This window comes from Streptomyces sp. NBC_01381 (genome assembly GCF_026340305.1).
Classification (GTDB): Bacteria; Actinomycetota; Actinomycetes; order Streptomycetales; family Streptomycetaceae; genus Streptomyces.
In genome coordinates this window covers 53,263-107,764 of sequence record NZ_JAPEPI010000003.1, presented here as the reverse complement: position 1 = coordinate 107,764, position 54,502 = coordinate 53,263, and the positions used below count along the sequence as shown (strand labels likewise).

62 protein-coding genes and 8 pseudogenes (2 of these 70 running past the window's edge) are annotated in these 54,502 nt (G+C 68.2%); 37 read left to right on the top strand and 33 right to left on the bottom strand.

The window, feature by feature from the left end:
* On the bottom strand, positions 1-780 hold the 5' portion of the coding sequence (locus OG453_RS38650) for a MalY/PatB family protein (protein WP_266873398.1). The gene continues 405 nt to the left of window position 1, outside the view; only the first 780 of its 1,185 coding nucleotides appear in the window; its start codon is at positions 778-780; the stop codon falls past the left edge of the window.
* A gap of 183 nt (positions 781-963) precedes the next feature.
* On the opposite strand from OG453_RS38650, the gene OG453_RS38645 reads away from it, so the two are divergent.
* The 5 genes from OG453_RS38645 to OG453_RS38625 all read left to right on the top strand — a co-directional run bounded on the left by OG453_RS38645 (position 964) and on the right by OG453_RS38625 (position 4,591).
* A complete protein-coding gene (locus tag OG453_RS38645) occupies positions 964-1,488 on the top strand; it encodes a hypothetical protein (protein ID WP_266873397.1) in 525 nt (174 codons plus the stop codon).
* A 129-nt stretch (positions 1,489-1,617) separates the two neighbouring features.
* Positions 1,618-1,914: a hypothetical protein gene (locus tag OG453_RS38640; RefSeq protein WP_266873396.1), complete on the top strand. Its 297-nt coding sequence runs from the start codon at positions 1,618-1,620 to the stop codon at positions 1,912-1,914.
* A 687-nt stretch (positions 1,915-2,601) separates the two neighbouring features.
* On the top strand, positions 2,602-3,216 hold the full coding sequence (locus tag OG453_RS38635; protein ID WP_266873395.1) for a bifunctional 2-polyprenyl-6-hydroxyphenol methylase/3-demethylubiquinol 3-O-methyltransferase UbiG: 615 nt from the start codon (positions 2,602-2,604) through the stop codon (positions 3,214-3,216).
* A 112-nt stretch (positions 3,217-3,328) separates the two neighbouring features.
* Positions 3,329-3,883, top strand: coding sequence for a hypothetical protein (locus tag OG453_RS38630; RefSeq protein WP_266873394.1), 555 nt, complete (start codon positions 3,329-3,331; stop codon positions 3,881-3,883).
* Between the two features lie 201 nt (positions 3,884-4,084).
* Positions 4,085-4,591, top strand: coding sequence for a DinB family protein (locus OG453_RS38625; RefSeq protein WP_266873393.1), 507 nt, complete (start codon positions 4,085-4,087; stop codon positions 4,589-4,591).
* A 12-nt stretch (positions 4,592-4,603) separates the two neighbouring features.
* Here the strand turns inward: OG453_RS38625 and OG453_RS38620 are convergent.
* From OG453_RS38620 to OG453_RS38610, 3 genes and pseudogenes are all read right to left on the bottom strand, one after another.
* Positions 4,604-5,008, bottom strand: a pseudogene (locus OG453_RS38620) (transposase); the annotation flags it as partial.
* Positions 5,005-5,349, bottom strand: a complete 345-nt coding sequence (locus OG453_RS38615; protein WP_266873909.1) for a hypothetical protein — start codon at positions 5,347-5,349, stop codon at positions 5,005-5,007. The pseudogene OG453_RS38620 and the gene OG453_RS38615, both read right to left, overlap by 4 nt.
* A 254-nt stretch (positions 5,350-5,603) precedes the next feature.
* A complete protein-coding gene (locus OG453_RS38610; protein WP_266873392.1) occupies positions 5,604-6,455 on the bottom strand; it encodes an oxidoreductase in 852 nt (283 codons plus the stop codon).
* A gap of 208 nt (positions 6,456-6,663) precedes the next feature.
* Between OG453_RS38610 and OG453_RS38605 the strand changes: the two genes are divergently transcribed.
* Positions 6,664-7,539, top strand: a complete 876-nt coding sequence (locus OG453_RS38605) for a helix-turn-helix transcriptional regulator (protein WP_266873391.1) — start codon at positions 6,664-6,666, stop codon at positions 7,537-7,539.
* Positions 7,540-8,117: 578 nt separating this feature from the next.
* Entirely contained in the window at positions 8,118-9,221 is a 1,104-nt protein-coding gene (locus tag OG453_RS38600; RefSeq protein WP_266873390.1) for a hypothetical protein, read from the top strand.
* 367 nt (positions 9,222-9,588) lie between these two features.
* On the opposite strand, the gene OG453_RS38595 is transcribed toward OG453_RS38600, so the two are convergent.
* Positions 9,589-10,500, bottom strand: coding sequence for a LysR family transcriptional regulator (locus OG453_RS38595; protein WP_266873389.1), 912 nt, complete (start codon positions 10,498-10,500; stop codon positions 9,589-9,591).
* 70 nt (positions 10,501-10,570) lie between these two features.
* Here OG453_RS38595 and OG453_RS38590 point away from each other — a divergent pair, with 70 nt between their 5' ends.
* Complete coding sequence (locus OG453_RS38590; protein WP_266873388.1) at positions 10,571-11,512, top strand: NAD-dependent epimerase/dehydratase family protein; 942 nt, start codon at positions 10,571-10,573, stop codon at positions 11,510-11,512.
* A gap of 14 nt (positions 11,513-11,526) precedes the next feature.
* Positions 11,527-12,411 (top strand): aldo/keto reductase, encoded by an 885-nt coding sequence (locus OG453_RS38585; RefSeq protein WP_266873387.1) that lies wholly within the window; start codon positions 11,527-11,529, stop codon positions 12,409-12,411.
* Between the two features lie 276 nt (positions 12,412-12,687).
* Here the strand turns inward: OG453_RS38585 and OG453_RS38580 are convergent, their stop codons facing one another.
* Complete coding sequence (locus OG453_RS38580) at positions 12,688-13,281, bottom strand: MBL fold metallo-hydrolase (RefSeq protein ID WP_266873386.1); 594 nt, start codon at positions 13,279-13,281, stop codon at positions 12,688-12,690.
* 130 nt (positions 13,282-13,411) lie between these two features.
* On the opposite strand from OG453_RS38580, the gene OG453_RS38575 reads away from it, so the two are divergent.
* The gene (locus OG453_RS38575) at positions 13,412-14,320 is read left to right on the top strand and encodes a GlxA family transcriptional regulator (RefSeq protein WP_266873864.1); all 909 of its coding nucleotides are present in this window, start codon (positions 13,412-13,414) and stop codon (positions 14,318-14,320) included.
* On the opposite strand, the gene OG453_RS38570 is transcribed toward OG453_RS38575, so the two are convergent.
* A complete protein-coding gene (locus tag OG453_RS38570) occupies positions 14,290-14,553 on the bottom strand; it encodes a hypothetical protein (RefSeq protein ID WP_266873385.1) in 264 nt (87 codons plus the stop codon). The two genes, OG453_RS38575 and OG453_RS38570, sit on opposite strands and share 31 nt — an antisense overlap.
* Between OG453_RS38570 and OG453_RS38565 the strand changes: the two genes are divergently transcribed.
* From OG453_RS38565 to OG453_RS38555, 3 genes are all read left to right on the top strand, one after another.
* Positions 14,552-15,457, top strand: a complete 906-nt coding sequence (locus tag OG453_RS38565) for a S41 family peptidase (RefSeq protein ID WP_266873384.1) — start codon at positions 14,552-14,554, stop codon at positions 15,455-15,457. The genes OG453_RS38570 and OG453_RS38565 overlap by 2 nt on opposite strands.
* A gap of 760 nt (positions 15,458-16,217) precedes the next feature.
* Positions 16,218-16,709 (top strand): DUF2975 domain-containing protein, encoded by a 492-nt coding sequence (locus OG453_RS38560; protein WP_266873383.1) that lies wholly within the window; start codon positions 16,218-16,220, stop codon positions 16,707-16,709.
* Positions 16,709-16,930, top strand: a complete 222-nt coding sequence (locus OG453_RS38555; RefSeq protein ID WP_054237256.1) for a helix-turn-helix transcriptional regulator — start codon at positions 16,709-16,711, stop codon at positions 16,928-16,930. The genes OG453_RS38560 and OG453_RS38555 overlap by 1 nt, the downstream gene beginning before the upstream one ends.
* Positions 16,931-17,709: 779 nt before the next feature.
* Here the strand turns inward: OG453_RS38555 and OG453_RS38550 are convergent.
* Positions 17,710-17,871 (bottom strand): annotated as a pseudogene (locus OG453_RS38550) (tetratricopeptide repeat protein); the annotation flags it as partial.
* A 2-nt stretch (positions 17,872-17,873) separates the two neighbouring features.
* Here OG453_RS38550 and OG453_RS38545 point away from each other — a divergent pair.
* A pseudogene (locus OG453_RS38545) lies at positions 17,874-18,154 on the top strand (tetratricopeptide repeat protein); the annotation flags it as partial.
* Between the two features lie 494 nt (positions 18,155-18,648).
* Here the strand turns inward: OG453_RS38545 and OG453_RS38540 are convergent.
* The gene (locus OG453_RS38540) at positions 18,649-18,837 is read right to left on the bottom strand and encodes a hypothetical protein (protein ID WP_266873382.1); all 189 of its coding nucleotides are present in this window, start codon (positions 18,835-18,837) and stop codon (positions 18,649-18,651) included.
* 453 nt (positions 18,838-19,290) lie between these two features.
* Here OG453_RS38540 and OG453_RS38535 point away from each other — a divergent pair, with 453 nt between their 5' ends.
* Entirely contained in the window at positions 19,291-19,959 is a 669-nt protein-coding gene (locus OG453_RS38535) for a class I SAM-dependent methyltransferase (protein ID WP_266873381.1), read from the top strand.
* Positions 19,960-20,284: 325 nt separating this feature from the next.
* On the opposite strand, the gene OG453_RS38530 is transcribed toward OG453_RS38535, so the two are convergent.
* Together OG453_RS38530 and OG453_RS38525 are read right to left on the bottom strand one after the other, a co-directional pair.
* A complete protein-coding gene (locus OG453_RS38530; protein ID WP_266873380.1) occupies positions 20,285-20,515 on the bottom strand; it encodes a hypothetical protein in 231 nt (76 codons plus the stop codon).
* Positions 20,512-20,826: a hypothetical protein gene (locus tag OG453_RS38525; protein WP_266873379.1), complete on the bottom strand. Its 315-nt coding sequence runs from the start codon at positions 20,824-20,826 to the stop codon at positions 20,512-20,514. Before OG453_RS38525 ends, OG453_RS38530 begins: the two co-directional genes overlap by 4 nt.
* Positions 20,827-21,136: 310 nt before the next feature.
* On the opposite strand from OG453_RS38525, the gene OG453_RS38520 reads away from it, so the two are divergent.
* Entirely contained in the window at positions 21,137-21,757 is a 621-nt protein-coding gene (locus OG453_RS38520) for a hypothetical protein (RefSeq protein WP_266873378.1), read from the top strand.
* 326 nt (positions 21,758-22,083) lie between these two features.
* Here OG453_RS38520 and OG453_RS38515 read toward each other — a convergent pair whose 3' ends face one another.
* Both OG453_RS38515 and OG453_RS38510 read right to left on the bottom strand, forming a co-directional pair.
* Complete coding sequence (locus OG453_RS38515) at positions 22,084-22,389, bottom strand: hypothetical protein (protein ID WP_266873377.1); 306 nt, start codon at positions 22,387-22,389, stop codon at positions 22,084-22,086.
* Positions 22,390-22,556: 167 nt separating this feature from the next.
* Positions 22,557-22,746: pseudogene (locus tag OG453_RS38510) on the bottom strand (tyrosine-type recombinase/integrase); the annotation flags it as partial.
* Positions 22,747-22,819: 73 nt separating this feature from the next.
* On the opposite strand from OG453_RS38510, the gene OG453_RS38505 reads away from it, so the two are divergent.
* Complete coding sequence (locus OG453_RS38505; RefSeq protein ID WP_266873376.1) at positions 22,820-23,056, top strand: hypothetical protein; 237 nt, start codon at positions 22,820-22,822, stop codon at positions 23,054-23,056.
* A 263-nt stretch (positions 23,057-23,319) separates the two neighbouring features.
* Here OG453_RS38505 and OG453_RS38500 read toward each other — a convergent pair whose 3' ends face one another.
* The gene (locus OG453_RS38500) at positions 23,320-23,763 is read right to left on the bottom strand and encodes a hypothetical protein (RefSeq protein ID WP_266873375.1); all 444 of its coding nucleotides are present in this window, start codon (positions 23,761-23,763) and stop codon (positions 23,320-23,322) included.
* 655 nt (positions 23,764-24,418) lie between these two features.
* A complete protein-coding gene (locus tag OG453_RS38495; protein WP_266873374.1) occupies positions 24,419-25,108 on the bottom strand; it encodes a class I SAM-dependent methyltransferase in 690 nt (229 codons plus the stop codon).
* Positions 25,109-25,396: 288 nt separating this feature from the next.
* On the opposite strand from OG453_RS38495, the pseudogene OG453_RS38490 reads away from it, so the two are divergent.
* Positions 25,397-25,614, top strand: a pseudogene (locus OG453_RS38490) (transcriptional regulator); the annotation flags it as partial.
* Between the two features lie 812 nt (positions 25,615-26,426).
* On the opposite strand, the pseudogene OG453_RS45260 reads toward OG453_RS38490, so the two are convergent.
* Positions 26,427-26,642, bottom strand: a pseudogene (locus OG453_RS45260) (recombinase family protein); the annotation flags it as partial.
* A 104-nt stretch (positions 26,643-26,746) separates the two neighbouring features.
* Between OG453_RS45260 and OG453_RS38480 the strand changes: the two are divergent.
* A pseudogene (locus tag OG453_RS38480) lies at positions 26,747-26,978 on the top strand (nickel-binding protein).
* Between the two features lie 61 nt (positions 26,979-27,039).
* Positions 27,040-27,468: a DUF5959 family protein gene (locus OG453_RS38475; RefSeq protein WP_266873373.1), complete on the top strand. Its 429-nt coding sequence runs from the start codon at positions 27,040-27,042 to the stop codon at positions 27,466-27,468.
* Here the strand turns inward: OG453_RS38475 and OG453_RS38470 are convergent.
* Positions 27,460-28,144: pseudogene (locus OG453_RS38470) on the bottom strand (IS5 family transposase); the annotation flags it as partial. The gene OG453_RS38475 and the pseudogene OG453_RS38470 sit on opposite strands and share 9 nt — an antisense overlap.
* Before the next feature lie 88 nt (positions 28,145-28,232).
* On the opposite strand from OG453_RS38470, the gene OG453_RS38465 reads away from it, so the two are divergent.
* Both OG453_RS38465 and OG453_RS38460 read left to right on the top strand, forming a co-directional pair.
* Positions 28,233-28,499, top strand: coding sequence for a hypothetical protein (locus OG453_RS38465; RefSeq protein ID WP_266873372.1), 267 nt, complete (start codon positions 28,233-28,235; stop codon positions 28,497-28,499).
* Positions 28,500-29,041: 542 nt separating this feature from the next.
* Positions 29,042-30,280 carry a PP2C family protein-serine/threonine phosphatase gene (locus OG453_RS38460; RefSeq protein WP_266873371.1) on the top strand — a complete coding sequence of 413 codons (1,239 nt, stop codon included), beginning with the start codon at positions 29,042-29,044 and terminating at the stop codon, positions 30,278-30,280.
* Positions 30,281-30,283: 3 nt separating this feature from the next.
* On the opposite strand, the gene OG453_RS38455 is transcribed toward OG453_RS38460, so the two are convergent.
* Positions 30,284-30,445, bottom strand: coding sequence for a hypothetical protein (locus OG453_RS38455; RefSeq protein WP_266873370.1), 162 nt, complete (start codon positions 30,443-30,445; stop codon positions 30,284-30,286).
* Positions 30,436-31,035 carry a hypothetical protein gene (locus tag OG453_RS38450; RefSeq protein WP_266873369.1) on the bottom strand — a complete coding sequence of 200 codons (600 nt, stop codon included), beginning with the start codon at positions 31,033-31,035 and terminating at the stop codon, positions 30,436-30,438. The genes OG453_RS38455 and OG453_RS38450 overlap by 10 nt, the downstream gene beginning before the upstream one ends.
* 300 nt (positions 31,036-31,335) lie before the next feature.
* Here OG453_RS38450 and OG453_RS38445 point away from each other — a divergent pair, with 300 nt between their 5' ends.
* The gene (locus OG453_RS38445) at positions 31,336-31,509 is read left to right on the top strand and encodes a hypothetical protein (RefSeq protein ID WP_266873368.1); all 174 of its coding nucleotides are present in this window, start codon (positions 31,336-31,338) and stop codon (positions 31,507-31,509) included.
* Positions 31,510-32,003: 494 nt separating this feature from the next.
* Positions 32,004-32,438 (top strand): hypothetical protein, encoded by a 435-nt coding sequence (locus OG453_RS38440; RefSeq protein WP_266873367.1) that lies wholly within the window; start codon positions 32,004-32,006, stop codon positions 32,436-32,438.
* Between the two features lie 180 nt (positions 32,439-32,618).
* Here OG453_RS38440 and OG453_RS38435 read toward each other — a convergent pair whose 3' ends face one another.
* Both OG453_RS38435 and OG453_RS38430 read right to left on the bottom strand, forming a co-directional pair.
* A complete protein-coding gene (locus OG453_RS38435) occupies positions 32,619-33,263 on the bottom strand; it encodes an NADPH-dependent F420 reductase (protein ID WP_266873366.1) in 645 nt (214 codons plus the stop codon).
* 49 nt (positions 33,264-33,312) lie between these two features.
* Complete coding sequence (locus OG453_RS38430) at positions 33,313-34,125, bottom strand: inositol monophosphatase family protein (protein ID WP_266873365.1); 813 nt, start codon at positions 34,123-34,125, stop codon at positions 33,313-33,315.
* Between the two features lie 117 nt (positions 34,126-34,242).
* Between OG453_RS38430 and OG453_RS38425 the strand changes: the two genes are divergently transcribed.
* Complete coding sequence (locus OG453_RS38425; RefSeq protein WP_266873364.1) at positions 34,243-35,160, top strand: LysR family transcriptional regulator; 918 nt, start codon at positions 34,243-34,245, stop codon at positions 35,158-35,160.
* Positions 35,161-35,312: 152 nt separating this feature from the next.
* Positions 35,313-35,609, top strand: a complete 297-nt coding sequence (locus OG453_RS38420) for a DUF6086 family protein (RefSeq protein ID WP_323178740.1) — start codon at positions 35,313-35,315, stop codon at positions 35,607-35,609.
* A gap of 118 nt (positions 35,610-35,727) precedes the next feature.
* On the opposite strand, the gene OG453_RS38415 is transcribed toward OG453_RS38420, so the two are convergent.
* From OG453_RS38415 to OG453_RS38400, 4 genes are all read right to left on the bottom strand, one after another.
* Positions 35,728-35,979, bottom strand: a complete 252-nt coding sequence (locus tag OG453_RS38415) for a transposase (protein ID WP_266873363.1) — start codon at positions 35,977-35,979, stop codon at positions 35,728-35,730.
* Between the two features lie 161 nt (positions 35,980-36,140).
* A complete protein-coding gene (locus OG453_RS38410; protein WP_266873362.1) occupies positions 36,141-36,593 on the bottom strand; it encodes a hypothetical protein in 453 nt (150 codons plus the stop codon).
* A gap of 446 nt (positions 36,594-37,039) precedes the next feature.
* Positions 37,040-37,702, bottom strand: coding sequence for a hypothetical protein (locus tag OG453_RS38405; protein ID WP_266873361.1), 663 nt, complete (start codon positions 37,700-37,702; stop codon positions 37,040-37,042).
* Positions 37,703-37,849: 147 nt separating this feature from the next.
* Positions 37,850-38,677 (bottom strand): sugar nucleotide-binding protein, encoded by an 828-nt coding sequence (locus OG453_RS38400; RefSeq protein ID WP_266873360.1) that lies wholly within the window; start codon positions 38,675-38,677, stop codon positions 37,850-37,852.
* A 211-nt stretch (positions 38,678-38,888) separates the two neighbouring features.
* Between OG453_RS38400 and OG453_RS38395 the strand changes: the two genes are divergently transcribed.
* The gene (locus OG453_RS38395) at positions 38,889-39,743 is read left to right on the top strand and encodes an NAD(P)-dependent oxidoreductase (protein ID WP_266873359.1); all 855 of its coding nucleotides are present in this window, start codon (positions 38,889-38,891) and stop codon (positions 39,741-39,743) included.
* Positions 39,744-39,758: 15 nt separating this feature from the next.
* On the top strand, positions 39,759-39,893 hold the full coding sequence (locus tag OG453_RS38390) for a hypothetical protein (RefSeq protein ID WP_266873358.1): 135 nt from the start codon (positions 39,759-39,761) through the stop codon (positions 39,891-39,893).
* Here OG453_RS38390 and OG453_RS38385 read toward each other — a convergent pair.
* Positions 39,890-40,765 (bottom strand): glycosyltransferase family 2 protein, encoded by an 876-nt coding sequence (locus tag OG453_RS38385; RefSeq protein ID WP_266873357.1) that lies wholly within the window; start codon positions 40,763-40,765, stop codon positions 39,890-39,892. The genes OG453_RS38390 and OG453_RS38385 overlap by 4 nt on opposite strands.
* Before the next feature lie 334 nt (positions 40,766-41,099).
* On the opposite strand from OG453_RS38385, the gene OG453_RS38375 reads away from it, so the two are divergent.
* The 3 genes from OG453_RS38375 to OG453_RS38365 all read left to right on the top strand — a co-directional run bounded on the left by OG453_RS38375 (position 41,100) and on the right by OG453_RS38365 (position 42,856).
* Entirely contained in the window at positions 41,100-41,555 is a 456-nt protein-coding gene (locus OG453_RS38375; RefSeq protein ID WP_266873862.1) for a hypothetical protein, read from the top strand.
* 148 nt (positions 41,556-41,703) lie between these two features.
* Positions 41,704-42,513, top strand: a complete 810-nt coding sequence (locus OG453_RS38370; RefSeq protein ID WP_266873356.1) for a hypothetical protein — start codon at positions 41,704-41,706, stop codon at positions 42,511-42,513.
* A gap of 202 nt (positions 42,514-42,715) precedes the next feature.
* A complete protein-coding gene (locus OG453_RS38365) occupies positions 42,716-42,856 on the top strand; it encodes a hypothetical protein (RefSeq protein WP_266873355.1) in 141 nt (46 codons plus the stop codon).
* A 40-nt stretch (positions 42,857-42,896) separates the two neighbouring features.
* Here OG453_RS38365 and OG453_RS38360 read toward each other — a convergent pair whose 3' ends face one another.
* The 3 genes from OG453_RS38360 to OG453_RS38350 form a co-directional block, all read right to left on the bottom strand.
* Positions 42,897-43,994, bottom strand: coding sequence for a hypothetical protein (locus tag OG453_RS38360; protein ID WP_266873354.1), 1,098 nt, complete (start codon positions 43,992-43,994; stop codon positions 42,897-42,899).
* 859 nt (positions 43,995-44,853) lie between these two features.
* A complete protein-coding gene (locus tag OG453_RS38355) occupies positions 44,854-45,387 on the bottom strand; it encodes a hypothetical protein (RefSeq protein WP_266873353.1) in 534 nt (177 codons plus the stop codon).
* A gap of 498 nt (positions 45,388-45,885) precedes the next feature.
* Positions 45,886-46,131 (bottom strand): hypothetical protein, encoded by a 246-nt coding sequence (locus OG453_RS38350; RefSeq protein ID WP_266873352.1) that lies wholly within the window; start codon positions 46,129-46,131, stop codon positions 45,886-45,888.
* Between the two features lie 322 nt (positions 46,132-46,453).
* Here OG453_RS38350 and OG453_RS38345 point away from each other — a divergent pair, with 322 nt between their 5' ends.
* Positions 46,454-46,576: a hypothetical protein gene (locus tag OG453_RS38345; protein ID WP_266873351.1), complete on the top strand. Its 123-nt coding sequence runs from the start codon at positions 46,454-46,456 to the stop codon at positions 46,574-46,576.
* A 162-nt stretch (positions 46,577-46,738) separates the two neighbouring features.
* On the opposite strand, the gene OG453_RS38340 is transcribed toward OG453_RS38345, so the two are convergent.
* Complete coding sequence (locus OG453_RS38340; protein ID WP_266873350.1) at positions 46,739-46,957, bottom strand: hypothetical protein; 219 nt, start codon at positions 46,955-46,957, stop codon at positions 46,739-46,741.
* A gap of 125 nt (positions 46,958-47,082) precedes the next feature.
* On the opposite strand from OG453_RS38340, the gene OG453_RS38335 reads away from it, so the two are divergent.
* Entirely contained in the window at positions 47,083-47,385 is a 303-nt protein-coding gene (locus tag OG453_RS38335; RefSeq protein ID WP_266873349.1) for a hypothetical protein, read from the top strand.
* 636 nt (positions 47,386-48,021) lie between these two features.
* Here the strand turns inward: OG453_RS38335 and OG453_RS38330 are convergent.
* Positions 48,022-49,146 (bottom strand): hypothetical protein, encoded by a 1,125-nt coding sequence (locus tag OG453_RS38330; RefSeq protein ID WP_266873348.1) that lies wholly within the window; start codon positions 49,144-49,146, stop codon positions 48,022-48,024.
* Positions 49,147-49,926: 780 nt separating this feature from the next.
* Between OG453_RS38330 and OG453_RS38325 the strand changes: the two genes are divergently transcribed.
* The 3 genes from OG453_RS38325 to OG453_RS38315 all read left to right on the top strand — a co-directional run bounded on the left by OG453_RS38325 (position 49,927) and on the right by OG453_RS38315 (position 51,334).
* On the top strand, positions 49,927-50,373 hold the full coding sequence (locus OG453_RS38325; RefSeq protein WP_266873347.1) for a hypothetical protein: 447 nt from the start codon (positions 49,927-49,929) through the stop codon (positions 50,371-50,373).
* Positions 50,333-50,926, top strand: coding sequence for a transposase (locus OG453_RS38320; protein WP_266873346.1), 594 nt, complete (start codon positions 50,333-50,335; stop codon positions 50,924-50,926). Before OG453_RS38325 ends, OG453_RS38320 begins: the two co-directional genes overlap by 41 nt.
* 186 nt (positions 50,927-51,112) lie before the next feature.
* A complete protein-coding gene (locus OG453_RS38315; RefSeq protein ID WP_266873345.1) occupies positions 51,113-51,334 on the top strand; it encodes a hypothetical protein in 222 nt (73 codons plus the stop codon).
* Positions 51,335-51,493: 159 nt separating this feature from the next.
* Here OG453_RS38315 and OG453_RS38310 read toward each other — a convergent pair whose 3' ends face one another.
* Together OG453_RS38310 and OG453_RS38305 are read right to left on the bottom strand one after the other, a co-directional pair.
* Positions 51,494-52,231: an alpha/beta fold hydrolase gene (locus tag OG453_RS38310; RefSeq protein ID WP_266873344.1), complete on the bottom strand. Its 738-nt coding sequence runs from the start codon at positions 52,229-52,231 to the stop codon at positions 51,494-51,496.
* Positions 52,232-53,464: 1,233 nt separating this feature from the next.
* Complete coding sequence (locus OG453_RS38305; protein WP_266873343.1) at positions 53,465-53,950, bottom strand: hypothetical protein; 486 nt, start codon at positions 53,948-53,950, stop codon at positions 53,465-53,467.
* A gap of 248 nt (positions 53,951-54,198) precedes the next feature.
* Here OG453_RS38305 and OG453_RS38300 point away from each other — a divergent pair, with 248 nt between their 5' ends.
* A protein-coding gene (locus tag OG453_RS38300; RefSeq protein ID WP_266873342.1) for a hypothetical protein crosses the window boundary here: on the top strand, positions 54,199-54,502 show its beginning. The gene runs 392 nt beyond the window's last position; 304 of the gene's 696 nt are visible here — the first part of the coding sequence; it begins with the start codon at positions 54,199-54,201; its stop codon lies off the right edge, out of view.

The following is a 54,502-nucleotide window of genomic DNA, read 5'->3' as shown; positions in this document are numbered from 1 at the left end:
GGGGCCCGCGATCGCGAGGGCGGCCTTGAGCCCGGCCAGGTTCCAGGCCTTTGACGCCGACATCAGGGACAGCCCGTTCTCCGCTCCAGGCATGCTCAGGAAGGGGATGAAGGAAGCGCTCGCCGCCACGATCGGGGCGTGGATCTCGTCCGCCACGACGCGCACACCGTGCTCCCGTGCCAGGCGCGCGACCCGCGTCAACTCGGCGGCGGTGTGCACGGTTCCGGTCGGATTGTGCGGGCTGCACAGCAGATACACCGGCCGGTTCGCCCCCCGTGCCGAACGCCGGAACACGTCCTCCAGCACGGCGAAGTCGATCCGCAGGTTCGGCCCCAGGGGTGCCTCGACGACGGGCCGGTCCAGGTTTCCGACGAACTGGTAGAAGGGCGGGTACACGGGACAATTGACGATGACGGGGTCGCCGGGCTTGGAGGTCAACTTGAGCATCTCGACGATGCCGAGCATCACATCGGGCACGATCGCCGTGCGCTCGACGGAAAGCCCGTCCCAGCCCCACCGTTTGCGGGCGAATTCGGCCAGCGCATCGGCGTAGGCCGTCCCGGCGGGATAGCCGGTGTCACCGAGCGCCACGGCGTCGATGATCGCCTCGGCGACCGGCTCCGCCAGCGGGACATCCATCTCGGCTACCCACAGCGGCAGCACGTCGTCCGGATACGTACGCCACTTCATGCTCGTACGACGCCGCAGCTGCTCCAGCGAGAGCCGAAGCAGCGGATTCGCGCCGTCCGGCACAACGAGATCACGCGACACATTTTCCATACGTCAAAAGTAGGCAGGCCCAAGCGGATTGCTGTTCACTTCGACGCGATCAGACGTCAGCCCGTGGCGATCCACGCGGGCTGCCCACCGCCCGCCGCCCGCCGCCCGCCGCGTCGAGGGAACCCTCGATGCCGTCCGAGCTATGTTCCGTTTCGGGCCGATCGCAGAACCGGAGGGTATGCCATGGCGCGGCACCTGGGGCCGCTGGGACTGATGGGGGACCGGTGGGTGATCGGGGACCCGAACCGCAAGGACGGCCTGCATGTGGTTCTCACGCCGGAAGGCCTCAAGCACTGCGGGCCGAGCGAGCCGGTGCCTCGGTCTGTCACCCCGTGGTCCCAGTTCGTGGAACTGAAGGCGCGGGTCGGCTACCGGAACTGGCACCTCACCCGCTTCGGAGGTCTCGTCGGCTCTTTCGCGCCCGGCTCGGACATGGGCCGGGACGGCTGTTCCCTGTACGGCATCCTGCGCCACCCTTATGAGCACTGGTCGGTGAGGTACACCCACCACCAGGGCCGCTACACAGGCGGCCACGCCATCGTGCTGAAGGCTTTGTTCGACCAACTCACAGAGGCGAAAGCGCTGGACCGGCTCGGCGATCCCGAGTGGCTGGGTGCGGCGGTCGCGAAGCTGTCGTCCTGCACCTCGTGGTACGCCCCCCAGGGCAACCGTCTGGTGAAGGAGACCATCCAGAGCCTGGGCATCTGAGTTGCCTGAGCTGTGGCGTGTCGAGGTTGTTGTGGCTGGTGATGCCGGCTGGTTCGGCCATGGGGTGTCGTTGATGGGGAAGTCCCGTGTTCCGGCTGCGGCCTGCCGTGGTGCTCGTAGGATGCTGTGGTGCCCAAGCCGATACCGATGAACCGCCGTACCTGGGGTGTCGTGTGGGCGGCGGGGCTGAGCGCGGTCGGCCTCGCCGTCACCGCCGGACTGAACGCCTCGTCGGCACCGGACCCGTCGTCCGAGAAGCCCGTCAGCGCCGAGTGCGCCCAGTACATCGAGGACATCGAGATGCAGCTGGCCAAGGCTGAGCAGGAAGGCGAGGAAGACGGAGTGCTGGCCTTCTCACGTGTCCGGGGCGCGACCGGGGACGACTGCCGCGAGGCGCTCCGCAACCATTTCGGCGGCGATGGGTGAGCCGCGGTGCCTGGCTCGCCCCGTTGGCAGGGCTGACCGTCGTCGGTGCCGGGGCGATCATCGTCATGGGCGCGGGGCCGGAAACGGAGCCGCGGCCCACGCCGCCGCGCGTGTACTCCTCCTGCCTGGCGGCGGACACCAAGCCGATGTCTGCCGACGCTGACCCATGCGCCGGCCGCTGAAGACCGCCTGTGTGATGGAAGACCGCCTGTGTGACTGAAAACGCCTGTGCGACCGTCCGCTACAGGGCGGCAGCCCCCCGAACCGAATGCTGCCGACGGGGAACGCAAGAACACCAAAGGTGTGAGCGTGAAGGCCAACAACGTCGCCGCCGCACCCACCGGCGACATCTGCGCCCTCCACAACGTCCCCCGACATGTACGGCGTAGCTGACACCGAAGCCGACCCGGCCAAGGCCAACGTCGGCTGCTCGCTGTCGACACGGCACGCCCGGACGGCTTGCGCTTCCTCAGATCGCCCCACCGGGCTGGCCGGCGCCGCATGCGCCTCGTTAAGAGGCGGCGGTGCAACGCGCCCGAAGAACTGGTCTGGGCGCCGACTGCTGCTGACGACCGACAGTGCTACTCGACATGGAGGGCAGCACTCACGCGGCGATACTCAGGGCCAGGCGCGCTGTGCCCGGACCGTTCCAGCGGGCATGCGTGCTGCTCGCCTACCCTGTGGGTCATGAGCCGTTGGGAAGAGCTGACCGGTGGGACGTCCGGAGAGGACTACGCCGCTCGGTTCGCGGCCCTGGCCGGCAGCGGCAGGGACATGCATGGTGAGGCACGGTTGTGCGCCGCGTTGGTGCCTGCCGGGGCGCGGGTGCTGGATGCCGGGTGCGGTACCGGCCGGGTCATGATCCGGTTGGCGGAGCTCGGGTACGACTGTGTCGGCGTCGACCTCGACGCTTCCATGCTGGCCGTCGCGCGCAGGCAGGCACCGCAACTGCCCTGGATCCAGGCCGACCTGGCCTCGTTCGACCCGGCTGAGCATCATGTTGCCGCTGACTTCGACCTCGTGGTCGCCGCCGGCAACATCTTCCCGCTCCTTGCTGCGGGGACTGAGGCCGCGGTGGTCAGCCGCTTGGCCGTGAGCCTGCGCCCGGGCGGCCTCATGGTCGCCGGATTCGGCCTGGACGAAGCCCACTTGCCGGTAGCGCCCGGCATCACCCTGCCGGAGTATGACGCCCACTGCGCCGCTGCCGGCCTCACCTTCGTCGACCGCTTCGCGACGTGGGACGCCCACCCCTACGAGGGCGGCGGCTATGCCGTCAGTGTCCATCGGGTGCATCACGACTGAAGATCGCCGATCGGGCCAACTACGGAGCTGGGCCGTTTCGTTTGGATCAGCGTGCGGACCAGAGGAAGATGCCCGCGATATGGAGTCCGGCCCTACGAGTAGGGATGAAGCGATGACATTGCATTCCGATGTGGCCGAGTTGCTGGCGGAGGTCGGCATCGTCGACGTGGACGTCGACGATGCCGTCGCGGACGAGCACGTCCGGACGTCCGCGTACCTACGCGTGGTCTCGGTGATCGCTTCCTCGCGGAGCCGCGACCGGGACCGCGCGATTGTCGCCACGATCCTGCGTGACCCCAACGTCATGGGGTCCAAGACGGCGGTGGTCGCCCTCGTGGACGAGATCGCGGGGAAGGTGACCGGCCCTGCCGAGTTCCGGCAGTGGTCGGCCGAACTACTGCCGGAGATCGACCAGCTGAAGACGGAGGCGTTCCGCGAGTTCATCCGCCGCCGCATCGACGACTGGCTGTTCTGGCTGTCCATCGAGGACGGTCACGTGCCGACACCGGCCGAGTTGGCGGAGGTCACGGACTGGATGCAGCGCTACCTCGCCGAGTGGTCGAGGTCGCCGGCCGTACTCGCCGTGGTCGCCGAGTCGGCCAACACCAAGAAAACACGGAACATCGCGAAGAACCGAGCCGGAAGCCGCAAGCTGAGAGCGAAATGAGTCGGTAGTGGCAATGGGCAGGCGCGCCGACTTCCTCACCCACAGGAACGGCATCATGTCCGACGATCATGCGGAGAACACGCCCAGGATGAAGGCGACGACGTAGGTCCAGTCGGACCAGGTTCTGACGTAGGTGACACAGGTTGGGTCCGTCGATAAATACCTCGACATCGGTCGCGATGATCGGAGACGCTTCGCGCGATGACCAGAATCGATGACACACCACCTGCGTGGGACGAGCGCACCCAGCTCACCACGTTTCTTGACTACGCACGTGAGACCGCCCGTGCCAAATGTGATGGCGTCTCTGCGGAGAACGCCCGCAAGGCGCTCCTGCCGGGCTCACCGCTGATGACCATGAGCGGAGTGATCAACCACCTCCGCTGGGTCGAGTACTACTGGTTCCAAGCGGTCTTCCTCGGCGAGGAAGACCGGGGCCCCTGGACCGATGAGGACCCCGACCGCGAGATGCGTATCGCCGTCGACTTCCCGCTCGCGCAGTTGCTCGACGAATACGCCGAACAGAGCACCCAGTACCGCGAACTGGCCGCCGGGAACGGCCTGGACAAGCAGGCCCAGCGAACCATCCGCAACGGCCTCCACGTCGACCTGCGCTGGATCCTCCTCCACCTCACCGAGGAGACGGCCCGCCACAACGGCCACCTGGACATCCTGCGCGAGATGCTCGACGGCACAACCGGCGACTAGATCCGAGGGACATTACGGGCGGAGCCGGAGTCGGACCGAGGCGACGGTGACGGTGCCGTGGAAGATGTGGCCGCGCTTGTCGAACCTCGTGGCCACAGCCTGGCAGTTCTTCAACGCGTCGATCGTCCGCTCGACTTCGTTCCTTCGCCTGTAGATCGTCTTGTCGAAGCCTGCGGGTCGGCCGCCCTTGCTGCCCCTTCGCCGGCGGTTGGCCCGCTGGTTCTTCGGTTCGGGGATGGTGTGCTTGATCTGGCGTCGTCGCAGGTAGTTGCGGTTGCGACGGGAGGAGTACGCCTTGTCGTCGCCGAGATGGTCGGGCCGCGTGCGCGGGCGTCCGCCACCGAGGCGGCAAACACGGAGGCGTTCCATGACCGGAATGAGCTGTGGAGCGTCGCCCCACTGGCCTGGAGTGATCAGCTTTGGTCGAGTTGGAGGCCGAAGCCGGCCGCGTTCATCTCGTACTGCACGGCCGTGATCTTCGCGCTCTCCGGTACGTCGAAGATCACCGAGCGGGTGGCCTTCTCGCCCGGCGGGAGGTTCAGGGTGAGGTCGAAGGAATCGCCGATGGTGGGGCTGCCGGGCTTGGCGGCGTACACCGTCCCGGTCGAGTCGACGAGCTTCGACCCCATGTTCCCGGTGTCGCCGTAGGCGGCGTCGCCGGTGCTGAGGATCGTGAACTTCGCTGCGACGAGGCGGTGCCCTTGGGCAGCCTGGAAGGCGTCGAGCGAAGGCTTGGCGTGGTCCTCGTACTGGTTCAACGCGACGTCGGCCGTGACGGTGCCTGTGCCCTTGCTGCTGAGGCCGGCATTCCCTCCAGCGAGAGGGTGTCACCGAGCTTGGCGCCGGCCTGCTGTGTGCTGGAGAGTTTGACGTCCCTGCGGAACGACGAAGGAGGCGCTGGGTGGCGTGAACGGCTACGAGCAGGGCCGGCTGTGGTGGACCAAGAGCGGGCCGGCTTGGTGATGTCGGCCGCCGTCGAGGCCCCGTGCCGGGGGCCCGACAGCGAGTGACGTCAGGCGGACCGGCTGACGTCGTCGAAGTCGGTGGAGGCCGACAGCTCGGCCCATGCCAGCATGTCGCGCTCGAAGGCATCGCGTCCGGCCTGGACGAGCCGAAGGGCGTCGGGGCCGAGCAGCAGGCGCGTCGGCGGCTGATCGGCCGCCACGATGCGCAGCACCGCGGCCGCGGCCTTGTCCGGGTCGCCCGGCTGGTGCCCGCTGCCGTGGATGCGCCGGGCGCGCAGCGGCTCGAACAGCTCGTCGTAGTCGGCGATCGCACGGGGTGCGCGGATCATCGAGCGGCCGGACCAGTCGGTCCGGAAACTGCCCGGCTCGACGGCGGTTACACGGATGCCGAAATCGGCGACCTCCTTGCCGAGCGTTTCGAGGATGCCCTCCACCGCGAACTTGCTGCCGTGGTAGAAGCTGAGGCCCGGCATGGTGATCAGCCCGCCCATCGAGGTGACGGCGATGATGTGGCCGCAGCGGCGCTCCCGCATGTGCGGAAGCACGGCCTTGATCACCGCCACGGTTCCGTAGACGTTCACCTCGAACTGACGGCGAAGGTCGTCCATCGACGACTCCTCGAAGAGGCCGTCATGGCCGTACCCGGCGTTGGCGACGAGTACGTCGACCGGGCCGAGGTCGCGCTCGGTCTCGTCCACGGCCGTGTCCACCGCGTCGTGGTCGGTGACGTCCAGGATGCGGGCGTGCGCCTCGCCGGCGAGCGCCTCAAAGGCCCGTGCGTCGGCGGGCGTGCGCACTGTGCCCACCACCCGGTGGCCCGCGGCCAACGCTGCGCGTGCGAGTGCGCGCCCCAGGCCGGTGCTGACGCCGGTGATCAGGAATGTCTTGGTGTCCGACACAGGAGTTCCTTACGTTGCGATGCGAACAGAAGCCGACCGGGGCGGTGTTGGGCCCCGGTCGGTCTCGACACGTTCCACTTCAGCACCGGAATCGGCTGCTGATCGGCTTCCGGGGGGTCCGCTTCGCCCCGGGGACAGTCGGACCGGGGGACTGCCAGTCCCCCTTTCGCGGGCTGTCGCGGCGATCTTGGGTCCTATCGTGAACGGCATGGACCGCAACACAGCTCTCGGTGAGTTCCTCCGCTCTCGGCGGGCACGGATCACGCCGCGCCAGGCGGGCCTGACCGACGACGGCGGCTCTCGGCGAGTGCCAGGACTGCGCCGCGAAGAGGTCGCGCAACTGGCGGGCGTGAGCGTCGACTACTACGTACGCCTGGAACGCGGACGCCGACTGAACGTCTCCGAGACCGTCCTTGACGCCATCTCCCGCGCGCTACGCCTCGATCCCGTCGAACGCACCCATCTGTTCCAGCTCGCCAAGCCCACCACAGGCAGCAGGCCCCGCCGCACGGCGACGCGTCCGCAGCCGGTCCGCCCGGGGCTGCGCGACCTGCTCCGGATCCTCGAGCACACCCCCGCCCTTGTGCTGGGGCGGCGACTGGACGTACTCGCGTCCAACCAGATGGCTCGTGCGCTGCTCACCGACTTCGATGCGCTGCCGCACCGCGGGCGGAACCTGGTGCGGTTCATGTTCTGCGACGAGACCGCCCGCTCGCTGTATACCCACTGGGACACGCACGCCCAGGACATTGTCGCCTCGCTCCGGCGCGACGCCGGACGTCATCCCCACGATCCACTCCTTGCCGAACTCGTCGGCGAACTCTCGATCACGGACGAGGACTTCCGCCGCTGGTGGGCCGACCAGAACGTGTATCGGCACACGCATGGCAGCAAACACTTCCACCACCCGGTCGTCGGCCCGCTCACCCTCAACTACGAGTCCCTCACCCTGCCCGCCGACCCGGACCAGCGGCTGAGCGTCTACACCGCCGAGGCAGGCTCCAGCTCCGAAGAGGCGCTTCGGCTACTGGCCGCGTGGATACGGCAGCCCGAGACCTCGCACGGGCAGTACGCAGGTCATTAGAGGCCCGCCGGTCCACGAGGAGCGGTCGGCCATAGTGGCTGCGTCCCATGGGCCGGGATGGGCGTTATGGAACACCGGCAGACCTTGCGCGGGATGGAGAGCACTGATCGATCCCACATGCGTCCCCGACCTGCGAGGGCCGAAACGGTAGCCGCAGGTGGGGGCAGACCTCACGCAGCTCGTCTCTGCTTTCGAATCACCCGAAGCCGACGACGGGACGACGCAGTACGAGCTTCGCGGGTACGCGTGCGCGTCCGATGGCCGTTGTACTCAATTCATCACCCGTACCGGTGCGCTGCCTGATGATGGCGCCGTGATCCAGCCGCGTAGGTCTTCACTTCGCATCGAAATGCATCGATGAGCGTCTACTTGGCGTGCGGTGCCAAATGCGGCGCTCAGTCACATCTGAGACCGAGCTCGGCTGCAGGCACTACGGGGTGGGTCTCCCACCGCCGCGGGGTGAGCTGACTCCAACGGAGGGAACTGGGCTCCGCTGCTACTGTCGCTAGCGCGATCATGACAAGCCAAGCGGGGGTGGCAGGGTGCAGTGGTGGGCACGGCTGAAACGACACCGGGGCATGCAGTACGGCGCCGCTGCGCTGACGCTGCTCGCGGTTCTTGTGGCGGGATGGTTCTTCGCCAGCGGCGGATACGAGAAGTGGCGCGATGAGAGGTCCGTGGCCGATGCGTGCGACGGCACCGTGTCCGTCGACCAGGCGCGCGCGTTGCTCGGCACCGATGACGTCAGGGGCGACACGAGCCATAGCGCCGCCGGTGGGAAGTCCCCGGACGGGTCGAGCCCGCCTGTCATCTGCTGGCTTGACGGGCCGGGCGGATATGAGCAGCGGGCGGTGGTCCAGATGGAGTGGCGTTCCAAGGCGTGGGGGCCGCACACCGTCTCCGGGCGGCAGGCCAACTCCTTCACCGCTGCGCTTCCGGTGCCCATCGGCGGGGGCTGGCCGGGCATGGTGAATCTCAACGACGATGGCGCTTCGGCCACCGTCGTCCTCGAATGCCGAAACACCGCGGGGCCGCGCGCCGGGGACAGCCTGTCGTTGTTCGTGAGCAGCTGGGGATCGCGTCCGTACAAGGAGGCAGCACAGCGCGTGCGGCTGGCCCGGTTCGCGACGCGGACCGCGCAGGCTGCCGCCCACGAGTACGGCTGTGATGCCCGCTCCGGCGGCCGCATAGGGCGAGTTGAGCCACTCGACTACGGGCGGGAGACGTACCAGGATGCGCCGGGTCTCGCCGGGGCGAGCGGCACGTGTGCGGGCATCACACCGGGCTGGCGGATCAAGCGTGCTCATGGGACCGCCGTGGGCCACGCGCCCGTCGAGGACTGCCTGCTGATCGACGACAAGGGCCGGCCCCTGTTCCGCCTGTCCGCCTATTACGGAACCTTCGCTGATGACCAGCGGTTCAAGACGCAGACTACGAGGGATCTCCCCAAGACCGACCCGCTCCTGACGGACTTTCTCTTCCGGGCTGAGGCAACCTGCCCTGGCTCACCGCGGCAGGCGGTCTTCGCGATCGACGACCGCGCATACGACGACGACCCCAAGCCGCAGCTTCGCTACGCGCGAGCGGCCCTGCGGGACTTCGCCGAGCGGTCTGCGGCCCGGCATGGCTGTACGGACGTGAAGCTCTTCCAGGAAGCTGCCAGGTCCGCACCAAAGCCATAGCCAGGCCTGCGCGATGGAGGTTGAGCCTGTGCGTACCCGGTGATCTGCTGCAGCTGCGCCGCACTGGAAGGTGGTCCAGCCGGCCGACTGGAACGCCCGCAGGGATTCCCACCCACACTTGTGCGACGACTGCCAGAGCCGGGCCGTCGCGGCGCTCCTCCATGCCGACGAACGCGAGCGCCGGGAGCCGGAGGAGATGCCGGCCGAACAGAAGGCTCCAGGCTGGCTCTCGCGTTTTTGCCTCGGACCTGAGTCGGTGTTCTGTTCCATCTCGGTTGATCTGGTCTGTGGGAGAGGCTCCGACCTGGGTTGACCGGAAGACTTGAGATGCGGGTCCGTCAGGAATCTCAGTCGACCTGGCCCGCGGTCAGGTGTCGTCCACTGCTGCTGCCTGCTCCTGGAGAGCATTGATCAGGGTCGCGAGCTGGGGGTGGTCGCGGCGGCGGCTGATCGTGGCAACGCCGATGTGCCGGGTCGGACCCGGCTCCTTGATCGGGACGGTGCGCACGCCCGGCACCTCCGGGGCCAGCGCGATGGAGGGGATCAGTGAGATCCCCATGCCTGCGGCGACAAGCGAGCGCGCGAAGAAGTAGTCGGTTGTCGTGCCGCGCATCTCCGGCTTGAAGCCGGCGCGCTCGGCGTAGCGCCGCAGGTACGCCTCTGTCTTGAGGCAGCCGAGCACCCAGGGCTCGGTCGCCAGCTCGGCAATGTCGAGCGCGGCGCGGTCGGCCAGCCGATGGCCCTCGGGGAGCACGACGTGCAAGGGGTCTTTCAAGAGCGCAGTCCACTGCATGCTGGAGTTCTGGCTCACCTGGCCGGGCAGCGGGCCGTCGAAGTGATAGGCGAGTGCGAGGTCCACGGCGCCCTGGCGGACCAGGGGCAGGCTGGCTTCGGGCTCGCCCTCCCTGACATGGAGCACGGTGTCGGGATGGGCTGCCGTCAGCCGGGCGAGGGCGCCGGGCAGCAGAAGCCTGCCGCCGCTGGTGAACGTGGCGACGGTGAGCTGCGTGCGTCCCGTACCGAGCCGGTCGACCTGCTGTTGCGCGTGCGCAAGCTCCGCTGTTACCGACTCGGCGGCCTGGACCATGATCCGACCGGCCTGGGTGAGGATGACCCCGCGCGTGCTGCGCGCTACGACCTGCGCTCCGAGGCTGCGCTCCAGGACGGCCACGTGCTGGGAGACGGCCGAGGGGGTGAGGAGGAGGGCTGCTGCCGCCTTGCTGAAGCTGCCGTGCTCCGCCACTGCCCGCAGTACGCGAAGCCGCTGCACATCGATCAACAGTATTCCTTAACGCGTATCCAGTAAGTCGGCACTTCTGCTGGTGACGGTAGACCTTCAGGGTGGGGGCATGCAAAGAATCTGTGTCATCGGCGGCAGCCGGTACTTCGGAAAGCTCCTGGTCCAGCGCCTGTTGGCCGCCGGGCACCAGGTGACGGTGATCAACCGCGGCTCCACCCCGCCACTTCCCGGTGTCGAGCAACTCGTCGCCGACCGCGATGACGAGACCGCCCTGGCCGCCGCTCTCGGCTCCCGCACCTTCGACGTGGTCGTCGACCAGGTCTGCTACACCCCCGTGCAGGCCGCCATCGCCGCCCGCGCCTTCCGCGGCCGCACCGCTCGGTACGTCATGACGTCCACGATCGAGGTGTACGACCCGGCGACCGCCGCACTGCCCGCCGTCCCGTACGGCACACCTGTGCCGGAAGACATCGTGGACCCCGCCGCCTGGCTGGTGCGGATGGACTTGCCCTGGCACGACGCGGCGTACCTGGAAGCCCACTACGCCGAGGGCAAGCGCCAGGCGGAGGCCGTCTACACCCGGGACGGCGGTTTCGCGTTCGCCTCCGTGCGCAGCGCCCATGTGCTCGGCGGCGGCGTGCAGGAGTTCACCGGCCGCCTTGCGCACTACGTCGAACGCATCGGCCAGGGCACGGAGATCGCCGTGCACGCCGAGGCGCTGCCCACGGTCTTCATCCACTACGAGGAGCTGGCGGACCTGCTGCTGTGGGCGACCACGGCCACCGACTTCACCGGCCCGGTGAACGCCTGCTCCGACGAACTGCTCGACGTACGCGGCCTGGCCGCCGTCATCGGCGCGCAGACCGGCCGGGAACCCGTGTACCGGACCATTGCCGCGGGGGAGGAGGCCTCGCCCTTCTCTTTCGACCGCCACTACGCCATGAGCAACACCCGTGCGAAGGAACTGGGCTTCTCCTTCTCCCGCACCACCGACTGGCTGCCCGGCGCCGTCGCCGAAGCCCTCAACGCATCCGCCCCCCAAGCCACCTGAGGAACTGACCCACCATGCGATACCGCACCATCGGGAACACCACCGTCAGCGCCGTCGGCCTGGGCGCCATGCCGCTGTCCATCGAGGGACGACCGGACGAGGAACGGGCCGTCGCCACCATCCATGCCGCCCTCGACGCGGGCGTCACGCTCATCGACACCGCCGACAGCTACCACTGGCACGCCAACGAGCAGGGCCACAACGAACTCCTCATCGCCCGCGCCCTCGCCCGCTACGGCAGCGACACCTCCGGCGTCCTCGTCGCCACCAAAGGCGGCCGCGGCCGCCCCGGCGACGGCACCTGGACGGTCACCGGCACTCCCGGACATCTCAAGCGCGCCGCCGAGGCATCCCGGAAGCGACTGGGCGTCGAGGCCATCGGCCTCTACCAACTGCACAAGCCGGACCCGGCCGTGCCATGGGCCGACTCCGTCGGCGCACTGCGCGAACTGATCGACGCCGGCACGATCCGCGCCGCCGGGATCTCCAATGTGAACAGCGCCCAGATCCGCGAGGCGCACGTGATCCTCGGCGATGGGCTCGTCTCCGTCCAGAACCAGTACTCCGTCGCCGTGCGCGGCAGCGAGCCCGAACTGCGGCTGAGTACGGAGCTGGGCCTGGCCTTTCTGCCCTGGAGCCCACTGGGCGGCATCGCCCGTAGCTCCCTCGACGGCCCGTCGGGCCCGACCTCCGCGGGCACCGCCTTCCACCGCATCGCAGCCGAACGTGGCGTCAGCCCGCAGCAGATCGCCCTGGCGTGGCTGCTCACCCGCTCCCCGGCAATGATCCCGGTGCCGGGAGCAAGTCGCCCGGCATCCATCCAGGACTCGGCCCAGGCCGCCGAGCTCAAGCTGAGAACGGCGGAGCAGGCACTGATCGACGATGCGCCGCCGAGCTGAACCGACACCGCTCGACGTCCGCTGCGGCGGACGTGGCGGGACTCCTCGGAGGAGCTGCTGATCTCCAACAAGCGGCTCAGATCGACTGGTCGGGGCGAGGGCCACGCAGCCGCTGCCGGACCGCGGCACGGTGAATGCGCCGCGCTCCGTGTGCTCGGTCACACGTCGCCGAACCCGTCAACCTTGACCGACTGCCGGCGAAGTCTGACGACGGGGCAGTTCGTGTCGCCGAAGCTTGACCGGACGGAATTCGGCAGCCCACACCGGACAACGCGGCTAGCGTGGCGTGGTGTCGTCGGCCCTGAACGGGCCGCCGTGGCCGGGCACGATCAGGTCCGCGACGGACAGCACCCGGAGCCGCGAGGCGCGCAACACCTCACGGTCGGGGGCCACTGGGTCGTCCGCCGGGCCGTTCGCGTGCCACCACAGGTCACCGGCGAAGGCGACCACGCCCGAGTCCGTGCCCGCCAGCAGTGTGATGTCCTCGGCACTGTGGCCCGGGGTGCGGATCAGCCGTAGCGACGGGGTGAGTTCGTAACCCTCCGCATCCCGGTTCCTCCACTGATCGCCGAGGTACTCCACCTTGTGGTCGTGCACCCGGGCCCGTCCGAACAGGCCCACGTTCAAGGTGTTGTCCGGGTGGTGGTGGCTGAGCACCACGTCGGTGATGTCGTCGGGGCCGAGCCCCAACTCGTCCAGCGGGGCGAGGATGTGGTCGCGGCTCGCCACCATGCCCGGGTCGAAGATCACATGCCGGCCGGCGTCGGATATGTAGGAGACGGTGGCGGCGACTCCGGGGCCGGTGGAGCCGACATATCCGGTGGTCAGGATCGTGTACACGGCGCTGCGGCCGAGCGGTGCGTCTGTCATGGCCTCAATCCTTCCGGGCAGGCCGGTCGTTCACGAGGGGCACAGCTGCCACTGATCGCAGGATTAGTGCCACACTGCACGTGTGCCTCCCTTCGTGACCGTCGCCGCGTACACCCCGCCCGGAGTCGGCATGCTCGCCGTCGGCATCGTCACCGAGGTCTTTGGCCCGCACGGCGCGACACTGCCCGGCTTCGACTTCGCCCTGTGCACCGACCGGCCCGGGCCGGTCCCCACCGACCTCGGGGTGCCGCTCACCATCACGCACGGCCTGGACCGGCTCGCCTCCGCAGATCTGGTGATCGCCCTGCCATGGGCCGGCTTCCGCACACCACCCGCTCCCGCCGTGCTCGATGCGCTGTCGGCTGCACACGAGCGCGGCTCACTGGTCGCGGCCCACTGCGTCGGCGCTTTCGCGCTCGCCGCCGCCGGACTGCTCGACGGCCGGCGGGCCACCACCCACTGGCGGTTCGCCGAACTGCTCGCCCGCCGCCACACCAACGTCACCGTCGAACCCGACGCCCTCTACATCGACGAAGGACGCATCATCACGGGCGCGGGAGCCGCCGCGGGCTTCGATCTCTGCCTGCACCTGCTGAGGCGGGAGCACGGAGCCGCGATGGCCAACGCCGTTGCCCGGGACGTGGTGCTGCCCTCCCACCGCGACGGCGGGCAGGCCCAGTACCTGGCCGCCCCCGTCCCCGAAGACTGCCGCGACGAGCGTCTCGCCGAGGTACTCGCGTGGGCCCGCGAGAACCTCCATGAGCCGCTTCCTGTCTCGGAACTGGCCCGGCGTGCCGTGATGAGCAAACGCTCCTTCGCCCGCCGCTTCACCGCCGCGACCGGCACCACCCCCCACGCCTGGCTGCGGAGCCTGCGTCTGAGCAGCGCCGAAGAGCTCCTGGAGACCACGGACCTGCCGGTCGAGGAGATCGCCCACCGCGTCGGATACGGAAGCGCGGCCGTCCTGCGCGAACAGTTCGTACGCCGCCGGGGAGTGCCGCCCCGCTCCTACCGCCGCTCCTTCACGAACACGCCGTAACGAACAAGGCGAGCCAACGCCGCTCCGAGCAAGGCCACCTCCCACTTCCGCAGAAACCTGGCTGCGGCATGCCTGTCCTTCGACATCAGGGTCTGCTGACAGAGCGCCACCAATACACCGTGCACGGGCTGGTCCTCTGCATCCTCCTCGGCCTCATCGACCAGTTGGGCCACGTTGCCCTTCTCCGCGTCGAGCTGCGCCGCAAGCTGGGGCAGTGCTCTACTCCCTGCCATGACGACTCAGACGAAGCTTGCGCCGGCCCCTGTCATCGACGAGACGGCCCGGCTGCTGACCGAGCACTACGTTTTCCCCGAGATAGCCGAGCAGCTGACCGGCCTGCTGCAACGCCGCCTCACCGAGGGCGCCTACGACGTCGACGACGCCGAGGAGCTCGCCCGGCTGGTCACCGCGGACCTGCAGTCCGTCAACGGCGACCGGCACCTGAGGCTGAAGCACCACGCCACCCCTGTGCCCTCCAAGAAGGGGGCGGCCAACCTGGACGCCATGCGCCGGGACTTCGACTCCTCTCTGGGCGGTGCGCCCCGGGTGCAACTGCTCGACGGAGGGGTGGCCGTACTGGAACTGGCACCGATGCTGTTTCCGCTGGAGTGGGCCGCCGAACCGCTGAGCGCCGCGCTCACCCTGGCCTCCCGCGCCCAGGCGCTGATCGTGGACCTTCGTGCCAACGAGGGCGGCGACCCGGACACGGTCGCCTTCGTCTGCAGTCACCTGCTGGACGAGCGCACCCACCTCAACACCATGCACTGGCACGGCGGCAAGCGCGTCGAGCAGTCCTGGAGCCTGCCGCACGTCCCCGGCGCCCGCTTCGGTGGCAGCAAGCCGTTGTACGTACTGTCCAGCGACAGCACCTTCTCTGCCGCTGAGGAGCTGGCGTACGACCTGCAGCAGCTCGGTCGCGCCGTAATCGTCGGCGAGCCCACCCGCGGCGGCGCGCATCCGCGGGACGGCTGGACGGTGCACCCGCATTTGGAGGCCAGTATCCCTGTGGGCCGTGCCGTCAACCCGGTCTCCGGCACGAACTGGGAGGGTGTCGGTGTGCAGCCGGACATCCCTTGCGCTGCCGCCGACGCCCTCGGCCGCGCACACGCGCTGGCCCGCGCCCAACTGGCAGGCTGACCCGGTCCAGCTCATCGACACCGCCGCCGACTCAGCGGCGAGAGCGCCTCCATTCAGCTGCTTCCTGACCAGGCCAGACCCTGCGGGGCGACCTGCTGTCCCATCGAAGGGGATCTGGACCGCACACCCGGCTGTGATGAGGTACGACCAGATCAACTGGGGTGCTGGGGTTCCGGGGTGCGGGAATCTCAGTTGATCTGGTCTCCGGTATACGGATGCCGTTGTCAGGGCTTGCGGGATCCTCAAATTCGCTGAGCGCAAGTGCTTGATCGCGAGGTGGGAGCCGGCTCCGCCGTCAGGCCTCGGCGGCCAGAGCGCGCTGGCGATCGCGACGGTGGCCGCGCCCCGTACGCCGGTGAGACGCGCGGGCCATGCATTCCTGAAGATGCCGTTCGCCACCGTTTCGCCGCCCGATATACGAGGAATTTCTGAGACCAATTCGCCCGCACGCAAGCGGCATTGACGCCTCTTGCTCGATATCGGCTATTCATCGGTATCACTTCGCACTTCCGCGCCCCGGCCTCTAATTCGCGGCGGGGGGGATGAGGGGCAAGGCTTCGGCATAGTCGCACAGTGTCCGATTTGCGGCTGAGCGAGGTCGACTTCGGCAAGGTTGAGAACCTTCGCATCGCGCCATGCCGTGGGAGGGGCGGCGGTATCCCGCCATGGTGCGAATCCGCCGCCCGCCCTCCGGCCCGACCCTTGCTTCATCTATCGATATTCGATAGATTCCCATCGTGGTTCGATGGAAGGATGGGTCATGGGAAAGCTGACAGTGCGCGCGCTGCGCGCCGTGCTCGTGGTGGTGCTCACCGGCGCCGTGTTCGTACAGGCATTGATGGTGTGGGCGTTGGTCAGCGGGAGTGACCCGGAGGACGGGTCGCTTCCGCTGACGCCGCTGCGCGTGATCACGATCCTGGGCATCGGGACGGCCCAGGTCGCCCTGGTGTGTGTATGGCGACTGGTAACGATGGTGCGACGCGGAACCGTGTTCTCCCACGCCGCCTTCCGGTACGTGGACGCCATCATCGGCGCGATCGTTGCGGCTGCTCTCGTGTGGTTCGCGGTCACGGCCCTGAATGCGCCCGGGCAGCGGGACGACCCGGGCGTCACCCTCATCATGGGCGGGATTGGCCTGGCCATTCTGGGAGTCGCGCTCATCGTGCTCGTGCTGCGGATGCTGCTCGCCCAGGCCGTCGCCCGCGACGTCGAAGCGGCGCAGATGCAGGCCGAGTTGGACGAGGTGATCTGATGCCGATCGCCGTCGACATCGACGTGATGCTGGCCAGGCGGAAGATGTCCGTGGGCGAACTCGCGGACCGCGTAGGGATCACGCCCGCCAACCTGGCGGTACTCAAGAATGGCCGCGCCAAGGCGGTGCGCTTTGCGACGCTGGCCGCGCTCTGCGAGGTGCTCAAGTGCCAGCCGGGCGACCTGCTTCGCTGGGAGGCCGAGGACACCGCGGGCGAATGAACCGCCATGGCGACCTGGCGCAACCTCGCCGCCGGCTTCCAGCGCAGCGCCCGCGACGCCAGTCGACCTCTCGCCCTCCTCGGACTCACATGATCACGAAAGAACGGCCGTCACGCGACTACGCCGAAGCCTTGGGGCGAGGGGGTGGCTGCTGGGAGGTCCGGGGACACCCCTCTCGGGGCGAAGGGCCCATGTGACCGCCTACGCCCTCGGGAGGACCTCGGGCCGCGCGCCCTGGTGTGGATCGGCTCGGCTGGCGCCCCATGCCCAGGTGGGCCGGGGGCAGTCAACCCGCGCGTCGCGCCCAGCCTGAGGGGTTGTTCGTTCGCTGCACTCGCCGAGCAGTGCAGCGTCCCCACGTCCGTGATCGCCGTGCGAAGTACAGAACCCCCACCACCGAGGAATGGAATGCTTTCCTAGGGCATTTCGAACGACGAAAGCTGCCGATCGGAACCTGCGCACGTGCATTCGGCACCGCATGCATCCACGAACATGCCTGTATCCGCTGCTCGATGCTCCGCCCGGGCCCCGAGCAGAGGCCCCGCCTCGGTGAGATCCACGCCATGGACAGCTTGATGACCTGGCTGACGTCGCTGGGGACTCAGCGGGGCCGCGTCGCTGGCTCACTACGGGAACGGTGATCGTTCAGCTCGGCTCCGTCACTGACACCGCCGTCTCTTGGCTCTGTTGGTCGATCTCCTCGCCGTGGCCTTCTTCTCTGTCGTGTGCATCGGACTGATCGCCGTACACGCGGTCGACCTTCAGGTCTTTGGCTCTCGGCTCGCCACGGTGCCGGCGGCCGGGCCGCTGACAAGGGAGAAGCTGGGCTGCGGGCCGTCCTCGCGTAACAGGGCGTCCTCTGCGGCCAGCAGGGCGCGGGCCGCTGGAGCCTTCTCGTCGACGGCTGCGTACGCGCGGGTGTGGGTGATGTGGAGCAGGGCTCACCGAGCAGCAGCGCCGCGACGCCCTCGCCCGCTGGGACCCCATCAAGTACAAGCGCGTCCGCGCCCTGACTCATGCCGACCTCGGCGACAGCCTCGCCGCGCAGGCCCGCGCCGACGAGGCCATCGGAGCCGGAACGCAAGCCTTGGACCTGATGGAGGGCATGACCTCCGACCGCACGCGCAAGGCGATCTCCTCGATCGCCGCACCCTCGCGATCTATCAGCGGCGCAAAGTCCCCGGAGCTGCCGAACTTGCCCGCCGAGCAAGGGAAGCGCTCGCCGCCCACCTGAACAGATACCCGCGGGAAACGGTGAGGGAGATCTCCGAAAACGGCTCTGACCGGTGCAGCGGCCGAGCATTAGGCACGGCGTCCAGGGTGCGGGGCGAACAAAAGCAAGAAGCCCCGGCTGGACGGGGGAGACCAGCCGGGGCCGTGGGTGGTGACGAACGGTGGGCGGTCGCCTTCGGTGAAGGGCTCCATGGGGCTTCAGCGGAACGATCGCCCCCCATGGGCTATCGGTGAGGCCCGGGGACACTGTCCCTCCGCAGTCACGTGTAGATGAACGATAAACCATGTCCCATTGTTCCCCGCCCCACGCGTGCCGCAGCGAAGCGGCTCGGCGGCCACTCACCTGCCGACACCGCCGACGCGATGGGGGAGGAGCCAGCAAGATCCGCTACCTCACTGCGCACTCCACCCAGGCAGGGCAGTTTCCGCTTCTGCTGGCTGGAATGTCTGGAGCAGGAGCGGGCTGAGGCGCGGAACGGCGAACGTCAGAACAGGGCGTCCTGGCCGGGCTCCTGACGGAGCAGAGGGCCGACGTCCTCGCCCCTCCACTTGGCCTCCAGGTGCCTGCGCCATCCCTGCGGTGGCGGCCACGGCACTCCCCATTGGGCGAGCTGCTTCCTGGACCAGCCGCCTGCGGGGCTCTGCGCGGCGGCTATCTCATCGGGATAGGGCACATAGGTGGGTATGCGTGATGCCTGCCCAGCACGGAGAACGCGATGCCGTGATCGAGCGTCCTCGCGGCGGGTGCTGGCGGACGCGAGAAGGCCAGCACTGGTGTGTGGTACCGGCCCTCGGCAGCCGGGCCTGTTGTCGAGGCTGCGGAGGATGGAGTACCGGACGGTTCGCTCTTCCGACGCTGGGGCGGACGGGGTGGCTTAGAGGGCCCGGGCCGTCTTCCGTGAGGGGTTTCGCATCGCTGTGCAGCTGAACGCTGATGGGAATCCGTAAATATCCCCAGGAACGATCGCGTTCTCCACTTGGTTTCGCACTCAACTGAGGGCCGGGGTAGCTCGTTCGCGGAGTGTGTGGGCCGTGCCGAGTGGCCCAGAGGGGGGCGCCTGCGGCGGAGCTGTGCGCGCTCAGCCTGGACAACTCGGTCTCCAAGGCCGCCGTCCTATTGTTGGCTGATGTGCGCACACCATATTGACCGCCCGGCCGATCTCGACGTGGTCCGTGAGTCCTATGACCATGTGGCCGACAACTACGCCCACATGGTGGTGACGACGGGCATGGGTGACATCCGTCGCCATCCATGGCTCAAGGCGTCGATCGATGCCTTCGCCGACACCGTGGGAGAGTTCGGGCCCGTCCTCGACGTCGGCTGCGGCCCCGGCACGGTGACCGGCTACCTCGCCGAACGCGGACTCGACGTATCCGGGGTGGACCTCTCTCCCCGCATGATCGAGAACGCGCGCCGTCTGCATCCGAACTGCCGCTTCAGCGTCGCCTCCGCCACCGAGCTCGACCTCGGTGAAGCGTCGCTCGGCGGTGTACTCGGCTGGTGGTCACTGTTCAACCTCCCTCGCGATGTCCTTCCTCAGGTCCTCGCCCATCTCGCGTACGCCCTGAAGCCGGGCGGGCACTTCATCGCCGCCACGCACGTCGGCGACGAGGACGCGGTGCGCACCGAAGCCTACGGAGGAGTGCCCGTTCGCTGGACCACGTACAAGTGGCGGCCAGAGCAGCTCGTGGACCTGATCGAGCAGGCCGGACTGCACCCAGTCGCTGAACTCCGGCTCCCCGCGGATGAACGGACCGGGCCGGGCGTCGTCGTCATGGCCAAACGCCCCGTTTGAGGACCAGGCGCCGGAGCGGCACAAGATCTCGCGCCGGGACCCATCACCTGGCGCCTGCAGCGACTTTCCGTTCGGCTGCTCCCCAGGGGCCGAGCTCATCCCAGGACGGCGCGGCAGGGGTGGGGAACCAGGGTCAACAGGTCTGTCCCACGCCTGAGCAGGGGGTGGAGAATTTCAAGGTCTGACCGCTCTTCCGCGACGACTCGGCTGAAGCATGATGCGGGCTCTGTTCAGTTGAATGAGGCTCTGCCGTACGTCTGCCGATGCGATGGCCCCTGGAGCGATGGAACGCGCCGATCCAGGGCGCCAGAGTGGCACACACGGGTCACTCACGCCGGAACCCGTCTAACTTGGCAAACCCGACGACCAACGCCACTACCTTCCTTGTGTACTCAGCCCCCGCGCGGTTGCTCGCCAGCCGAGCCCGGGCCCGGGACGCGACCTCGTGTTTCATGTAGGACGCCTCACGGGCCGATGCCAGTGCATCCTCGTTCAGAAGGTCGCGGTACTGGAGCAGGATCGTCTGCTGGCTCACCCCCGCCACGAGTGCGCTCACGGCCGCCTCTCGCAACCGGCACCAGGACGCCACGCCACCTCAGCGGCTCTCACCGCCATGCTCGCAGCCCGCAGTTGGCCCGGCGCCTTATCCTCCTGACCGGCCTGCAGCACAACGATGGGATCGGTCTCGGTGTCCGCTCCCTCCCACACCTTGGCTCGTACCGGAATGTCCTGCTCTCCGGGGTGGTCACAAATGACCCACGGCAGTGCGTAGTCGAGTTCCTGCTGAGCGAACTCGAGAGCAGAAAAGGGCCAGCGCGTGTAGGCGACCGTGCGTTCTTCATCGGCAGCCGAGGAGTTGCAGCTCATCGCGCGATCGGGTGCTTGCCGCAGCTCTAGGACTCCTCGGTCCGAGCTCAGTGCGGCAGACAGGGGCTGACGTGCCCGAAACTCGCGAGCAAGGCCACGAGCCCCGGTGCGAAGCAAAGGAGCTGTGCCCAACGCCCTCTGCTGGAGCCGCCTTTTCGTGACGGTCGACCTATGCCAGCCCGGGCATGAGCCGTCGCGGGAAGGCCGCTCGCGACGCCGAAGCAGCCGCGATGCTCCCACAGGGCGCGATCCGTACAGGACAACAGGGCGATTCCTGCAACGCGGCGTGATCAACATAAAGTGCGGTCTCATGCCGAACCCACAGAAGCAGTGCACGACCTCCTTCCACCAGCGTCTTGGGCTGGTGGCCGTCGGCGCGGTCACGGTGTGGACCGTCACCGCGTGCAGCACCGGAGCAACCGACGCATCGAAGGACGCCAACCCAAGTGCGAGCCAGGCTCCGAAGGTGCTCAAGCTCGGCCAGCCCAGCTCTCCTCAGGAGATCACCAAGTACAAGAAGACCGGCAAGTTCGTGATCACGCCGACGAAGGTCGTCGAGGGCAAGCCGAAGGACCTAGACGAACTCAAGGAGCCCGACAAGTACGCGGGCAAGAAGGTCGTGTGGGTCTACGTCCACGCCAAGCACGTCGGCGGCGACGCGGTCAAAGAGGCCATGGTCATGAGCGACGTCGGTGTCGAGACGGCCACGGGCCCGGGCACGAACTTCATCCTCATCGGCGCCCTCAGCAGCACGCCGAAGGACTGCGGCCTCTTCAACGGCGTCAAGGAACTCGGGACCGAGGACGTGTGGAAGAAGGGCGAGGAACGCGACGTGTGCGACCCGTACCTGGTGCCGGCCGAGGCCAAGGTGGACAAGGTCACCTACTCCCAGGGGTTCTACACCGAGCCCCTCAAATGGTCCGTGAAGTAGTACCACTGGAGGGCGCAGCCGGGGCGAGGGGCTGCGACTGTCGATGACCGGCTGGTGGACCAAGAACGATGGCTGGCGCCAAGTCCTCCGTAGCGGTGAGGCGCCGGGCGGACAGGCGCGCTGCCGTAGGGGATGAAAGTCCTGCGGCCTTCTCCGTCAGGCCCCACAGCCCGTGACCGACGAGGGCGACCCAGCGGAAGCAGCATCTGGCGCCTGACCACTTGCTTTACGACCACGATGCCGCCAGGGGCAAGGAATTGGGCACCCGCTGAATGTGGCTGAGGAGTCCTGCGGGTCAGGAGGTGAAGCCGCCACGGCAGAAGGCATCATCGCGAGCCAGGGCCCGGTAGCTCACTCCTTCCCAGCGGTTGAGCCGGTGAGCCGTTGAGCCGGTGAGCCAGCAGGGTGTCGGCCTCGTCCAACTGATGGGCGCAGACGTCGTTCTTGCCACCAGAGTCCAGTAGGTCGACGAGCTGGTGGCGGATACTGCTGACGGTGCGATTGACCTGCACCGCGAAGAGCTCAGGCAGCTTGAACAGGGTGAAGTGGTGGCGGGTTCGGTCGATGAGGACCTGTTCCCACGACGATGGATGACTGACGTAGAAGCGGAGCCAGAGGGGGCTGCTCTTCACGATCCTCGCCTCGAGCCAGGGATCGTGGTCGCTATGAGAACGGCATTGTCGCTACCAAAGAAGGACGCGCCATCGTCGTGCTCCGAGTCGAAGTCGGGGTCGTCGACCGCGAGCGGATCGGCAGCCGTCTCGGTGGGCTCCGGCTCGGGGCGGCGAGCTGCACCGCGCGGCACGATGGCCGCCGTCGCCTCGGCGGCCTCGCGAGCAGCTCGTGACCGACTGATAGATGTCCCGAGTGATCCGGCTGTCGCTGTGGCCCAGGGTCTCGGGCACGATCTTGACGTCGATGTCGGCGGCGAGCATGAGCGAAGCCGCGATGTGCCTCAGGCCGTGCAGCCGGATCGGCGGCAGCCCCGAGAGCTAGACGGGGGGTCACCCGCCCGGATGCGCTCGGCGAGCAACTGGTCGCGAGGGTGGGCATGGTGAATGCATGAACACCACACCTCACTCCAAGAAGTCCCTGTCCCTGATATCCCGGGCATTCGCGGTGAGTGCTGCCGTGGGCATCGCTTGTGCGGCGGGGGTGGCAACTGCCACATCCGCCGTGGCCGCGACGCCCGCCATGCCCGTCGCCGCAAAGGCCGCCCCTGCCCAGGGCGGCCTCGGCGGCGGGGACGAGTTCCAGTGCGGCAACGGCCTCCTTGTCCTTCTCAACTTCTGTAACTGACGGACAACTGCGGGCAATTCCTGCCCACACACCGCACACGGAAGAAGTCCACCCACCACCAGGGCGGTCAGAAAGGCGAGGAACGCTCCTGACCACCCGGCGCCCACCCGACGCGAGGGCGGACACGGGGCTGTTGCCCGTGTCCGCCCTGGTCCCCGCTCATGCGGGGATGGCTCCGATCGCCCATGGGTGTGGCTCCTTGTGAGGGAGCCACACCCCGGGCAAGGTGTCTCAACACTCAGTGCGCCAGCCGTTGCCCGGTTTCACCATGCGGGGGCGCCGCAGTTGCCGCCTTGCAAGCACGCCCGGAAGTTCAGGCCGTTGAGCTTGCTGTAGTCGCCGCGGAAGTCTTCGCCGTTCGCAGCGGTGCGGATGGTTGTCCAGTCCTGGCCCTTCCACTTGGCCTGGAGCAGCACGTACTTCCCATCGATCTTGTGGTCGTAGAACTTCCCCCAGAAGCTGCCGTAGTGGCTCTTGCCGTCCGCGCTCGACTTCCAGTCCCAGTGGATGTTGATCTGACCGGCACGGTTACTGGTCCACAGCGTCCTGTCCGCGCTTCCCGACCCCGCGGCACGGATGTTGCCGCTGTCGGACACGGCAGCCGGGGCTTCGCCCGCGGCGAATGCTGCGGGTGCGGTGACGCCACCCGCAACTGTGGCAGTGCCGACGAGAAGGGCGAAGGCGGCGGCCTTCATACGCATCCTCATGCTGAAACCTCTCCTGCGGGCCACAGCGCGAGTCCCCCCGTCGGGTCCTGATTGCGCCCTGTGGCCGGCACGAGCCCCGGCATCCCGAGATGCACCCACGTGCCCAGACAGTTCGTCAACACGGGGGTGCAGGGCTGTCCGAGAACCTCTAGCTCCGGTCACGAGCATCGAGGTCCCGGCGCCCCGGGGCTCTTTCCGTGTGGCGCCTCCCGGAGGGAACCGCGCCGCAGGCAACCTATCCAGGCAGGTCTTCGCCGTCGTCAATCAGACGGTTGACTGCTGGTTGCAACAGTCGCGGTACAGCGGCTTCGCCTACTGCCAGGGTTTACCGGCCGCCAGCACTGGTGAGTTCGCCAAGCAGCGACCAGGACGGACCGATCTTCACTGCTCCATCAGGCCGTCCCTCAGAACGAGCGGCACCCATCGCCAATGGCAGTCACCAGACTGGGGATTCTGCTCTCCGTGCATGCGGGGATGGACCCGCAGCCGCAACGGTACGGAGCCACTCAAGGACCTGCTCCCTGCCCACGCGGGGATGGAGCCTTGACGATTGCCCTTTCGTCACTGAGGACGACCTGCTCCCGCCTACGCAGCTGAGCCCGGGCCGTCGGTACCGGTAGGGGATCTGGTCTCGTGGAGCAGGATGGCGTGGGTGTCAGGGGAGCCGGATGGCGGTGACTAGCAGGGTGTCGGCCGCGCGCGGTCCGCTGGTGGTCTTGGGCAGCAGTGTGGTGCTGATGCTGGTGAACCCGGCCTCGTCGAGGGCCTTCACCCAGACGTGTTCTTGGAGCACCCAGCGGCGCATCGTGGTCGTTTCGCCTTCCGGGGTCTTGGCGGGGACGTCAGCTGCCACGACGTCGGGTTGGGCGGGGGCGCCGCCCAGGTAGTGGGCCAAGGTGGAGAAGGCGAGCTGCCCGCCGGGTGCGAGAGCGGTGGCCGCGGCCAGCAGCAGTTCATGCGGGTCGGTGAAGTCGAGTGCCCCGAATACGCTGTAGAGCACGTCATAGGTGGCGGGTGTGGCGCGCAGGTGTGGGAGGGCGCCGGGCGGCACGAGGCGCAGGCGCGGCGCCAGGTGTCCGTAGAGGCGGGTGGCCATCGCGTGCTGGGCGGGGGAGGCGTCGATGGCGGTGATCTGGGCGAGGGGCTGGTGAGCGGCCAGGTGGGCTGCGTGCCGGGCGGTTCCGGCGCCGAGGTCGCCGACGGTCTTGCCGGTCAGGTCGCCGAGGATCGCGGGGCCGGGGCCGCTGTCCTGGGACCAGTTCCAGCGGAAGGTGCCGGGAACGGTTTGGTCGTGCTCGGCGCGGGCGCGGCCGTAGTGGTGCCAGAGGTCTGGGGTGGTTGTCACCCGCATCATGGTGGCGGGCGTGGGTCACCCGAGGGTGGTGGGCCGGGCCCCGGCCGTAGTCGGCGCAGGGCCCGACTTGTGGTGGGTCAGTGTGAGCCGTTGCCAGGGTGGCAGGGGCCGCTACTCGGCGGCGTCCGCCCACAGCGGCAGGTCGCCCTCCCAGCCGTCGGCGGCGATGCGGTGGGCCGTCTGCATGACGGAGCCGTCGTTCTTCATCTCGACCTTGGGCACGTGCTGCAGGATGCGCCCGTCGTTGAAGAGGTCGCACCGTTCGGCGTAGGCGACGGCGTCGAGGCAACGGGTCGGCGTGCGGATGCGTCATCGTCGGCGTACCCCCAGATGCTGTGCACCCATGCGTACACGGCGGCGGGCACCGGGCCGAGGCGTTGGCGATGGCGGAGGAGGCCCGCCGCGCGGCGCGAAAGCTGCCGTCGACGGCGTCTGCGGGCCGCCTGTTCCCGATCAGCGCGCCCGCCGTCGATCTGTACGCGGTCGGTGTGCATTTTTTTGGGGGGGCATGCCCGCGCCACTGCCTCATCCGGCGTGTGGCGACAGGCTTTCACACCCTCCGTCGGCCAGTTCGCCGGTCACTCCAGCGGTGTCAAAAGTTGCCGCACGGGATGTAGGGGCGTACCTGGGTGGAGGTGCTCTCGCCGTTACGGTCGCGCACGAACAGGGTCACGGTGTATTCCCGGCTGCGGATGCACCCGAAGGTGAATGTCGCGGTCCGGGCCGCATTACTGAAGTTCGTTACTGGGCTGCTTCCCCCAGGTTCGGCCTTGAATGTCGGATCGAAATTGGGCGTGCCCCCGAACCACTTTGCCATACAGGTGATTTGTCCTGGGCCGCCCTGCGTGCGATTCGCAGAACACGTGAGGGACTCGATGTCGAAGTCGAGGGCGGCCGCGGCCTGGGGCGTCGTTTCGAGCGTCGCGGCGGTCTGCGCCGTGTGCGCTACCGGCGCGATCCGCGCGACCGGCCCCGACGCATGCGACCGGGGAGCGTAGGCCCCGACCATCGCGACGAGAGCGAGGACCACCGCCGCCAAGAGGGTCGTGGGCGCCAGGACAGTTCTCTGGCTCATGGGCTTTCCTTTCGTTGGAGGCGTGCGGGTCGAGCGGCGGCAACGCCGCCGTCGGTAGTAGTTCGCGCGAGACAGGCGAGCGGATGGGTCGACTCCGATGATCACCTCGATCGGCCCAGGCGTGGATGTCGGGTGGAGCCAAATCTCACCCGTGGTCACGGCGGTCAAAATCACTAAGACGGGCCAGAACCCACCCCCCCCCGCAGATGGGGCCACAACCCACGCTTGAAACCAGCCGCCGTGGTTGCCCTTGCGGGCGGCGGCGTCGAGCCCTTCGAGGGTGGACTCCCGGACGTTCTCCCGCTCCGTCTCCGCCATCGCGGCGAAGAACCCGAACAGCAGGCGTCCCGGCCCGCTGGGGTCGTACATCCCCGGGAGGGGACCGGCGAACATCTCCAGCACCAGGCAGTGGGTGGTGAGGTGGTCCGCGAGCGCGGTCAGCTCCGCGGCGTGCGCCTTAGAGGGAGTAGGTCTGTGGCCGCCAAGGACGAGGGGCCGTCCCACAGCCCCGCACCACCCATGAGTCCGATGAGAACGACCGGAGGTGGCGGGCGATGACCATGTTCATGGATGTCCACCACGACATGAAGGGCATCACTGCCGAGCAGCTCTCGGCAGCACACGGCGGATCTGGCGATCGAGGCCGAGGAAGGCGTGCACTTCGAGTACGCGTGGGCCGACCCCGAATCCGGAGTCGTGTACTGCCTGACCTCTCTTGCCGTGACCGCGTCCTTCGTTCGGAGTGCGTCTGAGCCTAATTCTTTCTTAGAACTCCTAACAAAATGAGATGAAGGATGGCCTCAGGTAGGGCGAGGATCGCTCGGTACTCGCCGACGAAAGGGCAGCTATGGGAGACAGCCCTCCGAGGGAGCTCATCTCGCTCGCTGATGACGAGGGCAACAGCGTCTCGGTCAACGTTCTGGGACGTAGCCCCAGATGGAGCGCCGGGCTCGACGCGGAGATCGTCGTCAAGACGCCCTTCGTGTCCGGCCGTGTCGACTTGGCGCTGTACGTCGCGAGGTTGGAGAGCTGGGCCGACGCATTGGACCGGCTTGACGCCGGCGAAGACGTGGCCTGGATGGAGATGAGCAGTGGGCCGTCCATCTTCATCCAGCTCACGGGTGAGCGTGACTGCCCTGAGGTGGTCGTGGAGGACGAGTCCGGGTCCATGGTGACCGTGCGGGTCCCGCTCGTCCCTCCGGACGACTGGATTGCTGATCATCGCCAGCGTCTGCGCCAGGTGATGGATCACTGGGTTCCGATGCTGTCAGGGTAGGGAGACAAGTCGCCGCCAGCAGATGAGGGCGCATCCGAGGGTCAGGAAGGCTTCGTGGATGTCGTCGCGGATCTCCCAGCGAATCCGCAGGCGGCGAAACCAGTGCAGGTGGGCGAATGTACGCTCCACGACCCAACGTTGGGTACACAGTCCTGAGCCCTGCTCGGTGCAGCGTCGGGCAATCACCGGCTTCACGCCGAGGCCCAGACGAGGCGGCGGTACTTGTCGTGGTCGTATCCACGGTCACCGAGCACGACGTCCGGGCGGCGGCGGGGTCGGCCGCGTTTGCCCCGCACCGATGGAACGGCTTCCAGCAGCGGAATGAGCTGCGTGACGTCGTTGCGATTGCCGCCGGTCAGACTGACGGCGAGCGGGATGCCGGTGGCGTCGGTGATCAGATGGTGCTTGCTGCCCGTCCTGCCCCGGTCAACGGGGCTTCGCCCGGTCCTGGAGCCCCCTTTAACGCGCGGACATGGGAGCCGTCGACGGCCGCCCGGGAGAAGTCCAGGGCGTTCGCGCTGCGGAGCTTGGCAAGGACGACCTCGTGCAGTCGGGGCCACACTCCGGCCCCGGTCCACTCGGCCAGGCGGCGCCAGCAGGTCATGCCCGAGCCGAAGCCGAGTTCCTGCGGCAGGTGTTCCCAGGCGATCCCGGTGTGCAAGACGAACAGAATGCCCTGGAACACCAGCCGGTCCGGATGCCGCTTGGCCGTGAGGTCCGTTACGCCTTTTGCGAGTTGGGCTTGTGAAGCCTCTGGTTAGAGCGTGCGGGCGGGCCCCGGAGCGGTGGCGGGTTACGTGGACGCCGAGCTGTTCGGCCGCAGCGCGGAGGACGCCGCTGCTCGTATCGAGCTCGCCGATGACGCCTCCCAGCTCCTGGAGGACGCCACGGCCGCGCTTGGCTCCGGCGAGTCCGAGGACGTCCTGATGGCCCTGGTCAACGCGGTGAACCGGCTCGTGGGTCAGCTACGGGACCGGGTCCTGGACGACGTCGTGGCGTCCAGCCCGGTGCCCGATCAGTGGCCGATGTGACGCCGATGTGACAGGGCATGCCGATCCGCCCCGAGAACCGAGGACGGTATCCCGCCGAGTGGTCAGTGATCTCGCAGGCCGTCAAGGAACGCGCCGACTGGCGGTGTGAGTGCGAAAGCGAGTGCGGCCGCGGCAGCCACATGGGCAGGTGCCCGAACGAACACGGCAAGCCCGCATACGGCACCGGCTCGTGTGTCGTACCGACCACGGCACATCTCGATCACGTCCCGGAGAACGGTGACCTTGCAGGCACCCCGTGCCATCCGACGATGCGGAATGGCTGTTGCACCGCCCTCGACTGCTGCTTTCGCCAGCCAGCAGCTCCATGCACCGCACCCGCCCCAGCGGCCCGGCGAGGGCTGGTCCGACATCGCTCATACCGGCATCGTGCATCGCTCCCGTGGCACGGGCATGAGGAGGAACCGGCCCCGTCAGGGGGCCAAACGGCCCACTCTGTGCTGGCCGCGGTCAGCTGGTTCGCCGACAGTGCCTACCGTGAGGCAAACACATGATCGGGGCGTCGTGGTGTGGGCAGGTGGACCGTGAGCGGGCCCGACATCGGCTATGAGGCGGTCTTCCACGCGCTGCCGGGCGCGGTGGCGCTGCTGACCCGCGATCTGGTGTACGCGGATGCCAACGAGGCGTTCTTGTCGATGTCGGGCCGGACCCGCGAGCAGGTGATCGGCCGCTACGTGTTCGACGTTTTCCCCGACAATCCCAGCGACCCCGCCGCGACTGGGATGCGCAACCTGTACGCCTCGCTGCGGCGAGTTGCGGACAGCGGGGAGCCCGACACCATGGCCTTGCAGCGCTACGACGTGGAGTATCCCGACCGGCCCGGGGTGTGGGAGGAGCGGTACTGGAGTCCGGTCAACGTTCCCGTTCTCGCCCCGGACGGCACCGTGGCGCTGCTGCTGCACCGGGTCGAGGAGGTCACCGAACTCATCCGCGCCCGAGGCGGCCGGCCCGGCGGCGGCGACCGCGCCCAGGTCCTCGAGGCAGAGTTGTACACCCGGGCCCGGGAGCTGCAAGAGGTCAACGAGCGCCTTCGTCAGGCCCATGCCCGCGAGCGCGAGGTCGCCCTGCATCTGCAGGAGGCGATGCTGCCCGCGCCCCGCCCGCTCGTCCATCACCGTGCCGCGGTGCGCTACCGGCCCGCGGTGGGGGCCCTGAACGTGTGCGGCGACTGGTACGACCTGGTCGACCTGCCCAGCGGTGGCCGCACGGCCGTGGCGGTCGGCGACGTCGTCGGCCACGGGCTTCGGGCGGCCGGCGTCATGGGGCAGCTGCGCAGCGCGCTGTCCGCCGCGTCTCGGGTCGCCGACGGCCCCGCCCAGGCTTTGGAGGTTCTCGGCCTGTACGCCCGCTCCGTCGATGGTGCCGAATCCACCACCGCCGCCTCCGTGTTCATCGACTGGAACGCCCACACCCTCACCTACAGCAGCGCCGGCCACCCTCCGCCCGTGCTGCGGCACCCGGACGGCACCGTCACCTACCTGGACCAGGCCACCGATCCTCCGCTCGGCGCGCGGCCCGTACACGCAGCGCGCCCGCAGGCCCACACGGCCTTCGCTGAGGGCTCGGTCCTCGTCCTCTACACCGACGGGCTGATCGAGCGCCGCCGCGAGGACATCGACACCGGGCTCGCCCGGCTCGCCGCATCGGTCACCCGTCACGGCGCCGCGGATGACCCGGACCAGCTCGCTGACGCACTGCTGACCGAGCTCATCGCCCCGGCCGGCCTCACCGACGACACCGCCCTCATCGTCATCCTCCTGTGAGCCTCAGGGGCATTCCTCGCCTTGAGGCTGGGCCCGGCCGCCATGGTCGGCGGCGTACGCCGCGAGAATCCGCTCGACAATCCCGCCTGTCCCCAGGAAGCGTGCGTCGAGGACGGCGGCCAGGTCATCGAAGGCCGTGCGCAGCACTGACGCGGTCAGGCGCACATCGGAGCACTTTCGGCCTGCTGCGCACGCTCAGTGGCGGGGGAATGTGAAATCCGCAGAGTGAATTGCATCCGGCGGTGCGAATTTCCCAGCATCCGGTGCCGCGCTGTCCGCTCGGCCCCGGCGGTGAGCTCCAGCACGGCGGCCATCTCGGCCGGCTCCAACCCCCGCTTCACCAGCTCCAGATGCTGCTGGTCCCGAGGGTTCAGCCGCTGCCCGGCGGCCATGATCCGGTCCAGGTCTGCGCCCCGCACCGCTTCCTCCTCCGGCCCGCGTCCGCGGTCCGGCAGGTCTGCCAGCGCCTCCGTTCCTCCGGGGGCGGCCTTTTGCCCGGCGCGCTGCTGAGCACGCAGGAAGTCGAGGGTTCGCCAGTCCACCCGCTGCCGCCAGTGGCTCCCGGCGTTATCGAGGGTCGGCAGTCTCGGCACGATGTCGTTGGAGGCGTTTTTGGCCACGTCCTCGGCAACTATCCGCTGCAGGCCGTACCTCGTCATCGCGACACCCACCAGACATGCGAAGGACGCGGCGAACACGTGCTCCGCCGATGGTCTCGGGCCGGCCCGCCCGGACATCGATTCCTCATCGCTCACAGCCCCCTTAGCTCCTCAGGTGTCCGTCCCCAGCCCGACCGCCAGGCGCTCCGCGGCAGGGCGTGCGCGCGCCCTCGCCTCTACCTGACGCTGCGCTCCCGCCCGGCGTTACAGCCTGCGTCTGAAGAGATTCCCGGCTATGCAGCCGTCGGACGCCCGCGTGCCGTACTCCGGGCGGACGCGATCCGTGCACCGGTAACCCGAGACCCCTCCGCCACGTCAGTTCCCTGCCGGCTATCCGGCACCGACGCTCCCAGGAGGGGACACAGGAATCTGCTGGTCCTGGTCACGCTCGTACTGGTGGGTGGACTCGCCTACGCGGCGATCCGCCGCGCCCCTACCGAGGACCTCACCCTGCTGGTGTGGACCGCCGTGCTGGGTTTGGCTGTGCTTCTTTTCGGCGCGGTGGCCCTGCTCGCCGCCGAGCCCGCGGACGTTCCTGCGCTGCTGGACACGGTGTTGAAACGGCTGTGAGCTTCCGACACGCGGCCGCGGGGAAGGCACCTTCCCCGCGGCCAGCTTGGTCTCCTGCTGGCGGACGATGACGAGCAGGGTGAAGCGATGACGGGAGTGGAGGCCCTGGGCGATGACCGCTCCACCGCCCGGTGCCGGCAGTTGGATGCCGATGCCGCATCACGCGGCCGCGTCCTCGCCGGTATCCGCCGCGCATGACCGGACCGGGGCAGTGTCAGTGGTGGGAGTTCTAGCGTGATGGTACGAGTCGCATTATCTCGTTCAGTACGGCGGACAAGTCCCATGTCATCGGATTCCTGGGGGCTGCGGGCCAGTTCACCGAGGAGCAGCAGCGCATAGTCCCGTTCATATCTGAGCGGGCACGCGCTGCGCAGGCCGAGGCGGAACGGCAGGATCTGGGCTGGGGCCTGGCCGTCCCCGAGGCACTGGACCATCTGCTGGCCGGGCATGCCTCCTCCACCGCTTGTGCCGCGGGCAACGCGTACGCGGCCGCGATGCACATTGTCATCGACTCCAGCTCCTCCGACTCGATGGACCTGGCGGTGTATTCCAAGCCGGCCACGTTCTTCGACGCCCTGGACAGTGAGCTGCGCCGTGTGGGGGTGAGCGCCGATCTGCTGCCCGGTCAGTACGTGATGGGCGGGCTGCCGCAGGACTTCCCCTTTGCCCTTCCGCTGCCCGAGCACGCCGTGGAGAACTTCGGCTTCTGGCCGCTGGAGAAGACCGGGCCCGCCGCCGACGCCTACCGCGCAGTCCTGGATCGCATCGAGGAGGGTTTCACCTACGACCTGAGGCTGCTCATCGACAGGCTCGAGCACGAGAACGGGCAGGAGCGCCCTTCCATCCCGCAGACGGTGAATCACGCTTCTGGCAACCCGAATCGACCCGCTTTAAGGGGGGGGACCAGTTGGTGTCGCCTGCAGAGTTGACGCCCGGTCACCGGCGGGCGTGATCGCAGCACTGTGGCTCCGTACACGGCAAGGGGAGTCGTCTCGCGTGGTGTAGGCGTGATCAATGTCGACGAGTTCGGGCGTCACTTGCAGCCCAGCGGGCGTTGTCCCTTCCGGCACCCGGCCGCCCTCGCACGAGCTGAACCCGGTCTTGGTGGGTCAGCGGGCGAGGGAGACGGCGAAGGGCTTGAAGCCGTGGCGGCGCAGGATGTGGGGCACGATGAGGATCATGGCCTCGGTGGCGCGGGCTGTGGTGATGTCGCCGAGGTCCTCGATCCGTTCGGGCTGCCAGCCCAGGTCGCCGAGCAGGCCGGTGACGGTCCTCTTCGCGTGTTCGTCATCGCCCGAGAGATAGGCGGTCGGTGGGGTGGCCAGGGTTTCGGGAGCGGTCATGACCATGAACAGCATGGTGTTGAGGGTCTTGACCACATGGGTGTCGGGGAGCGCGGCCTGGAGCTTCTCGGCGAGGCTGCTGCCGGGATAGCACAGGTCGCCGGGCAGGCCGTCTGCGGCGTCGCGGGTGGCGTTGGAGACGTCGATGAGGATCTTGCCGGCGAGTTCGGTGCGCAGGTCGGTGAGGCGGTCCAGGGAACTGTCGCCGGGCGTCGCGTTGATCACGATGTCCGTGGTGCGGGCAGTGGTGCGCTGGTCGGCGAAGGCGATCCGCGGGGCGAGCCCGGCGGTGCGGGCGGCGGTGTCTTCGGGGCTCCGGCCGCCGAGGGTGACCTGGTGTCCGGCTGCGGAGAGCTTGCCGGCGAGGTTGGTTCCGACGCGGCCGGCGCCCAGGATGCCGATGCTGGTCATGCGGTGATGCTCCTTGCGGTATCGGGTGGGGAAGAGCGGAGACTTCCGGTCAGGCGATCGGCGAGAGGACCTTGAGGGCGGCGCCGTGGATGCCGGGGGCGGCGGCCAGGAAGTCGCGGCTGCCGGTGTTCCAGGGTTCGCCCGTCAGGTCGGTGACGGTGCCTCCGGCCTCGGAGACCAGCAGGGCGCCGGCGACCAGGCCGGAGCGGACGTCGGAGAACTGCCAGAACGCGTCCATGCGTCCGGCGGCGACGTGGATGAGCTGCATCGTGGCGGGAACGGACACACGCACGACCAGGCCGTTGATGAGCATCGCGGTGACGGAGTCACCGATCCGCCGGAAGGTGCGCTCGTCCTCGCCGGGCTTAGCCTGGCCGGTGCCGATGAGCGCGGCGCCCAGGTCGGTCTTGGCGGACACCTTCAGGGGCCGGCCGCCCAGGCGGGCACCGCCGCCGGCGACCGCGGTGTAGGTGTCGCCGGTCAGCGGCAGGTGGACGACGGTGAGCACCGGCCGGTTGTCGCGGACCAGGGTGGCGGTGACGGCCCAGTCCTCCATGCCGTGTACGTGGTTGATGTTCCCCTCGGCGGGGTCGACGACCCACCACTCGCCGGGCGGGAGCGCGCCGCCCGCCAGCTCGTCCTCGGCCCACTGCGACCCCGGCCGGGCCCGCAACAGGGGTTCCCGCAGCACGTCCAGCACCGCGTCGTCGTTGGCGTGGATCTCGCCCACGACCTCGTCCAGACTCACGCCCCGGGCGTGCGAGGTGTGGCGGTCGCGCAGCGTGACGCCGGCGGTCTTCACCGCGGCTGTCACGTCGGACAGGAGCGTCGTACCGGCGTCGAAAGGCATGGCTGTGCTCATGGTGGGCTCCCTGGGATCGGTCGAAACGGGGCGGCTGTCTCACCCGCCCGCACTTCGAAGGTAGGGCGCTCGGTCATTAACAACAAGTGCATGCTTATTACTTGTAGAGTTACTGCCATGCAACTGGATCTGAACCTGCTCACGGCCCTGGACGCCCTGCTGGAAGAGGGCAGCGTCGCCGGCGCGGCAGCACGCCTCCATGTCACCGCACCGGCGATGAGCCGCTCCCTGGGCCGCATCCGCAAGGCCACCGGTGACCAGATCCTGGTCCGCACCGGCCGCAGCATGGTCCCCACCACCCGCGCGCTGGCCATGCGCGCCCAGGTCCACGCCCTCGTGCAGCAGGCCCACCAGCTTCTGTCCGCGCAGCAGGAACTCGACCTGGCGGCTCTGGACAGGGTGTTCACCGTTCGCTGGCACGCCGCCCTGACCGCTGCTTCCGGCACCGCCCTGATCACCGCCGTCCACCGCCAGGCCCCCGGCGTCCGGCTGCGCCTGTCCGCCGAACCCGGGACGGACGACGCTGAGCTGCGCCGGGGTGAGGTCGACCTTGAATCAAGCTCCAGCGCTCCGACGCTCCCCGACATCCGCCACCGCCTCGTCGGCAAGGACCAGCTGGTCGTTGCCGTCCGCCCAGGCCACCCGCTCACCACAGGCCCGCTGAGCCTTGAGCGTTACGCAGCTGCCGAACACCTCACCGTTTCGCGGCGCGGAAGCCTCCGCGACCCGATCGATGACGTCCTGACCTCACGCGGCCTCGAACGACGCGTCGTCGCCGCCGGGCCCACCGCCGCCTTCGCACTGCAACTCGCCCTCGACACCGATCTGGTCGTCACCCTCCCCGACGCGGTCACCCGCACGGCCCGGGAACAACTCGGCTTGGCCACACTGCCGCCGCCACTCCAACTGCCCGACGTACCCCTGTACCTGCTGTGGCACCAGCGCTACGACAACGACCGCGCCCACACCTGGCTGCGAGAGCTGGCCACCGAAACCGTCCAGGCACTCTTCACACCACCGACCGCCTCTCAATAGGCCCTCACCAACCGGACCTGGAAGTGACGGATACGCGCCGGGAAGAGCCTGCGGCACCCGACTCCCGTTCTCGTGTTCTGGCTCACTTTCCGTACTACGGCATAGGGGACGAGACCCTGTGGAACCCGTCCAACGATGCCTCCCGGCTGTTCATGAGCCAGGTGAGCGTCTACCAAGCCGAACTGGGCCTGTCGTCCGGCATTGGACCCATGCACACTGACGAGTGCCAGATCGACCCCCTCGTGTTCAAAGCGTTTGTCGACGCCCTGCTCGCGTGGCACCGGAGAGCGAGCCACGCCGTCATGGCTGCCCTGTCCGAGGGGTTCGTTGCCACGGTGCTGGTCTTGGCGGGAGAGGGCAGGCATCGACGTGAAATGGCAGCCAGCCGGCTTCGCCGAGGTCGGCGGCCTAAAGGATGTTCAGGTCCCCACGGCCCCGGATTCCTCTGAGGGGGCTTGGGCAGCGGCCCTTCAGCAGAAATCACGCGAGCTGGGCCGCTTCATGGCGGCGTAAGCCTGGTCTGCCAACAACCGCGAAGGGCTCGGAAGTCATCAGAAATGCGGTGTCCTATGAGTAGAACAGGACACGCTTGCGGAGGAGCCCGAAGCCAGCTCGGCTGGACATCTGGCGCTTGAGCATCTTGATCCGGTTGACGTGTCCTTCGACGACACCGGAGTTCCAGGGGAGGGTGAGGCCGGCCGTGACAGCATCACGGTCGCGGTCGATGCCGGCGGCCAGGGTGTGGATGGGTGGCAGATCGTCCTGCCGAACGGCATCGAGCCATTCTGGTAGACGTTCACCCTCGCGCTCGGTGAACATCCGGGCGAAGGACCGGACGTGCCCGGTGAGGGCGTCCAGTTCCGGGCACTGGCCAGCACAGCCTTGAGCCGGAGCTGATCGCTCCCTGCGAGGCCATCGGGGTGCCGGAGAATCCACCCCGAGACCGCCCGCGGGGTCGGCGGCCGCGCGGCGCTGCTACTTCAAGGATCGGGCAGGGCCTCGACCAGCCGCAGAACGGTGCTGCGGCTGACAGCAACCCCGAAGACACCGGCCATGCGGGCGCCCGCCCGGCCGGTGAGCGCGACGCCGACCGCAGCCAGCGTCGACCTCAGGCGCTCGGTCCACCGGCCGTACCGCCGGGTCAGCCCGGCTATCTGTTCGACGAAGGTCCGCCGTTCGCACAACGCGTTCCCGCAGATGAACCGGCGGACCCACAGGCACAACCGAACCCGCCTCCCCGCACTGGGCACGTCAGCGGGATACCGCAGATAGGAGCTGTGAACCCGCTCCGACCAGCCCCTGCACCCCACACAGTCGGCCCCGGCCATCGTGCACCGAGCCGCTATCAATACCGCCTCGTCGTTCACGTCGACCGACAGCACCGCGATATCCGCGATCGACGGGAACAGCAGCTCCTCCAGCCGGAGCACCATCTCTTCGACAGACCCGAACTGTCAGCCCACCCAGGATCGCCACTGATGGTTTTCAGGCAACTATCGGACGCCCAGAGCGGCGTCAAACCGTCACTCACGGCGCACGCTTCACGGAAAGTGAGCCAGAACCATAAGTCGCGTACACAGCCACTGCGCGACCCTGAGCGGCAGTTGAACCTGCTCCGAGCTGGCAGCGGAGATGCACCGTGCTGGGGTCTGCACGCCGGGCGTTGCCCTGGATCCGGCACGCCAGGAGCAATGGCCCTTTTGCTGATGAGGATTCCTGAGATTCCCCAGGGCTGCTCGCGTTCCCCACTTGGTTGCGCAATGAATGGAAGGGCCGGGATCCGCCCGCCAGTTGAGGGTTCGGACGGATCCGCCCCCGACAAGGCGCCTACGGCGTCGTGTATTCGCTCTGCATGCCGGTGCGGAGTGGCAGTGCCGCTTTACTGCTCGGTGGTGCCGTCCTCACCATCAACCTCGTAGATCCGCCCTTGAAGCTGTTCGCTGGCCCAGTCCAGCCCGACGCCCAGGTCAAACCAGTGCCGATCCTTGCGGGCTTCGGGCGTTGCAAGGTTCACCGCCGCCCAGGAGAACACCCCTAGGAGGATGGAACGCCCGTGCTGTGTTGTGCGCACGGACAACGCAAACGGCGCGGCGAGTGCGGCGCGGGTGACCACCATGGTCTGTTCGTTCTCGGAATGTTGACGCCCACCTGTGAGAAACCGGGGCGTTTCAAGGATCTTGGCCCACTCGATCACTGCGTCTGCCACTTGGGCGCGCAAGGAGTCTTCGATGCCCTTCCGGACGGCGGTCGCGGGGTCATCGCCGAGCCGGCCAAGCCAGTGATCAGGATCAGTGAGTTTGCTGAAGTCGTCCTGTGGCACCCCGTGACGGGGATTCTCCTGGTACTCACCTGTCAGTTTCCCGCTGCCGTCCACCAACCACGCGCCGCGGATTGCCTCGGGAGGTACGTAGCCGTTCGCGTCGTCGATATACGCCGGGTCGATCTCGGCGACACTGCCACCGGGATTCTCCGCAGCCGCAGCCAGCAGCGCCGGCTCGCTCGGTATGCCTTTACGCCGACTTCGCGAGCCAAAACGCCCCACGTTCCCACCCCCACCGTTGTGCCTATCCAGTTGACCGCGATTGTGCCGCACCGGTCAGGACCGCGTGAAAGGCGGCGTGCGTGACGGCGACGGGTGGGTGGGGAGTCTCGGCGAGCAGCCCGAGGACTCGGGTTCGAGGCGGATAGTTCAAGCCGTCGGGGTGAGGAACTGGTGGCCGCCGCGCAGCGTGGTGCGCAGTTTGCGCTGGGTCGCGCGGCTGTCGAGGCGTACGTCGAGGGCGCCGGGAATGGCGCTGTCTGCCCGCAGGCCCGTGGGCAGCCGGGAGTCGTCGAGTCCGTCGCGCCTGGCGATGAGGATGCCGAGTTCGTGGCGGCTCAGGGCCTGGCTTCCACCGAGATGGTGGATGCCGCTGGCTTCTGCCGAGGCGAGTTCCATGAGGGCTGCGGCCAGGTCGGTCACGTGTACCGGGCAGCGGATGTCGTCTGTGAACAGGACGCCGGGGCGGGCTCCGGAGGAAAGTTCGTGCACAGCACGTTCGTGTACGGACTGCCCGTCGCCGATGATCAGCGAGGTGCGGGCGACCACGGCGTCCGGATGCACGAGAAGAACCCCTGTCTCCGCGGCGGCCTTGGCCGCCCCGTAGGGGGTGAGGGGATCGGGCAGGCAGGACTCGTCGTAGTGGACGCGGGCACCGGAGAACACGGCATCACTGGAGACATGGATCAAACGACTGCCCGACCTCGCCGCCGCCATCGCCAGACGGACAGGGCCCTCGGCCGTCACCGCCCAGTCCGCCTTGCCGCTCGACGCGTTGACCACGACACGAGGGCCGACCTTGGCCACGACCGCTTCCACACCTTCGGGATCCCGCAGGTCGAGGGCGTGCCACGCGACCTCTCGCGTGCTTCCGGGCTTGGTCGCGTAGGTCGCGGCCGTAGTGTGCCCGGCCGCTGCCGCTTGCCGCGCCAGCTCGGCACCCAGGAACCCGGAACCACCAACGATCAATACGGTCATGGCGTGACACCCTAGACCGGCCGTGCCGACAAGTAGCACCACAGAAGTTGAGCCAGAGCCGTTGCTCGTGAGCAAAGCCGCCTTGCGGTGGGTGTCTGGCACGATGCTGGGGAGTGTGGCCGGGGTCCCGATTTTGGGTTGGTGATTGCCTTGGGCGGCCGGGCTCCTGCCGGTGGTCGGTAGGGGGGCGCGCCAGCAAGGTCGCCAGCCCGTGCGGCAGCCGCTCGTCGCGCTCTGCGCCCTCGACGCCTACCCGATCGAGGTCTACCGGCACCTGCTCAACGTGAACCCGGCCTGCCAGGACTTCATGATGGGCGATGTCCGTGACCAGGCGCTGGTCCACCGCCTGGTCGGCGAGAGCGACTTCGTCATCCACGCTGCTGCTCTGGCCGACGTCGCCGCCTGCACCCGCTCACCGCAGACCGCGATCGACAGCAACATCACCGGTACGCAGACCGTGCTCTCGGCCGCTGCGGCCTCCGACCGGCTCCAGCGGCTGGTGTTCGTGTCATCCGCATCGGTGTACGGGAACGGGAATCCCGAGGACTGGGCCGCGCCGCGCGACGAGCACCGGGACATGCGCGAGCTGCTGGCGGGCATCTACGGGCGTACGCCGCCGCGCTTCGCCGAGTCACGGCCGCTGCGCCCCCTGTTGGTGTACGCCAACACGAAGGCTTTCGGGGAGGTGCAGACCAAACTGGTGCTGGGCGCCGTCGGTACATCGCATGCGATCGTGCGGTACTTCTCCGTGTACGGCGAGCCACAGGTGACCAAGCCAGGCAGCCACTCGTGGGTCGTGGCCGGGTTCGCCTCTCGCGTCGAGCTCGGCCTGCCGCTGCACCTGCACGGAGGCGGACATCAGGTCCGCGACTTGGTGCACGTCGACGACATCGCCGAGGGCACTCTCCGTGCCCTGACCACACCACAGGCCGACGGCGAGATGGTGAACATCGGCACCGGGCGGCCTACCACGATCCGCCGTGTCGCCGAGCTCGTCGCCGAACACGGCGGCGGCGCCGAGCTGCTGGAGACACCGAAGCCGCCTGGTGACCCGCTCGGCGGGTGAGCCTCCACCGCGGACATGGAGCGCGTCCTTGGCTGGCAGCCGCAGATCACCCTGGAGGAGGGCACCGTCCGCTACACGCGATGGATCAAGCGCACGCCGGGGGCGCTGCCCGCGTGGCTGCGTGCGGAAGCCGGAACAGCGCATGCCTAGACGACGGGTGGGCGGCCCAGGCGCGCCATGCGTACGACTGTGCGCCAGCGCATCGGCTTTCGGCGGCCGCCGGAGGTGAACACGCCCTCCCGGAAGCCGCCGAACCACGCCCGCAGTCCGGCCCGGGAACGCGTCCTGGCCAGCGTAAGGGCCGCCCAGACACCGAGGTAGACCGGAACGAGGAGGGCGGGCAGATGACGCTTCGCCAACCAGACGCGGTTCCGCGCGGTCATCCGGTAGTACACCGCGTGCCGGGCCGGGGAGGTCTTGGGGTGCTGCAGCAGCAGGGCTGGTTCGTACACCACCCGCCACCGCGCATCGAGGGCCCGCCAGGCGAGATCGGTCTCCTCGTGGGTGAAGAAGAACGCGTCCGGCCAGGTCCCGATCTCGTTCAGCATCGGCATCGACAGGGCGTGGCCGCCGCCGAGGAATGTGGTGACCTCGCCGCCTTGCATCGAGTCCTTCGCCCGCAGCCGGGGCACGTGCCGCCGCTGCGTCTCTCCGTTTTCGTCGGCGATGCGGAACGAAACGATGCCCAGCCGGTCATCGCCGGCGTACATCGCCTCCAGGCGGCGGAACACGTCGGCGTCCACGAGGAGACCGTCGTCGTCCAGGTCCACCACCACATCCACGTCGTCCAGCCTGCGCAGCTCCTCGATGGCTACGTTGCGTCCGCCGGCCACGCCGAGGTTCTCCGCGAGCTCCACCCCGTGCACGCCCGCAGGCAGTTCGGGCAGCGGAGCCCCGTTGCCCACCACGACGACCTGCGCCGGCTCCACATCCTGTTTGGCCACCGAATCCAACAGGGCGCGCAGCTCGGCGGGCCGGTTGCCCATGGTGAGGATCGCGATGCCAAAGCGCGGGTGACTCACGAGTGAACTCCGTTCATACGCCGTCTGAGACAGGCGAGCCTAGCGGCCACCCAGAACCCGTCCCGACCACATACCGGCAGGAGACGGCCATGCCCGCACTAGAGCTGTGCGACTACATCACGACCTCGCGAGATGCCGACCTCGCCCGCACCCCGTACGGGCAGCTCGCGGACCTGGACCTCGCCGAGTTCCTCACCCGCTGGCCCGACCTCCACGCAACAGCCCTCCACGGATCCGGCACCGCATACACCCGACAGCCCACATCCACCCCTGCGCCATCGTCGGCGACGACATCCTCATCGGAGCCCACGCCCAGGTCTGGGAGTTCAGCACGGTGCGCGGCCGCAGCGTCATTCGGCCCGGGGGGGCCAGTGTCGGCTTCAACTGCGAAGTCACCAACGCCTACATCGGACACGGCAGCATCCTGGGCCACCGCATCGGCATCAACCGAACCCTCTTCGGCGCCGACACCCACGTGTCCGCCCATGTCACCGTGGCAGCGATACACCTCAGCCACGACATGCGCCGCCCCGATCGGGAGGTCATTCTGCGCCTGCCCGACGGCTTGTACCGATGTCGCACGGCTCAGTTCGGCGCGCTCATCGGCGACAACGTCCAGAGCGGCAACAACATCAGCCTCGGCCCCGGCGTCCTCCTCGGCCGCGGCTGCCAGATCAACTCCGGAGTCACCCTTGGCCCCGCACGCGTCATCCCCGCGGGCCACGTCGTCGCGACGGCCAAAGCGCCAGATGTACGGGTGCGACGACGCACTGGGACTTCCAGCAAGTGATAGTTGGGGCCTACTCGCTGAGCTCAGCGAAGGTGACTGGCGTGTCGCTGCGTCGGGATTTCAGCGTGTCTCGGCGACCGTGGTCGCCATGAGAATCAGCTGTCGAGCCCGGTGATTCCTTGCCCCGAGGGTGACGTAGCGTGTCGGCATGTCCACGCCTCCGTCACAGTCCGGCGGGTTCGGCGCCGCCCCGTCTCCGTACGGGCCGCAGCCTCCGCAACCGCCCCACGTTCATGCGCCGTTCCCGCAGCAGGGGCAGCCGTACGGGCCGCAGCCCCATGTCGCAGGACCCGGTCCGTGGGGCGCGCCGCCCATGGGGCCGCCGCCCCGGCGCCGCACCGGCAAGGTGGTCGCCATCGTCGGGGCCGGTGTGGGGGCCCTGGTCGTGGTGATCGCCGGGTTCGCGGTGTTCAGCGGCGCGGGGTTCCCGGAGGCGAAGTACCGCCTGCGCGTGCCGGCCGAGCTGGCCGAGGGGACGTTCAAGCTCACCGCGGACCTCTCGGACACCGCGGGCCGGGACATCGTGGAGGAGAACCGGAACCGCAGCAACGTCCGCAACCCGACGGCCGTCGTGGCCGGGTACGCAGGGCAAGGCGAACAGGACGGCAGCAGACTGGTCGTCTCGGGCATGTACGGGCAGTTCAAGGACCCGGCACAGGGGCGGGACGCCATGATGGAGGGCGCCGCCGAAGCCGAGGGCGCCACAGTGGCCGTCCCCGCGCACGACGTCACCCCCAAGGGCTCAGGCATGACGCTGCGGTGCCAGGTGCTGACCTCCGAGCAGAACGGGGCACCGAGCAACGTCCCGATGTGCACGTGGAATGACGACAACACCGGAGCAGCGGTGGGTCTGATCACCGACGAGAACGTGAACCAGGACCCCGAGGATGTCGACCTGGACCAGGTCGCCCGGACGACGCTGAAGGTCCGCGAGGACATGCGCGAGCCCATCGGCTGACGTACGACGCCGTGTCGCCTGCGCGAACTCATTGCCGCCCAGCACGGATTCAGCCTTAGTGCCTGGTTGAGAACATCAAAAGTGCAGGTCAGACCCCAGGTTTGATGGTTGAGGCAGAAGTAGCCGTTCCGTAAAAGCGTCACGGTGACGGGAGTTCGCCACGGCCGGCAGGGCCGCTTCGGGCGTTATGCCGGGAACGCCGATGGTCACGGTGGACAACGTCTTCATCCAGGCGGTTCCAGGTACCAGCAGCCCTCCCGCGTACGACAGCGGCGACCGCCTGCACCCGAACGACGCCGGGTACCGGGCCATGGCCCGCGCGATCGCACCGGGCACGCTGTGAGCACGGTCGTCCGGGCTGCCCCCGCGGGGGCCGTGCCTCGCTACGACGGTGCCGGGGCGCCCCGCAGTACGCCGGAGATCCGCAGCAGCTTGCCCTGCCGGTTGCTGACGTAGATCAGGCCGTTGTCGCGGTCCAGCTCGATGCCACTGACGTTGCCCAGGTCGTCGGCCACCACGCGCTGACGGCCCTTGGCCTCGCCGTCGGCCACGACGACCTCGTGCACCTTGCCGCCGGCCGAGTCGCAGACGTACGCGTGGCCCGCGCCGTCCAGCGCCACACGGACGCTGTATCCGAGACGGGTGGCCACGGTGCGCGGGGTGGCGCCGTCCGCCGTCAGGTCGACCTCGTACAGCCCGCCGAGGTCGTACTGACCGACGTACGCCCTGCCCTCGGCCAGCGCCACCCCGGCGGCTCTCGGCACGTTCCAGGTGCGCTGCTGCTGGGCCGGGCGCCCGTTCAGGCCGTACTCGATCAACTGGCCGTTCTCCACGTCGGTGACGTAGGCCCGGCCGCCCGGCAGGTCCAGGGCGACGCCGTACGCGTACAAGTCCTCGGCGATCGCGACCGGAGGGGCGGAGCGCTCGGCCAGGTCCACCGTGAACAGGCGCTTGCCGCTGTAGTCGGTGATGTAGGCCTGGTTGCCCGGCAGATCCAGCGCCACGTCGTTGACCTGGCCCGGCGTCACCAGGACCCATTCGGTGCCGTCGCCGTCGTCGGCGAGATCCACCTTCAGCAGCCTGCCGCTGTTGTACCGGTCGGTGACGTACGCCTTCCGGTTCGCCCGGTCCAGCGCGAGGCCGTCGGCCGTGCCCAACCCGTCGGCGAGCGTGACGGGAGGCTTCCGGGAACTCGGCTGCTGTGCGCCGCCGCCCTTGTGAAGAGGGTGCATCTTGCTGTCGAACTCGAGTTTCTCCAGCTCGAAGACCTCATGTACCCCGGCGAGAGTGGAGACGACCTCGGCCTCCCCCCTCTGCAAGAACGGCCTGCCCTCGTCGGTCAGGTCGAAGGTGTCCTCGGCCGCGCCGGTCTCGCCGAGCTTCCACGCGATGACCTTGGCGTACTTCGGCTCCTTGGCCTGCGGGCCGTCCGGGTGCGTCTCCTTGACCTCCACCGGCTCGGGGTAATACAGCGCGACCACCCGCCGAAGGAGATGGCGAATTCGTAGTCGAACCTCCGCACCTGGCGCCGCTGCGTGGCCAGGACGTCCACCCGGCTGCCGACCTCACCGCTCAGCGTGGACGACGTCTTGAACGCGGTGGTCAGCGAGCCGCTGACCGACGCGGTGATCCCTAGCATCAGCTGGGCCGACAGCTCGCCGGTGCCGGTGGCGGTGCTCGTGGCCGTGGTCGTACTGGTCGACTGCGACTGAGACTCGGAGTCGACGCCCTGGTTGTCCTTGCTGTTCTTCAGGGTGGTCTTCTGCGACTGGTTCGCCGCCATGCTCTTCTGCAGTTGCTGCTGCAGCGAGGCGGTGACCTTCGCGCCAAAGGTGAGCTGCACCTGCCCCTGGAGCGACCAGCTGATCGTGTTGGAGATCGAGAACTCGACCGTGTGCGACCACTTCGTGGGGACGGGGTCGGTCCGGTTGACATACGTCTGCTTGGAGATCACATCAGGAGGGGGCTGCGCGATGTCGGCCCGCTCTTCGACGAGCGGCACACCCACCGTCATGTAGGCCGTCCATCCGCGCTCGTGTGCCGCGGCCTCTCCCTCGGGGAATTCCTGGAACCGCCCCTTGTTCAGGGAGAATCCGATGGGGTGGACGTACCGATCCTCACCGTCCGGCGACTTCTTCTCGGCCTTCCTCTTCAATTTCTCCCTGTCCCGCTCCAGGATCGCGGGCCCCTTTGTGGCGACGTCGAGCTCTTTCAGGTTCCGGCCGGTCAGCGGGTGGCGCATGTACCGTTCGCCGAGATGGGCCGTACTCACATTGTTCTTTTTGGCGTCGCCCATTCCCTTGGGCCCTCTCTTTCCCGCGGAACTCAACGATGTGACAGTCACTCACCCTCGGTCGGTGAGCCGTCGGTCCTTTCGACTTTCGCAGCCGATTCGGAGTTCTTCCTTCTCATTTCTTCCATCTCTTCCTCGCTCATCTTCGGCAGGTCCTCGCCCTTGACCCCCGGCCGGTCCTCGTCCCTGATCTCCACCTTCACCTTCTTGAACGTCTCGTCCTCGGCCGAGGACGCCATGCCGGCCGTCGATGCGGGGTCCTCGCAGGTGGCTCGCTGTTCGGCGGCCGCCGACCCGGTCCTCTTGAACAGCGGGGACAGAAAGCCCTTCATGATGCGGAGCGCCTCGGGTGACGTCTCACGCACAATCTTCGGGTCGCGCTCGACATCCGGAATTCCGTCGTACAGTTCCGGGTCGACCCCTTGCCGTTCGGGTCGGGCGCCCGGGATGTTTTCGTACACCTTTTGAGCAGACTCTTCGGCGGACTTGGCTTCACTCCCGCCGCCCTCGAAGATGCTTTTGAAAGACATGGGCTCCCCTTCGATCGTGTTTACTGCCCACCCCTGAGGCAATCCGTCCATCCGGCTCGGCTCCACTCTTCGCGTCCATCACCTGACCCCGGGTCGGCCGTAACGTTTATTCGGTCCGCGATATCGGCCTAAACTGATCCTCGGTCGGGGTTTTACCTCGCTTGGCGTGCTGAAAAGGCCCGTCCCCGGGCCTGAAGAGGGCCGGGGACGGGCCGTCGGGCGGGCGGCGTCGGAGCGACGTCGAACTGCAGAGCGGGATGAGTCCTCGCCAATCCGGCGGCTTCCGCAACGGGGCTGCGTACGCGGCCCCGTTGCTCACTCCGTCGTGTAATAGCGGTAGAACGTCACCGCGAACACCGCGAACACCGCGGCCGCCACGCCAGCGACATCCCCACCGACCTCAGCACGCTGGCGTCGGTCTGGCTGTAGAGGAAGCCGAACGCGATCCCCGCGAACGCTGCAGGCCACACGGACTACGGACTGAGCATCTCGGGATCTCAAAGAGGCACTTAGTCGGCGGGCGCGGCCGCGCCCGCCGGCTAAGTGCGTTCACTGGCGCCCCAGCAGCAGGTGCAGCACCGTCACCACGGCGACGCCGACCAGCAACGCGGCCCCGGCGCCGGGGTGTTGGAAGGCGACGTAGGTCGCTCCGCCCCCGGCGAGCAGCAGGAGGGTAGTGCGCAGGTCGAGGGGGCCGTCTGTGCACGGCTCCTCGTGCTCCGGCCGCGGGGCGGAGCGGTGGTGGGGGGCTGGGTCGTTATGGCGGCGGTCCTTCGGGTTCGGGTGCGTCCACACACGGCGGTGCGCACAGGCGGAGTGGCACGGGAGGGCAGGCGCGCCCGTTGAGCGGCGCGCGACGGGCCGGATGGTGATGCAGCATGCGGGAGCCCAGCCTTAGCCGTGCAAGCTTCGGCGGCGCAGACCATCCTTGCCGCCGGACGGGGCTCGTTCGGCGGCTGCGACCTGCGACTTCTGCCGGTGTGGGGCTTGAACGGGGTGTCCGGGGCGACGAAGGGCCTGGCGCGGCAACCCCGCCACGCATGCGGCGGGACTGCCGCGTCTCTGTCGTTCTGGCGAGTCGATTGCCCGCTGCTGGCGGGTACGGACATCCCCCGACATGCAGCAGACCCGCGCAGGTGCGTCCGAGGGCCTGGACGGGGAAAAGGAAAAGGCTCTGCTTCCCGGGGAAGAAGAGCTTGACGCGGTGGGTTTGATCACGCCTGCGGTGACCGAGGCATGACTGTGTCAGGCACCTCCCATCCGGTCAACCCCCCTCAAAGCGAACGTCGTTGGGGTTGACACGCGCAGAAGCCTCTCTGCTCGAGGGTGGGCCCCTTCGTGGCAAACTGCGAGTGGTCCCGCCGACTTCCCCCGTGTCGGCGGGACTCTCCAGCCCGACACCTCATACGACACGGCGAATTGCCCAGTCGAACTGGGTCCAGTACCCGGTGGTGGCGGGGGTAGTTCCGACGTTCTTTCCGGTTCTGGTGGAGGGGGCGAGTTGGTCGTACTGGCGGATGAAGCCGAGGACTTTGTCGGCGTACCAGCCGACGTGGTTGTAGCGCAGGATCGCCTTGCGGAGCGTGGTGTCGTTGCTGAGGTCGCTTTGCCGGTGCCGCAAAGGAGGGTGGCGGTGCCGAGTGCGGCGTCGAACGCTGGACGGTAGCGGGGCCGGCGGGAACACCACCGCTTTCCCTGACACCGACGGCGGCACCTGGGACGACGACACCGACTACGACCGGGCAGTTGGGCCCATGCAGCTTCGGCCCTCTCCAGTACCTGACAAAGGTCAAGAAGAGCCACACGACCAGTGATCGGGACGACCTGGAAGGGAGATACCTGGCGCAGGCCGCCGAGTACAGCAACTCCAACGTCCCGTTCGGACAACTGCTGGTGCTCGACCTGACGGAGAAGAAAAAAGCCGGCAGCCTTCGCGTGGACGAGCCCGCCTGGGTGACTTCGCACCGGCCGCGAGGCGCCTCCGTTGATCGCGCCGTTGCTGCAGGCATCGTGACCGGGAACCGCTTTACCCCAAGCGACTTCTCATAGGGCGGAGTTGGCCAGACCTCTCGGGTGCCTCGCGCACCCTCCGTCGGCGGCGCCGGAGTCATCCGAGCCCGGTGAACCTGGATATGTCCCGGCGAGGCGATCGCTTCTACATCACCAAAGAAATAGCCCGGGCGCAGCCGGGCGGCACCAAATCCGGGATCCAGCGGTCCGTACCGAACTGGTCACTATGGTCCCAGCGTTCACATCGAAACGCGACAACCTGGCACACCGGGCACTGGACACCGGCCCCGGTCTCCACCTGAACCGAACACTCCATGCACGGGCCCGTAAAGCGATTGGCTGTGGAGCCCTCAGTGGAGCGTCAGCCGGGCAGTACACCTGCCACCGGTCCCCCCGACGGACTCGGACACCGGCGCCTGCCTGTACGTACACCGTGCAGTGGCCGGCTGCGCACACCGCCGCGTACTTGTTTGAAGGCAGTCGACCCACGCCCCGCTCCCCATGTCACTCAATTCGTCACGATCCGCAGCCTCCCGAGCCGTGCATCTGGGAGGCTCTCCCATGCCTGCTAAGTCCCGCGTGCCGGATGGGCAGCGGCAGTTGGCCCGGACAGGTTCGCAACCGGCTCATAGGCAGGCCGCCGGGTCTTTCCCGGCGGCCTACCCATGGCGCTGCTCAGGGCAGCGACCACCAGTTGACCCACAGGTCGGAGTCATCCGTGATGACGAACGCGTACGGCCGCTGCGTGGCGTTCGGATTGTCCTGCATGGTGAGCGCCTCGCCGGGGCGCTCGATGACGCGTCCGGGCGGGGTGTTCTGGGCGGCCCAGTGCCACGCCTTTCCATCCCACCAGTTGACGTACAGCTTCGAGTCGTCGGCGATGACGAAGACGTACGGGCGTGTGAAGGCGTTCGGGTCGTCCTTCATCGTGACCACGCCGACGGAGTCGAGGATGAGCCGTCCACTGGGCGCGCCCTGCGCGCTCCAGTTCCACTTGCTGCCGTCCCACCAGTTCACGTACAGCTTCGAGTCGTAGCCCTGGACGAAGACGTACGGCCGCTCCGCCGCGTTCGGGTCGTTCTGGGCGCTGATGACGCCCGCGCCCTTCTTGACCGGCTGCCCGGACGGCGCGCCCTGGTCGCTCCAGTGCCACTTGGAGCCGTCCCACCAATTGACCCAGACCTTGGAGTCGTCGGTGATGACGAAGGCGTAGGGGCGGGTGAAGGCGTTGGGGTCGTTCTTCATCGTGGTGACGCCGATGGGCCGGGAGATGGTGCGGTTCGGCGGAGCGCCCTGGTCGCTCCAGTGCCACTTGGAGCCGTCCCACCAGTTGACCCACAGGCGGAAGTCATCGGTGATGACGAAGGCGTACGGGCGCTGCGCCGCGCTCGGATTGTCCCGTGCGGAGATGACGCCGACGCCCTCACGGATCAGACGTCCGGCGGGCGCGCCTTGATCGCTCCAGTGCCACTTGCTGCCGTCCCACCAGTTGACGTGCAGCTTCGAGTCGTCGGTGATGACGAAGACGTACGGGCGCTGCTGCGCGTCGGCGTCGTTCTGCATGGTGACGGCGCCGACCTTCTCGATGACCGTGCGCCCGGCCGGCGTGCCCTGGTCGCTCCAGTGCCACGCCTTGCCATCCCACCAGTTGACGTGCAGACGCGAGTCATAGCCGCGCACGAAGACATAAGGCCGTTGCACGGCCTGTGGGTCGTCCTTCATGGTGACGGCGCCCATCGTGGCCCGGACACCGACTGTGGTGGTGGGCCTTTCCTGGTCGTTCCACTGCCATGAACCCATCGCGTTCCCTCTCCGGCCCCCGTCCCGGCATCACGGGCAGGGGCATGCTGAAGTGAGACGTGCAATCGAGGCCCTGGCGCCACGGAAGGCGGGCACCAGGGTTCAGGGACGGGTCCGGCCGGAGCCCCCCGACGTACCGTGCGCGCACACTCTGACACCGCCCTGCCGACCTGTCATCGCCTCAGAAGCGCAGCAAGCGATCCATTGGCCTGTTTCGGATATATCGGCTGACAGCGCCGCATTCCCGGCAGCAGGCTTCATGTGCCAGGTCAGCGTGCAATCCGCGGATGGAAGAACGCCGAGGGTTCAAGTGACAGACGAGGAGACCCTGGGGGTCGAATGGCCAAGTATCGGCTGCGCCTGGCCATCCACCGTTGCTGTGACGGAGAGTGTCGCCGCCCCCCGAGTACCTGGACGCTTGCCGTATCTCTGGCGTAGCCGTCACGGAAGCGCCGTCAGAACCTTCCCGGGCTCTGGCTCAACTCCTGTGACGCAGCCATTCTGAGTGACCAGATAGCGTCCCCGGGTGGCATCTGAAGTCGCCTGAAGATAGGCCATGCGCCGTGCAGTTGGGCTGAGGTTCGGGGCCGTGAACGAGGTTGGGCTCCGGCTGAAGGAACTGTTGTTCCCGTCGATCGCGGACGTTGAGGTGCTGTCGGTAGACGGGAATATCGCGATGGTCCGTGTCGATGCCCATTGCACCGCAGACGGTGCCATGTGCCCGGGGTTCGGGGCCTGGTCGAGCCGGTTCACGGGACCTACCTGCACTTTCCTGCCGATGTGCCCAGTGCCGGACGAACCGTCGTACTCCAGCTACGAGTTCGCCGGTTCACCTGCCCGAACACGGCGTGCTCGCGCCGGACATTCGTCGAGCAGATAGCCGGACTGACCCGCCGGCACAGCCGGCGCACCGAGAGGCTGCGCTCGACTCTGGCCGCGGTCGGTCTCGCCCTGGCAGGCCGGGCCGGGGCCCGACTGGCCTTCGCCCTCGGTATATCCGTCAGCCGGAGCACGGTCCTGCGCCTGGTCGACGAGCTTCCCGAACCGGAGGTTGCCGCGCCGCGGGTCGTGGGCGTCGACGAGTACGCCACCCGCAAGGGCCGCCACTACGGCACCGTCCTCGTCGACATCGAGACCCGTCGCCCGCCGACCTGCTGCCTGACCGGGGGGCGTCGACGCTGGCCGCGTGGCTGTCCAGGGGCCGGGTGTCGAAGTCGTGTGCCGTGACCGCGCGCCGTTCTTCGCCGAAGGTGTCACCGCCGGAGCGCCCCAGGCCGTCCACGTCGCGGACCGGTGGCATCTGTGGCACAACCTGAGCGAGGCCGCCGAGCGAACCGTCGTTCAGCACCGCCGCTGCCTGCGCGTCCTGGTCCCCGAAGCACCGGAACCCGAGCCTGCACCCGTCATGCCGGGAGAGAATTCCGGCTCGCCGTGGCCGACCGGCCATCGGTTCGCCGACCGTACGCGCACCACGCATGCCACCGTTCATGCGCTGCTGGAGGCGGGCCGCAGCCGGCGCTCGATCCAGCGGCAACTCCGCATGACCAGCCGCACCGTCAAGCGGTACGCCGACGCCGCCCAGCCGGAGAACCTCTTCGCCGGCCAGTGGCAGAACCGGACCTCCGTACTCGACGACTACGAGACCTACCTCGACGACCGGTGGAACGACGGCTGCACCAACGCCTGGAAGCTCTGGGAGGAGATCGTGCCGCTCGGCTACAAGGGCAGCTACCAGCGTGTCCGCGCCCAACTACGCCAGAAGCGTCACCGCGACCTGTGACGGATCGGCCACCATCGCCCCAAGCCGTCGCCGGGTGGATCCTCCGCCACCCTGACGCCGTCTCCGAGATCGAAGGGCTCCAGCTCAAGGAGGTTCGGACGCACTGCCCCGAGCTGGACGCCCTCACTCGGCACGTCCGCTCCTTCGCGGCCGTGCTCATGCTCACCGAGCGCCAGGGCGAGCGTTTTGCCGGACTGGCTCGACGCCGTCCGGCAAGACGAACTGCCCAACCTCCACACCCTCGCCGCGGGAATCGACCGCGACCGTGACGCCGTCATCGCCGGACTCACCCTGCCCTGGAGCTCAGGTGCAGTCAAAAGTCATGTCAACAGGATCAAGATGCTCGAGCGCCAGATGTTCGGCCGTGCAGGTTTCCAACTCCTCCGAAAGCGCGTCCTATTGGCGTGACGGAGAGTGGCTGCGTCACAGGAGTTGAGCCAGAGCCCATTCCCGTGTACAGAGCCAGAACGCACTACCGCCTGGTTGGCCGTCCGCTTCGGGCGCGCGGCCGACTGGTTCGCCGCGTTCCGCCCCCTGGCCGTCACGCTCACCGCGTGGAAGAACTTGTCACGTGACGTTCTTGCACAGGAAGGTCTCAAGCCGTTCGGCGAAGCCCGGTGCTGCGGCGACGAAGTGACCGGCGCCGGGATGCACGCTGCGCTCGCCGCCGAGCGCATCCGCGAGTGCGTCGCAGATCCGCTCGAGCGTGGCCGCGTGGTCTCCGGACGCGACGAGCACGGGGATGCCGGCATCGCGGATCGCGTCGAGCTGTGGGCGCGCCTCGCTGGTCGGTCGGCCACCGTGCGCCCGTCGAACGCCGGCGACCACGTCCTCGGGGAGCGGGCCGTCGCCGATGGGCGCACCCGTGAGTTGGAGGAACTCGCGCAGTTGGGTAGGGGGTGTATCCATACCGTGGGCGAGGACCGTATCGCCGAGGCGCTCGAGCCGTGCCACCTCGGGATCGTCAGGGACGAGGTAGTTGAGCGGCGGCTCGATCAGGGTGAGTGAGCGCACGCTGTCCGGTGCGGCAGCGGCTGCGATCAACGTCCCGAGGACGCCGTAGGAGTGGGCGACGACGTGCGGGCGGCCGATGAGCAGCGGCGCCAGGTCCAGGGCGTCCACCACGAAGTCCTGACGCTCCTGCGGTGGTGGGCTCGGCGGATAGCCACGGCGATGGACGTATGCCAGCGTCCACCGGTCGGCCAGTGGAGCGACAGGGCCCCACGTCGTCCGCGGGCCTGCACCGCCATGCACAAGCAGGACCTCCGGCCCAGAGCCATCACGTACCACCACGATCTCGCTCACGAGGCGAGCGTAGCGGCACACGCTGAGACACGGTCCCACACTTGAGGAACAGACGGCCCCGACCTCGTTGACTGCTCAACCGAGTGGCGAACGAAGAGCAGGACTGGCGAGTTTCAAGAATCGCCATCAACGCTGCATGGCTGGGTGTCCGGGAAGGCCTGTCTGGACTGTTTCCCAGGCAGAACTGGACATCGCCACACGCCAATGGCCTCTCAGAGATCAGGAGAACCTCTCAGCTGGGCCGTCACATGGGCGAGGTTGTTGCGGCTTGCCAGGGTGTCAGGGTGTTCGGGTCCCGGGAGTCGGTCGCGAACCGCAAGTACGGACTCGTGTTCTGACACCGCCTGGGTGGCTAGCGTCGTCTCATAGGCAGCGCGGGACTTACCCCCTGTGGAATCCCCTACCACCAGTACGAACCTGCCGCCCGCCAACAGCTCCCGCAAGGATCCGTCGATGTCCCGCGGCACATACGCGGGGATCCTCCCCGAGCCGGCGTCTTCATTTCGGGAGTGTGTGGCATGGGGGGCGGTCGACGGGCGCGCATGGATGCACCCCCAACCAGAGCGGGTTGGTGACCTGCGCTACCTTCGGCAGCCGACCGTTGGGCAGGACCAGACAGTCGTCCTCAATCCGCAGAGTGCGGTCGTCTCTACGCTCCGATGCTCGCCTGAAGCGCTCCTGGAACGTTGCGGCGACCGACACCAGTATGGCTGCGGCCCCGGTTGCACCGCTGACCGCCCACGGATTGGTCACTTTGAAGGCCGCGAGGATAGCCGGTGCGGTAGCCAACGCCACCAAACCAGTCACGATCAGCAGTAGTCGACTAGCCCGCCACCTACGTGTTCCCATATTGCCCATCCGCGGTACGGCATACCGTCAGCTCGCCTGGGGTTCAACCCAGTCGCGCCCACCAGCCCGCCATTCGCAACCGAGGGCTTGGAGCGAAAACCACTCCAGCGCCAGCACAGCGAACCGGCGAGGAACAGGAAGAGTCACGCAAGGCCGTGGCGCCGAAGCAGGCCCCACCGTCTTCGACTTGGCCGCGTGAGGAGACCGAAGGACATCTCGGGGTGCGGCTGGCCAGGTAGCTCGCCATACGCCACCCAACATGGACAGGCCGCATTCTCTGGCCGACGGTGGGAGCCAGTCGCGTACAACAGGGAAACTCCGTGCTGAGCACGGAGTGTTCGGGACACACCCCGACGACCTGAGACCGTCCCGAACACTGGTGGGTCACTCCGGCCGGTCACGCTGCTGGCGCTGGTAGGCCGCCCAGTCGTCCGGTGGATACGTTGCCTGTGGTGCGGCCAGGGTTACGTCGATCGCGAGCCCGAGCTCCGTATGGAAGAAGCCGTCGAGATCGCGGAGCATCTCCAGCGCCCGAACAGTGGACTCGCCGAGCGGGCGCACCATGCGGTCCGCACCGGAGGGAACGCCCACCGGCTTCATGCGCGCCAGCCCCACCTCGTTGTCGGCCCGCTCGTCCAGGCCGAGCGAGATGTATCCGGCGGCCAGGACCACGTGCTTGAGCACGTCGCCCACGCCGCTGCACAGTTGGCCGATCCCGTGCAGCGTCTGCATCGGACTGCCCGCGGTGCCGTCCCGGTACCGGTCCTGCCCATGCTGCTGCTCCAGGCGTTGTTGCTCGCTCTTCAGCAGGTCCAGCACCTCGCTCAGCGCACGACCGACGCGGCCGAGCTCCGCCAGATCATGGATCACCGATGCTCCCTCCAATCAACTGCCGTGAGCCTACGGCCGGTTGCCCCACCGCGGGGGCTGCGTTGCACAACAGGGCCGCTGTAGTGACGGCGGGAAGGGAAGTCCTCGTTGTCAGTTGGCACGGCTGGACACCTAATGGCAGGCGAAGGGACGGTCCGACAGTCCTCACGTTGCTATGCCGTCAAGCCGGTCGGCCGTGAGGGCCGGGGTCTTCGAACAGTCCTGACCGGGTTGGAGAGAATCCCGGCATGGTGATGGCACGGATCTGGTACTCCTCGTCGCCCGTCGTGGACGGGCATCCGCTCCTGGATGAGCCGGGCTTCTGGCCCGCGCACTTGGCGGACTTGTCCGAGGGGCACCCGCCGGAAGCCTTCGGCTCCGATGCGGGCGATGCCGCCGTCATGCTGGACCAACTCCACGATCCGTCGGCGTGGCCGACGTTCACGGTGCCTCTGGCCGGCGGTTTCACGATCGTCGTGCACTACCAAAACGGCGAGGAGTTCACGACCACGGACTACTTCCTCACGTATCCCGACTGGAGCCAGGATCTCG

Coding starts and splice junctions, on each gene's coding strand:
- OG453_RS38585 (WP_266873387.1), top strand. CDS start 11,527: ATGCGATACCGCACCATCGGGAACACCACCGTCAGCGCCGTCGGCCTG.
- OG453_RS38635 (WP_266873395.1), top strand. CDS start 2,602: ATGAGCCGTTGGGAAGAGCTGACCGGTGGGACGTCCGGAGAGGACTAC.
- OG453_RS38560 (WP_266873383.1), top strand. CDS start 16,218: ATGGGAAAGCTGACAGTGCGCGCGCTGCGCGCCGTGCTCGTGGTGGTG.
- OG453_RS38430 (WP_266873365.1), bottom strand. CDS start 34,125: ATGAGCACAGCCATGCCTTTCGACGCCGGTACGACGCTCCTGTCCGAC.
- OG453_RS38565 (WP_266873384.1), top strand. CDS start 14,552: ATGACGACTCAGACGAAGCTTGCGCCGGCCCCTGTCATCGACGAGACG.
- OG453_RS38425 (WP_266873364.1), top strand. CDS start 34,243: ATGCAACTGGATCTGAACCTGCTCACGGCCCTGGACGCCCTGCTGGAA.
- OG453_RS38555 (WP_054237256.1), top strand. CDS start 16,709: ATGCCGATCGCCGTCGACATCGACGTGATGCTGGCCAGGCGGAAGATG.
- OG453_RS38345 (WP_266873351.1), top strand. CDS start 46,454: ATGCAGCAGACCCGCGCAGGTGCGTCCGAGGGCCTGGACGGGGAAAAG.
- OG453_RS38625 (WP_266873393.1), top strand. CDS start 4,085: ATGACCAGAATCGATGACACACCACCTGCGTGGGACGAGCGCACCCAG.
- OG453_RS38330 (WP_266873348.1), bottom strand. CDS start 49,146: ATGGGTTCATGGCAGTGGAACGACCAGGAAAGGCCCACCACCACAGTC.
- OG453_RS38365 (WP_266873355.1), top strand. CDS start 42,716: ATGGTCACGGTGGACAACGTCTTCATCCAGGCGGTTCCAGGTACCAGC.
- OG453_RS38355 (WP_266873353.1), bottom strand. CDS start 45,387: ATGGACGGATTGCCTCAGGGGTGGGCAGTAAACACGATCGAAGGGGAG.
- OG453_RS38580 (WP_266873386.1), bottom strand. CDS start 13,281: ATGACAGACGCACCGCTCGGCCGCAGCGCCGTGTACACGATCCTGACC.
- OG453_RS38435 (WP_266873366.1), bottom strand. CDS start 33,263: ATGACCAGCATCGGCATCCTGGGCGCCGGCCGCGTCGGAACCAACCTC.
- OG453_RS38500 (WP_266873375.1), bottom strand. CDS start 23,763: ATGAGGATGCGTATGAAGGCCGCCGCCTTCGCCCTTCTCGTCGGCACT.
- OG453_RS38575 (WP_266873864.1), top strand. CDS start 13,412: ATGCTCGCCGTCGGCATCGTCACCGAGGTCTTTGGCCCGCACGGCGCG.
- OG453_RS38630 (WP_266873394.1), top strand. CDS start 3,329: ATGACATTGCATTCCGATGTGGCCGAGTTGCTGGCGGAGGTCGGCATC.
- OG453_RS38475 (WP_266873373.1), top strand. CDS start 27,040: ATGGGAGACAGCCCTCCGAGGGAGCTCATCTCGCTCGCTGATGACGAG.
- OG453_RS38400 (WP_266873360.1), bottom strand. CDS start 38,677: ATGACCGTATTGATCGTTGGTGGTTCCGGGTTCCTGGGTGCCGAGCTG.
- OG453_RS38645 (WP_266873397.1), top strand. CDS start 964: ATGGCGCGGCACCTGGGGCCGCTGGGACTGATGGGGGACCGGTGGGTG.
- OG453_RS38520 (WP_266873378.1), top strand. CDS start 21,137: ATGCCGAACCCACAGAAGCAGTGCACGACCTCCTTCCACCAGCGTCTT.
- OG453_RS38505 (WP_266873376.1), top strand. CDS start 22,820: ATGAACACCACACCTCACTCCAAGAAGTCCCTGTCCCTGATATCCCGG.
- OG453_RS38410 (WP_266873362.1), bottom strand. CDS start 36,593: ATGGTGCTCCGGCTGGAGGAGCTGCTGTTCCCGTCGATCGCGGATATC.
- OG453_RS38370 (WP_266873356.1), top strand. CDS start 41,704: ATGTCCACGCCTCCGTCACAGTCCGGCGGGTTCGGCGCCGCCCCGTCT.
- OG453_RS38390 (WP_266873358.1), top strand. CDS start 39,759: ATGGAGCGCGTCCTTGGCTGGCAGCCGCAGATCACCCTGGAGGAGGGC.
- OG453_RS38535 (WP_266873381.1), top strand. CDS start 19,291: ATGTGCGCACACCATATTGACCGCCCGGCCGATCTCGACGTGGTCCGT.
- OG453_RS38600 (WP_266873390.1), top strand. CDS start 8,118: ATGCAGTACGGCGCCGCTGCGCTGACGCTGCTCGCGGTTCTTGTGGCG.
- OG453_RS38570 (WP_266873385.1), bottom strand. CDS start 14,553: ATGGCAGGGAGTAGAGCACTGCCCCAGCTTGCGGCGCAGCTCGACGCG.
- OG453_RS38525 (WP_266873379.1), bottom strand. CDS start 20,826: ATGAGCTGCAACTCCTCGGCTGCCGATGAAGAACGCACGGTCGCCTAC.
- OG453_RS38440 (WP_266873367.1), top strand. CDS start 32,004: ATGCACATTGTCATCGACTCCAGCTCCTCCGACTCGATGGACCTGGCG.
- OG453_RS38415 (WP_266873363.1), bottom strand. CDS start 35,979: ATGTTCACCGAGCGCGAGGGTGAACGTCTACCAGAATGGCTCGATGCC.
- OG453_RS38590 (WP_266873388.1), top strand. CDS start 10,571: ATGCAAAGAATCTGTGTCATCGGCGGCAGCCGGTACTTCGGAAAGCTC.
- OG453_RS38420 (WP_323178740.1), top strand. CDS start 35,313: ATGAGCCAGGTGAGCGTCTACCAAGCCGAACTGGGCCTGTCGTCCGGC.
- OG453_RS38605 (WP_266873391.1), top strand. CDS start 6,664: ATGGACCGCAACACAGCTCTCGGTGAGTTCCTCCGCTCTCGGCGGGCA.